Source organism: Sphingobacterium sp. UBA7253 (assembly GCF_002472745.1).
GTDB classification, from domain to species: Bacteria; Bacteroidota; Bacteroidia; order Sphingobacteriales; family Sphingobacteriaceae; genus Sphingobacterium; species Sphingobacterium siyangense.
Genome location: NZ_DKSP01000119.1, coordinates 92,722 through 138,418, shown reverse-complemented (window position 1 = coordinate 138,418; position 45,697 = coordinate 92,722). Strand labels below are relative to the sequence as shown.

General features: G+C 40.3%; 43 protein-coding genes and 1 riboswitch. Of the genes, 25 read left to right on the top strand and 18 right to left on the bottom strand.

Annotated elements, in window-relative coordinates; translation table 11 throughout:
* A partial coding sequence (locus B2X72_RS12160) for an oleate hydratase (RefSeq protein WP_286849712.1) occupies positions 1-735 on the top strand: 735 nt, incomplete at its 5' end.
* Positions 736-799: 64 nt separating this feature from the next.
* Positions 800-1,696 (top strand): 3-hydroxyacyl-CoA dehydrogenase, encoded by an 897-nt coding sequence (locus B2X72_RS12155; protein ID WP_115050007.1) that lies wholly within the window; start codon positions 800-802, stop codon positions 1,694-1,696.
* 81 nt (positions 1,697-1,777) lie between these two features.
* Here B2X72_RS12155 and B2X72_RS12150 read toward each other — a convergent pair whose 3' ends face one another.
* A complete protein-coding gene (locus tag B2X72_RS12150) occupies positions 1,778-2,902 on the bottom strand; it encodes a serine hydrolase domain-containing protein (RefSeq protein WP_083295997.1) in 1,125 nt (374 codons plus the stop codon).
* Between the two features lie 245 nt (positions 2,903-3,147).
* On the opposite strand from B2X72_RS12150, the gene B2X72_RS12145 reads away from it, so the two are divergent.
* Positions 3,148-3,897 carry a hypothetical protein gene (locus tag B2X72_RS12145; protein WP_070567022.1) on the top strand — a complete coding sequence of 250 codons (750 nt, stop codon included), beginning with the start codon at positions 3,148-3,150 and terminating at the stop codon, positions 3,895-3,897.
* 144 nt (positions 3,898-4,041) lie between these two features.
* Here the strand turns inward: B2X72_RS12145 and B2X72_RS12140 are convergent, their stop codons facing one another.
* Complete coding sequence (locus B2X72_RS12140) at positions 4,042-4,566, bottom strand: DinB family protein (RefSeq protein ID WP_286849711.1); 525 nt, start codon at positions 4,564-4,566, stop codon at positions 4,042-4,044.
* 166 nt (positions 4,567-4,732) lie between these two features.
* On the opposite strand from B2X72_RS12140, the gene B2X72_RS12135 reads away from it, so the two are divergent.
* The 4 genes from B2X72_RS12135 (at position 4,733) to B2X72_RS12120 (ending at position 8,959) form a co-directional block, all read left to right on the top strand.
* The gene (locus tag B2X72_RS12135; RefSeq protein WP_070567028.1) at positions 4,733-5,407 is read left to right on the top strand and encodes a response regulator transcription factor; all 675 of its coding nucleotides are present in this window, start codon (positions 4,733-4,735) and stop codon (positions 5,405-5,407) included.
* 9 nt (positions 5,408-5,416) lie between these two features.
* Entirely contained in the window at positions 5,417-6,703 is a 1,287-nt protein-coding gene (locus B2X72_RS12130; protein WP_070567030.1) for a sensor histidine kinase, read from the top strand.
* A gap of 199 nt (positions 6,704-6,902) precedes the next feature.
* Positions 6,903-7,583: a response regulator transcription factor gene (locus B2X72_RS12125; RefSeq protein WP_070567033.1), complete on the top strand. Its 681-nt coding sequence runs from the start codon at positions 6,903-6,905 to the stop codon at positions 7,581-7,583.
* Positions 7,584-7,741: 158 nt separating this feature from the next.
* Complete coding sequence (locus B2X72_RS12120; RefSeq protein ID WP_236560265.1) at positions 7,742-8,959, top strand: HAMP domain-containing sensor histidine kinase; 1,218 nt, start codon at positions 7,742-7,744, stop codon at positions 8,957-8,959.
* A 70-nt stretch (positions 8,960-9,029) separates the two neighbouring features.
* Here B2X72_RS12120 and B2X72_RS12115 read toward each other — a convergent pair whose 3' ends face one another.
* The 4 genes from B2X72_RS12115 to B2X72_RS12100 form a co-directional block, all read right to left on the bottom strand.
* A complete protein-coding gene (locus B2X72_RS12115) occupies positions 9,030-10,607 on the bottom strand; it encodes a beta-carotene 15,15'-monooxygenase (RefSeq protein ID WP_139145021.1) in 1,578 nt (525 codons plus the stop codon).
* On the bottom strand, positions 10,607-11,668 hold the full coding sequence (locus B2X72_RS12110; RefSeq protein ID WP_070567039.1) for an HlyD family secretion protein: 1,062 nt from the start codon (positions 11,666-11,668) through the stop codon (positions 10,607-10,609). The genes B2X72_RS12115 and B2X72_RS12110 overlap by 1 nt, the downstream gene beginning before the upstream one ends.
* Entirely contained in the window at positions 11,668-12,987 is a 1,320-nt protein-coding gene (locus B2X72_RS12105; protein WP_175442013.1) for a TolC family protein, read from the bottom strand. The genes B2X72_RS12110 and B2X72_RS12105 overlap by 1 nt, the downstream gene beginning before the upstream one ends.
* A gap of 222 nt (positions 12,988-13,209) precedes the next feature.
* Positions 13,210-13,980, bottom strand: a complete 771-nt coding sequence (locus tag B2X72_RS12100; RefSeq protein WP_070567045.1) for a DUF3050 domain-containing protein — start codon at positions 13,978-13,980, stop codon at positions 13,210-13,212.
* A 210-nt stretch (positions 13,981-14,190) separates the two neighbouring features.
* A riboswitch (SAM-I-IV-variant riboswitch) is annotated at positions 14,191-14,284 on the top strand.
* 67 nt (positions 14,285-14,351) lie between these two features.
* Between B2X72_RS12100 and B2X72_RS12095 the strand changes: the two genes are divergently transcribed.
* On the top strand, positions 14,352-14,615 hold the full coding sequence (locus tag B2X72_RS12095) for a 5-oxoprolinase (RefSeq protein ID WP_070567048.1): 264 nt from the start codon (positions 14,352-14,354) through the stop codon (positions 14,613-14,615).
* A 30-nt stretch (positions 14,616-14,645) separates the two neighbouring features.
* Here the strand turns inward: B2X72_RS12095 and B2X72_RS12090 are convergent, their stop codons facing one another.
* The gene (locus tag B2X72_RS12090; protein ID WP_075993880.1) at positions 14,646-14,951 is read right to left on the bottom strand and encodes a hypothetical protein; all 306 of its coding nucleotides are present in this window, start codon (positions 14,949-14,951) and stop codon (positions 14,646-14,648) included.
* 163 nt (positions 14,952-15,114) lie between these two features.
* On the opposite strand from B2X72_RS12090, the gene B2X72_RS12085 reads away from it, so the two are divergent.
* Positions 15,115-15,741 (top strand): DKNYY domain-containing protein, encoded by a 627-nt coding sequence (locus B2X72_RS12085; RefSeq protein WP_115049991.1) that lies wholly within the window; start codon positions 15,115-15,117, stop codon positions 15,739-15,741.
* 16 nt (positions 15,742-15,757) lie between these two features.
* Here B2X72_RS12085 and B2X72_RS12080 read toward each other — a convergent pair whose 3' ends face one another.
* A complete protein-coding gene (locus B2X72_RS12080) occupies positions 15,758-16,066 on the bottom strand; it encodes a hypothetical protein (protein ID WP_070567057.1) in 309 nt (102 codons plus the stop codon).
* 31 nt (positions 16,067-16,097) lie between these two features.
* The gene (locus tag B2X72_RS12075) at positions 16,098-17,126 is read right to left on the bottom strand and encodes a hypothetical protein (protein WP_070567060.1); all 1,029 of its coding nucleotides are present in this window, start codon (positions 17,124-17,126) and stop codon (positions 16,098-16,100) included.
* A 316-nt stretch (positions 17,127-17,442) separates the two neighbouring features.
* On the opposite strand from B2X72_RS12075, the gene B2X72_RS12070 reads away from it, so the two are divergent.
* The 4 genes from B2X72_RS12070 to B2X72_RS12055 all read left to right on the top strand — a co-directional run bounded on the left by B2X72_RS12070 (position 17,443) and on the right by B2X72_RS12055 (position 20,759).
* Complete coding sequence (locus B2X72_RS12070; RefSeq protein WP_145329640.1) at positions 17,443-18,138, top strand: hypothetical protein; 696 nt, start codon at positions 17,443-17,445, stop codon at positions 18,136-18,138.
* Positions 18,135-19,223, top strand: coding sequence for a hypothetical protein (locus tag B2X72_RS12065; RefSeq protein WP_070567065.1), 1,089 nt, complete (start codon positions 18,135-18,137; stop codon positions 19,221-19,223). Before B2X72_RS12070 ends, B2X72_RS12065 begins: the two co-directional genes overlap by 4 nt.
* A 427-nt stretch (positions 19,224-19,650) precedes the next feature.
* On the top strand, positions 19,651-20,367 hold the full coding sequence (locus B2X72_RS12060; RefSeq protein WP_175442016.1) for a MauE/DoxX family redox-associated membrane protein: 717 nt from the start codon (positions 19,651-19,653) through the stop codon (positions 20,365-20,367).
* A gap of 26 nt (positions 20,368-20,393) precedes the next feature.
* Positions 20,394-20,759 carry a hypothetical protein gene (locus B2X72_RS12055; protein WP_139145023.1) on the top strand — a complete coding sequence of 122 codons (366 nt, stop codon included), beginning with the start codon at positions 20,394-20,396 and terminating at the stop codon, positions 20,757-20,759.
* Positions 20,760-20,835: 76 nt separating this feature from the next.
* Here the strand turns inward: B2X72_RS12055 and B2X72_RS12050 are convergent, their stop codons facing one another.
* From B2X72_RS12050 to B2X72_RS12035, 4 genes are all read right to left on the bottom strand, one after another.
* Entirely contained in the window at positions 20,836-22,197 is a 1,362-nt protein-coding gene (locus B2X72_RS12050) for a RagB/SusD family nutrient uptake outer membrane protein (protein ID WP_070567074.1), read from the bottom strand.
* An 11-nt stretch (positions 22,198-22,208) separates the two neighbouring features.
* Positions 22,209-25,430, bottom strand: a complete 3,222-nt coding sequence (locus B2X72_RS12045) for a SusC/RagA family TonB-linked outer membrane protein (protein WP_070567077.1) — start codon at positions 25,428-25,430, stop codon at positions 22,209-22,211.
* A gap of 2 nt (positions 25,431-25,432) precedes the next feature.
* Entirely contained in the window at positions 25,433-27,448 is a 2,016-nt protein-coding gene (locus B2X72_RS12040; RefSeq protein ID WP_159333226.1) for a TlpA family protein disulfide reductase, read from the bottom strand.
* A 152-nt stretch (positions 27,449-27,600) separates the two neighbouring features.
* On the bottom strand, positions 27,601-27,975 hold the full coding sequence (locus tag B2X72_RS12035) for a hypothetical protein (RefSeq protein WP_070566647.1): 375 nt from the start codon (positions 27,973-27,975) through the stop codon (positions 27,601-27,603).
* A gap of 612 nt (positions 27,976-28,587) precedes the next feature.
* Between B2X72_RS12035 and B2X72_RS12030 the strand changes: the two genes are divergently transcribed.
* The 7 genes from B2X72_RS12030 to B2X72_RS12000 all read left to right on the top strand — a co-directional run bounded on the left by B2X72_RS12030 (position 28,588) and on the right by B2X72_RS12000 (position 32,821).
* A complete protein-coding gene (locus B2X72_RS12030; RefSeq protein WP_070566649.1) occupies positions 28,588-29,136 on the top strand; it encodes a hypothetical protein in 549 nt (182 codons plus the stop codon).
* A 45-nt stretch (positions 29,137-29,181) separates the two neighbouring features.
* On the top strand, positions 29,182-29,844 hold the full coding sequence (locus B2X72_RS12025; protein WP_070566651.1) for a hypothetical protein: 663 nt from the start codon (positions 29,182-29,184) through the stop codon (positions 29,842-29,844).
* Positions 29,845-30,225: 381 nt separating this feature from the next.
* Positions 30,226-30,558, top strand: coding sequence for an IS110 family transposase (locus B2X72_RS12020; RefSeq protein ID WP_070563628.1), 333 nt, complete (start codon positions 30,226-30,228; stop codon positions 30,556-30,558).
* Between the two features lie 18 nt (positions 30,559-30,576).
* On the top strand, positions 30,577-30,858 hold the full coding sequence (locus B2X72_RS12015) for a hypothetical protein (RefSeq protein ID WP_070563631.1): 282 nt from the start codon (positions 30,577-30,579) through the stop codon (positions 30,856-30,858).
* A 14-nt stretch (positions 30,859-30,872) separates the two neighbouring features.
* Positions 30,873-31,151, top strand: a complete 279-nt coding sequence (locus tag B2X72_RS12010) for a transposase (protein WP_070563634.1) — start codon at positions 30,873-30,875, stop codon at positions 31,149-31,151.
* Positions 31,148-31,999 (top strand): IS3 family transposase, encoded by an 852-nt coding sequence (locus B2X72_RS12005; RefSeq protein ID WP_070563637.1) that lies wholly within the window; start codon positions 31,148-31,150, stop codon positions 31,997-31,999. Before B2X72_RS12010 ends, B2X72_RS12005 begins: the two co-directional genes overlap by 4 nt.
* Positions 32,000-32,281: 282 nt before the next feature.
* Positions 32,282-32,821 (top strand): transposase, encoded by a 540-nt coding sequence (locus B2X72_RS12000; protein ID WP_070563643.1) that lies wholly within the window; start codon positions 32,282-32,284, stop codon positions 32,819-32,821.
* 232 nt (positions 32,822-33,053) lie between these two features.
* Here B2X72_RS12000 and B2X72_RS11995 read toward each other — a convergent pair whose 3' ends face one another.
* On the bottom strand, positions 33,054-36,362 hold the full coding sequence (locus tag B2X72_RS11995; RefSeq protein ID WP_286849708.1) for a TonB-dependent receptor: 3,309 nt from the start codon (positions 36,360-36,362) through the stop codon (positions 33,054-33,056).
* A gap of 464 nt (positions 36,363-36,826) precedes the next feature.
* Between B2X72_RS11995 and B2X72_RS11990 the strand changes: the two genes are divergently transcribed.
* Positions 36,827-37,303, top strand: coding sequence for a hypothetical protein (locus tag B2X72_RS11990; RefSeq protein ID WP_286770134.1), 477 nt, complete (start codon positions 36,827-36,829; stop codon positions 37,301-37,303).
* 76 nt (positions 37,304-37,379) lie between these two features.
* On the opposite strand, the gene B2X72_RS11985 is transcribed toward B2X72_RS11990, so the two are convergent.
* From B2X72_RS11985 to B2X72_RS11970, 4 genes are all read right to left on the bottom strand, one after another.
* Positions 37,380-38,192 (bottom strand): M48 family metallopeptidase, encoded by an 813-nt coding sequence (locus B2X72_RS11985; RefSeq protein WP_286770133.1) that lies wholly within the window; start codon positions 38,190-38,192, stop codon positions 37,380-37,382.
* 125 nt (positions 38,193-38,317) lie between these two features.
* Positions 38,318-38,968, bottom strand: coding sequence for a glycerol-3-phosphate 1-O-acyltransferase PlsY (gene plsY / locus B2X72_RS11980; RefSeq protein WP_046674998.1), 651 nt, complete (start codon positions 38,966-38,968; stop codon positions 38,318-38,320).
* Positions 38,969-38,983: 15 nt separating this feature from the next.
* Positions 38,984-39,841 carry a carboxylating nicotinate-nucleotide diphosphorylase gene (nadC, locus tag B2X72_RS11975; RefSeq protein WP_070563656.1) on the bottom strand — a complete coding sequence of 286 codons (858 nt, stop codon included), beginning with the start codon at positions 39,839-39,841 and terminating at the stop codon, positions 38,984-38,986.
* A 77-nt stretch (positions 39,842-39,918) separates the two neighbouring features.
* Positions 39,919-40,377: a DUF4783 domain-containing protein gene (locus tag B2X72_RS11970; RefSeq protein ID WP_157698559.1), complete on the bottom strand. Its 459-nt coding sequence runs from the start codon at positions 40,375-40,377 to the stop codon at positions 39,919-39,921.
* Positions 40,378-40,550: 173 nt separating this feature from the next.
* Here B2X72_RS11970 and gpmI point away from each other — a divergent pair, with 173 nt between their 5' ends.
* The 4 genes from gpmI to B2X72_RS11950 all read left to right on the top strand — a co-directional run bounded on the left by gpmI (position 40,551) and on the right by B2X72_RS11950 (position 45,635).
* The gene (gene gpmI, locus B2X72_RS11965; protein ID WP_286849706.1) at positions 40,551-42,083 is read left to right on the top strand and encodes a 2,3-bisphosphoglycerate-independent phosphoglycerate mutase; all 1,533 of its coding nucleotides are present in this window, start codon (positions 40,551-40,553) and stop codon (positions 42,081-42,083) included.
* Positions 42,064-42,651, top strand: a complete 588-nt coding sequence (locus B2X72_RS11960; RefSeq protein ID WP_115047437.1) for a hypothetical protein — start codon at positions 42,064-42,066, stop codon at positions 42,649-42,651. The genes gpmI and B2X72_RS11960 overlap by 20 nt, the downstream gene beginning before the upstream one ends.
* 213 nt (positions 42,652-42,864) lie before the next feature.
* Positions 42,865-43,179 (top strand): hypothetical protein, encoded by a 315-nt coding sequence (locus B2X72_RS11955; RefSeq protein WP_286710409.1) that lies wholly within the window; start codon positions 42,865-42,867, stop codon positions 43,177-43,179.
* Between the two features lie 161 nt (positions 43,180-43,340).
* On the top strand, positions 43,341-45,635 hold the full coding sequence (locus B2X72_RS11950; protein ID WP_286849704.1) for a TonB-dependent receptor: 2,295 nt from the start codon (positions 43,341-43,343) through the stop codon (positions 45,633-45,635).
* Positions 45,636-45,697 lie beyond the last annotated feature (62 nt).

Here is a 45,697-nt window from a genome sequence, read left to right as displayed (position 1 = left end):
GAAAAACTAAAAGAATATTCTGTCAATGACCCTTATTCCGGCAAAACAGTCACTGGCGGTATTATTACCATTACCGATTCTGATTGGCTGATGAGTTTCACCTGTAATAGACAGCCACATTTCCCTGGCCAACCGGATGATGTTCTTGTCTTATGGGTATATGCCTTATTTATGGATAAAGAAGGAAATTACATCAAAAAGCCAATGCCACAATGTACTGGAGATGAAATTTTAGCCGAACTATGTCACCATTTGGGCATTATTGATCAACTGGACGATGTTATCAAAAATACGATTGTACGTACGACATTTATGCCTTACATCACCTCGATGTTTATGCCAAGAGCAAAAGGCGACCGTCCGAGAGTCGTACCTGAAGGATGTAAAAACCTGGGCTTGATCGGTCAGTTTGTCGAAACCAACAATGACGTTGTCTTTACCATGGAAAGCTCGGTACGTACCGCACGTATTGCGGTATACGAACTGCTGAACTTAAACAAGCAGGTTCCGGATATTAATCCCCTACAATACGACATCCGCCATCTTTTGAAAGCAGCCAAAACATTAAATGATGACAAACCATTTGTGGGCGAAGGCTTACTACGTAAAATGCTAAAAGGCACTTATTTTGAACATATCCTGCCTATCGGTTCTGAGGAACAAGAAGACCATGAATCTTTCCTGACAGAGCAGATCACCAAATTCAAAGATTGGTTAAAAGGAATTAAAGGATAGGGATCACAACCTGCGCCATGATTCCGTGGCGCAGATTTTTACGAATTGAAAAAACAATAACATCATGGACTTTAAAAATATAACGATAGCTGGCAGTGGGGTTTTAGGCTATCAAATCGCTTTCCAAACAGCATTTCATGGCTATCATGTCACTGTATACGACATCAACGACGATGTATTAAAAAAAGCAGCAGCAAAATTTGATATTTTGGCGCAGGCATTCGAGAAAGATCTTCATGCGAGTAAAGAACAACTGGCTTCAACCTTTGACAGGCTAAGTTATAGTTCAGATCTGGCCGCGGCGGTAGCAAACGCAGATCTTCTTATCGAAGCCGTTCCCGAAAACCCAGCCATTAAAATTGGCTTCTATCAGGAGTTAGCGAAAGTGGCTCCGGAGAAAACCATTTTTGCCACAAACTCCTCAACCTTGCTACCAAGTCAATTTGCCCAAGAAACCGGCCGTCCAGAGAAGTTCCTGGCGCTACATTTTGCCAATGAAATCTGGAAGCACAATACAGCAGAAATTATGGGCCATCCGGGTACAGACAAAACTGTATTTGAGCAGGTTGTAAACTTTGCAAAATCCATTGGCATGGTTGCCCTCCCGCTGCACAAGGAGCAGCCTGGCTATATTGTAAACTCCTTACTTGTCCCATTACTTTCGGCGGCAACAGATCTTTTGGTCAACGAAGTGGCGGATGCCCAAACGATCGACAAAACCTGGATGGTTGCCACTGGGGCGCCAACAGGCCCCTTCGGCATACTCGATATCGTTGGCATCACAACAGCTTATAATATCAATAAAATGAGCGCCGATGCAACAAATGATCCCTTAAAGATCAAAACAGTGGCCTATCTCAAAGAGCATTTTATAGACAAAAACAAATTGGGCGTCGCTACTGGGGAAGGGTTCTATACCTATCCCAATCCGGCCTATCAATCGCCCGACTTTTTAAAGTAGGTCTCTTCATAAACACTAAATCGTCGCAGGTGGAGCGGTGACGATTTAGTGTTTATGCTTATTTCAATCCGCTTCCTTCTTTCACTCATTTGCATATACTCCGTTCAACCATGCAAAAGTTGAACGATGCTGTCCATTCAATACCGGTTTGCTGATACCCATTGTTTTAAGGATGGCATCAAATGCTTCACCGATCATCAAATCATCACGATTGCTAAAAAGTGAAACCACAAGGTCTTTCTGTACATCGATATATACGATATGATGAAACCCGGTAGATTCACCTGAATGAAACAGGATTTTATGGCCTGCATTTTTTTGAATAAACCATCCGAAATGATACGCTATTCCATCCTTTACCGGGTAGGCCATTTGATCGAACAATTGCTCCAGTCCCGGCTGTATTAACCGATCTTTTACCAAAAAATTGGCCCATGTATGATATTCATCCGCAGATAGATAAACACCCCCATTCCCCTGTGTCGCACTTGTCACACTCTGATCGGCAAACAGGTAGGAGCCTTCTGTCGGATGATAACCGTAGACTCGTTCATCAACCGTCGTGCCCGGTTCATATACCAATCCCTTGCTAATGCCTATGGGTTCAAACAAGTGATTTTTGACAAAGGAAGCAAAGGATTTTTTTGCAACATGCTCGACAATCAGCGATAAAAGACAATAGCCTGTATTGCTATAGCGAAATTGACTTCCCGAAGGGAAATATAAACGATCAGTCTGCCGGATATACTTCAGCACATCCTTATCCGATACCTGATCTTTCCTTTCTTTCGGTATAAGCTCTTCATAGTCCCAGATTCCGGATGTATGTTGCAGAAGCTGTGCTACAGTAATACCTTTCAGCGCGACTGGCAGATCTTTAAAAAAAAGGGACAATGGGTCGTCTAGTTTTAAACGCTTTTGAATCACTAAGGTATATATCGCCTGTGCAGTCACCTGTTTGCTTACCGATGCCAGGCGAAAATGTGAGCTGGATGTGATTGCACGCTTTTCCTTCAAATCTGCACGTCCAATTGCATAACGATAAATAAGACGACCATTTTGGCTAACTGCACAGCTAATCCCCGGAGCTGCCGGGTCCTTATAATAGCCTGCAATGGTGCTATCCAATTTTGATTTATCCATTTTTTGTCCCATAACAACACTTGTTACACAGATCAAAATAAAACTCAGTTTTAGGTTTATCATATTTTATACAGTACATTTCGGTTTATATTGTCAGCCTCCTGAAAGGCACAGCGTATTAAATCAATTTGATCTTATTGCTTTTCAAAAATGTACCCTTCAAAAATCGAAATTTTCTTGCAATGCGCGGGTGTTTTTATTGATTTTTATTTATTTCTTTTAATTTTGCTTTCATGCTTCATTTCTCATGAAGCCGAACTGATCCGGAATCCTTCCCTCAGTTCTTCATTAAAAAATCACGACAGACTATGTTTTTTATTTTCAGTATCTACGACTTTGTATTAGCAGAAAAAACGGTAACCGCAACCTTAAAAAAAGAAAACGCGCCAAGAAATTTCACCTTGCAGATTATTACGCCAGCCCGTCGGTTTATAGGCCTACCTTTTGGCGGTGGATTTGTCAAACTTTCCAGACTTTACGACGAACAGGGTAAATTGATTCACGCACGGAATTATTCAGATGAATTAAAAGCAGAGATCAAAGCGTTCAAAAGTCAGTATAGCATCCCCTATTTTCAGTTATGGAAAGGATTTCTAATTGTCACTGCGGCAATCCTTATCTGGGCAGTCATTTATGGGGTAAAGAATAAATTGGGAAATCAACAACGGGAAAAAGAAGTTGGTCAGATGATTGATAATTTGAAGCAACTAAAGGCAGGCCAGCTTTATGGCGCTACTTTTTTTACCGATCAGGATGGTAACAGTATAAATGGACTTCCTGCAGGTTGGATAAAAATAGATAAAATCGTGGGCGACACTGTTTTTATACATCGTTCAAAGCAGCTCGACACAAATTCGGCACTTTTTGACATGAAGAACATTGCTTCGTTCAGGCCCCAATCGACCGATGAATGGCAGGAAAAAACAGAAAAAATGGATTTAAATCTATTGAAAAAACAGCTCGAGGATGCTGCGACAAAAAAAGTCGATCTGCTCTATATCGGTAAAGACCACGAGAAATATTCAGGTGTTATATTGACGATAAAAGGTAGCGAGTAAACCTTATTTCTAGGTATAACCAACGTATTGACTTTTCAGCGCAGACAGATCATGCGGCTAGATCCATACTTAAAAAACTCAAGATCGAACGTTTTAAGCAGCGGCCGATCTTGAGTCTCTATTTTTAGTACTGGATTTTTTCTTTTAGTACTGGATTTTTTCGTCAATATCGTATTTCATGCCTGGATAGTGCAGCAACCTTCGCATCAAGGCAATCTGACCGGCCAGATAATCTTCCCGTCCGATACACATCCCTATGAAATTTAGCTTGTCCTCCTCAATAAAAGGGATATTCATATTAATCTTAAATAGTTCAGCCAGCTGCGTATCGTCCACTTGCAGCAAAGCAGCATAGACTTTCGGTGATATCGCTTTAAAATTTTCTTTTAATTCCTGCACACTGGGATAGTGATTACTTTCATCGAGTGTCTTTCCCATAAAAAATAGCTCATGGTAAGGATCATTTTCCTGAAGCCCAAGAACATGTGCCATTGCATAACGCACATTTACAAAATTACCCGCCATCCATACGATATGGTTGGTCTGTCCATCAATTCGTTTTAATGCATCTTCTTCCGAAACGCCATCCAACGCATTCAGAAAAATTTGACTGTGCATGCGATAAGCAGGAATGATGATTTCTAATTTTAATGATTTCGGTTTATCCATTTCGTTTTGATTTTTTTAAATACTAAATAACTGATTTAGACTAAAATTACACGTTTCAATAGCGATTACACTTGTCGTAGGACAAGAAATAAAAATGAACAAAATTGATAGATCATTGCGAAATAAATTCTAAATTTCTACTAAATTGAAGTTCTATCTTTACCACATGAAGATTTTGATCATAGAAGACGAATTGGAGCTGGCCAAAAGCATCGCTACATACCTTAGCGAGCAACAGTATTTATGCGAATTTGCGCCAACTTTGCAGGATGCTCTGGACAAAATTCAGTTATACCAGTACGACTGTATCTTACTGGATATCGGCCTACCAGATGGAAATGGTCTGAAACTACTCGAAGAGTTGAAGACGCAGCGAAAGCAGGACGGTGTGATCATCATTTCTGCAAAAAATGCATTGGACGACAAAATCCATGGACTACAACTGGGGGCCGACGATTATCTGACCAAACCTTTCCATTTATCTGAACTCACAGCACGAATCTATTCCTTGATCCGTCGAAAACAATTCAATAGCTCAAATATTGTTGTGCAAAATGAAATACAGATTGATCTACTGGCAAAAACTGTTATTGTCAATGATCTTCCTGTTGTATTGACCAAAAAAGAGTTCGATCTGCTGATGTTTTTTATCGGCAACAAAAATAAAGTAATTTCAAAAAGTACCTTAGCAGAACACTTGTCCGGCGACATTGCTGATATGCTCGATAACCATGACTTTGTCTATGCTCATGTCAAAAATTTAAAAAAGAAACTACAGGACGCCGGAAGTCAATCCTATATCAAAACGGTATACGGTACGGGCTACAAATGGGAAAATTAAAATAGTGAGATGAAACCCCTACTGAGCAAAATAACGACCCCATTTCTACTCTATGTATTGATTGTACTAGGTGTCAGTATTCCTGTTTATTATTTTGTAATCGACGGGATATGGAAAAGTGAATTAGACGAACATAACGAAATTATCGTCAAAAAAACAACCTACGAACTGAACAGTTTAAAACTCTCCGAAGACAAGCTCGAAGCCAGCATCGCTTTATGGAATAACATACAACCTGAAACCAATATACATCGCGTAAAGCCGGGCGATTTATTGCAAGATAGCGTGTATACCATCGAAAAACCGCAGCGTTTTGTCGAGCCAAAGACAATTGACCGATTTAGATGCCTATCATCTGTTATTCAGATCAATGGTGCGCCTTATCGTTTTACCGTACAAACAAATATTGAAGAATCTGTAGAAACCATCGCCGCCATCGCCGCAACAACCTTGTTTTTCTTTGTTATCTTGGTCATTGGTTTACTTATTATCTCCAGAAAAATATCACTTAGGCTCTGGAAACCATTTCGAGATACCGTTGATAAATTGAAGGCATTTAATCTCAATAGTCAACAACAGGTTGACTTTCAGCAAACGGACACCATAGAGTTCCATGAGCTTAATCAATCCTTATCCAAGCTTCTTGAAAAAAACCTGGCCGTATACCGATCACAAAAGGAATTCACTGAAAATGCTTCTCATGAATTGCAAACACCTTTGGCAATCCTAAAAAATAAGTTAGATATCTTATTGCAGTCCCCGGATCTAAGCGATGAGCAATACCAGCTCTTTGAAGATATGCATAAAGCGCTTTCACGTAGCACGCGAATCAACCGCAACCTGCTGCTGCTCGCCAAGATTGACAACAGTCAATTCGATCATTCCGAAAAAATCAGTATGGACTCGCTTGTTACACAAAGTATTGAAGTCATGCAAGAACATCTGGAGCTAAAACAGCTACGACTGCAACAAGAGATCCAACCATCGGTGCTGCTGACAGGAAACAGCAGTCTGACCGAAATTCTGATCAACAACCTACTCCTGAACGCCATACGTTACAGCAATGCCAACGATACAATTGCTGTACATCTCAATCAAACTTCTTTAACGGTATATAACCCCGGTTCAATGCCCTTAGATAAAATACTTTTATTCAAACGGTTTTCCAAACTTTCGAAAAACAGCCAAGGCAGTGGTTTAGGATTGGCAATTATTACCGAAATCGCCCGGTATCAAGGCTGGATTGTTGATTATCAATTTGAAAATAATCAACATATTTTTTCCATTCATTTTTAAAATTCCAAAAGTAGTCCTACGATCAATAACAGACATTAGGTAAGTGATGTCATCGCAGGACCGTGTAGAAAGTTTTATTTGCATATCCGTGTAAATTTAGCTTAGTTTAATACATTTGTAGGGACGATGCATGGATAGCCCCTGATTTGGTATCATAGATAAATTTCGATTCATCGAAGTTTTTAACGTTTTTCTTTATATGAAGATTCTCCTAGTCGAAGATGACGTACGTGTCGCAGGATTGATCAAACGCGGACTTGATGAAAATGAATTTCAAACAGCTATTGCCTACGACGGCATATCTGGAAAGAAAATGGCCTTACAACACGACTTTGATCTTATCATAACCGATATCGTACTCCCTAAGATGGATGGATTGGATCTCTGCAAAGAGATTCGTCATATCAAACCCGATGTTCCCATTATCATGTTAACAGCATTAGGAACTACAGACGATAAAATTGAGGGTTTTGACGCCGGAGCGGATGACTATCTGGTCAAACCTTTTGAAATGCGCGAACTCCTAGCCCGCATCAGAGTCCTGCTCAAAAAATATCAAAAACAAGATACACTCACAGGAACAATTTTGCGTTATGGAGACCTGGAAATGAACCTCCATACCAAAAGCGTCAAAAGGAATAATACCGAAATCCATTTGACCCCCAAAGAGTTCAAGTTACTCCATTATTTATTGCAAAATCCCGAGCGTGTCCTTTCCAGAATGGAAATTGCTGAAAAAGTGTGGGAAACACATTTCGACACCGGAACCAACTTCATTGATGTTTACATCAACTATCTACGTAAAAAAATCGACAAAGATTTTGCAACCAGATATATCCATACCAGATCCGGAATGGGCTTTATTCTAAAACAGGACTAATGCGGATCAGGACACGAATCTCCATATTATTCACGCTGATTACAGCCACCATATTGCTGGTATTTGCCTGTACAGTATATTTTTCAGCGGTGGAGAATCGGGAAAGAGAGTTTTACGCCCTATAGAAAAAAGAAGCTTACACCAAAGCAAACCTTTTTTTGAATGCAAAAGTCGACAAAAAGACCTTAGAAGATATCTACCACAACAACCGAAAAATCCTCAACGAAGTCGAGGTTGCAATTTACGACACCCGTTTTGATCTCTTGTATCATGATGCCGTAGATATCGACTTTGTCAAAGAGACACCAGCCATGCTGCAGGATATTCTCAAAAATAAAGAGATACGATTTTATCAGGAAAAATGGCAGGTCATCGGCATAACCTTTCCATATAAAGACAAAACTTACATCATCACAGCCGCAGCCTATGATCAATACGGCTACAATAAACTGAATAGTCTATTATCTACCATTTTTTTGGTTTTCATTTTGTCTATATTTCTGATCTATGCAGCAGGAATATTCTTTTCCAAAAAGGTCTTTCAACCTATCCTGGAAATGACACAACGTGTAAAAACCATTTCTGCGACAAGTTTGGATGCCAGGCTTACGAGTAGCGGAAATAAAGACGAGCTTTCCGAATTGGCCAGCACATTCAATGCGATGCTCGACCGCCTCGAGAACTCCTTTGATGCCCAAAAGCATTTTGTCTCCAATATCTCGCATGAGCTAAGAACACCCTTGGCCGCCATGATTGCAGAACTCGAGATTTCTGCCAATAAGGACCGTAGCATAGTGGAGTATAAAACTGTCATCGACAATACGCTAAATGATGCCCAAAAACTGAAGAAGTTATTTAATAGCTTACTTGATTTTGCCAAAGCAAGTTACGACAGTGCTGAAATCGCGTTTAAAACCTTACGTATAGACGAAATACTAATTGATGCATGCCAGCAGGTTCTCCAGTCAAGTCCAAATTATAAACTCGACATTTTTGTCGATCCGGCGATTGAAGATGAAAAACTTCTATCCATCAATGCAAATGAGTATCTATTGCAGGTCGCCTTTGTCAACCTCATTGAAAATGCCTGTAAATTTTCACCCAATCAAAAATGCCTAATCGCTATCAAAGCGGATGAAAATAGAATTCAGCTGGAATTTAAAGATGACGGAATAGGCATTGACCCAGTCGATCTGCCCAATATATTCACACCATTCTATCGTGGAAGCAACAAAGATTATAGCGAGGGAAATGGTATTGGTTTATCGCTTACCCGAAAAATCGTGCTTCTCCATCAAGGCGAGATCACCGTCCGCTCGGCAAAAGGCGTTGGAAGTGTTTTTAGCATTGATATCTCACATCGTTCCCTATCCTGATAGCATGCTATTTTTTTTTAAGTCTCCTTAACCAGCATATTGTGGTAAAGGAAAAATGTAGCACTGTCAGCTAAGCAGGAGAAATTCTGTTTTTTCTCAACTTTTTATACATGCTTTTCAAGGAAGGCGAAATCAGTATCAGCAAAAGTATGCTGATACTGATCATGGACATGATCTCATAATAATCCATGGCATAGCGCACAAAGGATTGGATCTTGACCCGCTCAGCAACGAGCTTTAAGGCTGCCGTATGTTCCTTATACTGCAGTCCATGCTGCAAAATGCTGACAGATTCCTGCTGCAGGTACTCCCGAAATAAGGGATTGCCCACTTCCGTTTGGTCCCTAAAAACCTGCTGGTGCTGGGCATATTCAAACAACTTGAAAAAATTCTGCAAACCGATACTGCTCGTGTAGCCCAGGTATCGGATAGCAAGACAGACCGCAGCCGCAGAAGCCCCCAATTGCGGGCTGACACTGGTAATACAAAATAAAATGGTGGGTACCATAATAAGCCCTACTCCGAGTCCATGTAAAACTAAGGGTATCCAAAAATGCGCATCATTCCCCTGCCCCTCAAAGGAGAAAAACATCCATTGGTGAAACAGCAGCAAGCAACAATAGCCCGAAATCCAGATCCATTTTACGGGGCGTTGCCCAAGCATCCAATACAATGAGCCTAGAACACCAGCGACAATACCAGCAATATTAAACCACTGGATATAGGACAAATGAATAGGATCGAGTTGAATAACCTGTACGAGATATTGATTTGAGATGGTCAAGGAGAAACGCTCAATATACATCATGTACAAAATCAATAAGCCCAAGAGAAAGTTCCTGTTTTTAAAAATCACCAAATGAACATACACACGCCTGAGCACCATTTGCCGAACAATAAAAAGAATAAGCAACGTTAGACCTACCCCGAATATGATCAGCATATGCTGATCGTTAAACCAATAAACTTCTTGTCCATACACCATTAGATAGCCAAAACTGACGATCACAAGACTATAGAAAATGCAGCTTGCCCAGTCTAATGAAAACAAAGGGTAAGGACGTATATGCCGTATGGAGCGCATCGACAGCATAATCAACAATAAACCCGGTACAAATGATAAGGCAGCGTATAGATAGAGCTGATCAAAATTGAATGAATCGATAAATTCAGCCGTGACGAAAGTATTAAATGGGGAGCTGCAGAGTAACATACCAAAAAAGACAGCATAACTTACTTCCTTAGCCCGATCGCTTTTCAACCGTGAGAATATCATGGAGATCGATAAGTTTACGGCAGAAGCAAACAACATCCCTTGGAAAAAGCGCAGGCCATATACCCAGCTGATATCGGTGATGCTGTACATCAAAAAGCAATTCAATAGCTGTAGAAGATTAAAAATAATGTAGTACTGCTTGATGGGAAAGTATAAAAAAAAGCGCCGTTCTAAAACGTAGAATCCAACAAAACCAGCATAAAACAAAATGATCAGAAACTGGACATCACTGGGTTGTGCACCGTAAAATCCAGCGGTGACATTTGTATTTGCACCCGGCAGGAAAAATAAGACCATACTGGGCATCAAACTGCTAAACAAGATAAGCTTGATCAACCACTCCGGCACCCATTCTTTAAAAATTCCCTTCACTATTTCTGTTTTTTTGATACCGATACATTCACATTCATTCCCGAAAGAAGCTGTTGGGCTCCCTTTTGCTTATCCAGCTCAATGCGCACAGGTACGCGTTGTACAATCTTCACAAAGTTGCCCGTTGCATTATCTGGCGGCAAAAGGGAGAATGCAGATCCAGTAGCCGGGGAGATGGAAATAATTTTTCCATAAAATTTTTGATCCGGATACGCATCAGCAACCACCTCAACCCTATTGCCAAGATGCAAATAGCGGAGTTGTGTTTCCTTAAAATTAGCGGTTACCCAGGTTGGGGTTTCTCTATTGACGATAAAGCCCAAAACTTCGCCAGCACTTATCATTTGACCTTTTTCAATCGTGCGTTTGCCAATCTGTCCATCGTAAGGTGCGCGAATAACGGTATAGCCGACATCAAGCCGTTTGCGGCCGACAGCTGCCGTTAAACGAACACGTTCGGCATCAACCACACCTTTTTTCATATCCACATCATGCACACGCTCCTGTGAAGCCTGTAATTTATGCTTTAACGAAGCCAGCTCACTCTTATACACATCCAACGTCGCTTTTACATCCTCCAGTTGCTGTGCCGTTGCAGACTTTTCCTGAAACAAATAATTATATCGATCATATTCCAACTGTTGCTTGGTTACCCGAGCCTCCCCGGCAGCAATTGATGTGCGTAAAGATTCATGTTCCGCCTGGAGAATTTCCTTTTGACTATGAAGAACATTGATCTCTGCAGCTTCCTTATTGACGGATGCCGCTACCTGATCAGCCTCATATTTATATTCCTTATTATCTATAAGCAACAAGGTATCACCCCGTTTAACCAATTGATGATCGTGATAATGCACAGAAACTACATATCCTCCTACCCGGGAAACAATGGGATTGATATACTGCGTTACCTGTGCATCATTTGTGTAGGTATACCGCAGTCGCATCCATAATGCTTGAGCGCCCCATAACAACAAGGCCAACAAGACAATTCCGGCCAACCAGTTGGTGATTCGAGTGAGTTGTGCCTCCACAACTGTTCTTCGTGATTTAGGTTTCATTAGATAGTACCCTTCAAAAATTCGATAAAATAATAATGTTTCTGTATCGCAATATGTGCGGTTTCAAGATCAAAAAGTGTTTTTAGGTATTGCATATCAGCATCCAATAGATCCGTAATCAAAGCCGATGATTTAAAATACCTGTTTTTTATAATTCGTGCATTTTCCTGCGCCAACGCCTTATTGTTTTGACAGACGTCCTGCTGCTTAATAGCCAATTGATAATCCAACAGGGCCTGTAACAGCTGATTTTCCAGAATCTCCTCTTCATGATGGTGTTTTACCTCTTGTCGATCCAATGCGATCTGTGCTCCGCGCACCACGTTTTTATTGAGATAGATAGCCGAGATCGGTATGCTTAATTTGAGCCCTGTGATACTCAGATTATACCAGCTGGGATTATAGGGATACAAGAAGACCTGTGGATTGGCAAAGGTAAATGTGCTGGTCAAACCCAACTCAGGAAGATAATTTGATCGCGCCTGTTTGACCGACAATTTCTTCAAAACAACTTCCTGTTCGGATTTTAGAAGGGAAAAAGCATGGCTTCGCGCTTCGGCAACAAGCGCTTCATAGCTGGGGCTTTCCACTTTAAAAGGTTCGGTCAAGGGGATAATCTCTGCTGTAATACCGCCAATTAGCTGCAGCTTCTGATTTGCAGCCTGAATATCATGACCGATCTGCACGAGCAACAGTTCCCGCTTCGAAAGTTCCAACGAAATACGCAAGACGTCACTGTGTAATACCACGCCCGCCTTATACAGATGCTCAATCTCCTTGAGCTGTACCCGTTGATCAGCAATATCCTGCTCGATTAAAGATCGGTTACTATACGACAGTTCCAAATCCAAAAAAAGATTGCAAACCTCCAATTTCGTCTGTGCTGCGGCATTCTTCCAATCGATTCTAGCCAGCTCATTTTCCAGTTTTTTGGACTCTATTTTCATTAGGTCCCGATGCCCATTGTAGAGGTTCAGATAAAAATCCAGGCCGCTATCGTACAAGTAATGAATGATATCATGCTGGGAAGGTTTATTTAAAAGCCCCTGGTCATATACAGGCATATTACTTGCATAACTAGCAGAAGCTCTGGCGGAAATCTTAGGGAGCAACTCCATGCGTTGCTGCTGTACTGCCACCTCAGTTTCTTTGAGCTGCAAATAGGACTGCTCGATGTATTTACTGTTTTGTAGTGCTTTGTCGATCATGTCTTTCAGCGACATACGCAAAGAATCGAGGGCGAAGGTGTCCGAAATAGCGCATACTAACAATCCCATGGTTAGTATGCCTTTTGCCCAATAGGGAGGAAAAAAGTTCACGTGTGCTATGTAATTTTTTTGCGTTGCAAACTTAGACACTTATTGGAACTTGGATTTCTTCACAAACGCCAATATGTTATGGAAAAAAGACATTTTTTCATCAATTCAAACAAAAAGACCAATATCTGCCAAGAAGTCCTTACAATATCCTTTTTTACAGCACATAAAAAAGGCCTTTCAAATCATGATTTGAAAGGCCTTTCTCGACGGTATAATAATAGATTATCCGTATAAGGAATCTTCTATTGCATTCCACAACTGGATTCTCTTTTGTAGCGCAACTTTACTGATCTCTTTCATTTCCGTCCATTTAACCTCATCGTCCTTCGCAAGATCTGTGATCATCTGCATCGCCAACGGTCCATGCTCGTCGCCGTCAAGATCAATATGGCGTTGAAAATAATAAATAAAGCTATCCAGATTGGCTGTAGGAAAGTTTGTTTTAATTTCTTCCAAAATAGAGGTAAACATTCCCGGGATAAGATCTTCGCGTCCAAATGTAAATGCTGCAGCAATTTTATGCACCTCGCCCTCAGCAATCACTTCGAATGTAAAATTCAAAAAGTCTTTGATCCGCTTGTCCAATGTGGTCGTTGCAATGACATCGAATATGTTGCTCGATTTTTTGGCTTGAGCAATAAATTTGTTGACCAGATGAAGGTCGGCACCCATGGCATCCATGGCGTCCAGATACATCTCAAAATGGCTCAAACGGCGGCCATCAATGTATTCATCCGACTCCTCAGCCAATACAATTTCGTTGATTAGATAGCGTGTTGATGGATGCTCACTCGCAAACCAAGGTAAAGTCGTACAGGTCAATTTAATCTGTAAAGCTTTTAGTAAAGACATAAAATCCCATACAGCGTACACATGCCCTTCTGTAAAAGAACGTAGATTCTTGATCGTTTTGATCTTACGATATAAAGGGTGTTGCAATAATACCTCGCGTTCGGCAGCAATGTATTCGTTAATTTCCGCAATTCTATTCATGGCGCAAAAGTATTGTCTTATCTCTATTTTTAAAAGTATTTTCGATGAGATTACAGTAACATGATAAATTTTTCGCCCAGCTATCCGCTTCATAACCAAATCACAGCCAACCACGCGCCTCGCTTTTGACCTCCGTATTCCTGTTGCTAACGCCCATTTACCCTTAAAAACAAAAATATTTTTTATTATAAAAAATAATCTACTATATTTGTAGAGTATTCAGAATTGCATGATGCAATACCAACCGAGTGCAGGCACCGCGGTGGTAAATTAATACGGGTTTCGACCAAAATAAACGTCGCTGAACGATTATTTTCCCCAACAAGATCTGGATACAGTTTATGGTTTAATCCTTTAAATTTTTAAATTGTATGGCTACTACAACAAATCTTTACCAACACTTACTGGAAAAATTCAGTTATTACTCAACAGATGAACTGATACAGCTCAACAATGACACCATTTTGGGACAAGGCTGGGGTTCAGCCAAGGCAACCTTTAGAACAGCTTTGATCAGTACGTTCTCCAAAAGAGGATTGGATCTTTCCAACATCATTTCCAAGGAAGACGGTTTTACCTCGGTGAAGCATGTCCCTGTACGCTTGGAACAGAATGTCCTGATTCCTTTACAGTAATCGTTATCGGCAAAAAAAGGTAGGCCTAGCCTACCCTTTTGTCAATGAGTGATGATATTTTAACGTATGATTGAGTGAATGTGCGGTCTGCCGGGCATCGTCCTGATAGGACGATAAATCTTGGCAGGCTCTGATATCTGCTACATCCACCTTGTTTCTTACTTTGCTGATGACCTGATTTAATTCCGATTTCCAGTTGCCCGGATCGCCAAAATCGTCCACCCAATTTTTGTTGATAAACCTTTTATAGTTCAAAAGCAAAATATACAATTCCTCACCACTACCGGCGCGATTGATTGACGTGCGCCAGTTCTCTAATTTTTCTTTAAAACTCATAACCAGCAATATACAAAAAAATATTTGGATTCCAAAATAGTTGCATTTGAAACGGATAAGGATAACGAGAAATAAAATGATAAAATGATTAAACCTTCGGTGAATTATCTTGGTCATAAAGGAGGGATTCAATATAAATATCATATTATAAAACAGATACATTATGGCCTTTATCCACTTAAAAAATATGCTTGTTATTTCCTTTGCATTGCTATGTATATTGGAGAAAAGTATTGCTCAACAAGGTCGTCACAATAAAAGATCTACGTCTCAGACGACGTTTCGACATGACAGAGAAAACGATTATGTCAACATAGGCAACCGGATCTTCTACAGGGATAAGATGGTCGAAGGTGTCGATGCACGATCTTTCAAAGACCTCGGCAATGCTTATGCAATAGACAACTGGAATGCCTATTATCGTGGCGTTAAGATTAAAGATGTATCGCCACATTCTTTCCAATCACTTGGTTGGGGATATGCCAAAGATAGTTGGAATGCCTATTATCGTGGCGTTAAGATTAAAGATGTCTCTGCGCCCAGCTTTAAAATACTGGATGAAGGATATGCCAAAGACAGTTGGAATGTCTATTATAGAGGCAATCGACTAAAAGATGTATCCGACCAAAGCTTTGTTCTTCTCGGTGATGGATACAGCAAAGATAGCTGGAAAGTCTATTATTTTGGTCAGGAGATAAAAGATGCAACTGCTTTTACATTTAAATATCTGGGCAAAGGTTATGCGAAGGATAGCTGGAATGAATATTATAGAGGAAAAAAATTAGAATAGAAAATAGACCACGGGATTATTCTATTGAATAATTCCAATTTCCTAATCCTTTCGGTATCTCCCAGGATTCGGCTTTGGTCTTGTAATTATTAAAGTGACCTTTTTCCCAAGTGGTAATATGGTAACCTTTACAGAACTTACAATAATAAGCCCTTTTGCAGGCATCTTTACCCATCCTGTGTTTGATACGTTTACCATCCAGTTTGTTTTTCATCCGGGATCTGAACTTAAAGTGAAGCATTGCCCATTGCGCCTCAATTAAAGAAGGAAATCCAACTTTACCAGTAGCTCGGCATTTCCAGGTATTGTCCCTTACTTTTTCCATAATCTATCTATTAAAGTTCATCTATTCAATTTTATTGCTCCTTTTCTATTGGCACCTGCATCATGACCCATTCTCTGATATGTTTTGCAATTTTATCGGATACCTCAAAATTATACCTTCCCTCAAAAGGGATTTTGAGCAGGATACGCAATCGGCCCCGTTTCAGTTGCAGGCAAGCTTGGATCATATCCAAAGGTATAGCCTTATCCCGGTCTATCTTTTGTACAAATCCCTTCGTGCTATTGACAACTTCCTTTAAGCTGCGCTGCTCGCCACAAGTCAGATTTTCGTCCATCGCAGTTCTTAAATAAAGGCTGACTATACCATTTTTATAAGTAAAAATCCCGATATCCTTATAGGATATCTTTTGGGACAAGATTTTATTATTGAGCAGGAATACTTCCTGTTCCAGATCCATGGATCTTAACAGAGCTAAGTCTATTTCATCCATTGCATCCACATCTCTATCTTCCCCTGCTGTTTCCAGGATCTCTTTCAGCTCTTCGATGCCCGGAGAAAGCAGCTCAATCTGCTCCTGGAGATCTATCGTTCTTGATTCCTGCTGCAGGATAGTTTCTTTCTGTTCTAAAATCAATATTTTTTGCCTGTGGTAAACAGCGACGTAGAAATAAACTGTATAGGACATGTTCAGGACCAGAATACCGCTAAATATGACCATTAAAGGAAACAGCAGCCATTCATCCTTCGCCTGTGGATCGGGGCCAATGATCCAGAACAATAAAAGCGTCGGAAGTATGCAGCAAAAAAATAATTGCATACCGGCGCGTTTTTCGGGGTTAACCAGCCAGTTCTGCTTTTTGTCTAATATTACGATAACCAATCGTATATAAAAGAAAATAATCGCTACCATCAATACAAAAAATAGATAGCTATAGGTTACCGGCCAGTCTAAAAGCCATTCCGCCAAGGCGCCCCGATAGCCCAGATACCAACAGAATCCTCCAAAAATGAAAGATGCAATCAACTGCCAGATCCCATCGGGATACTGCACCGTCAATGTTCTATTATCCTGATATCTATTTTTGCTAAAACTTTTCATGTACAGACGACATTTTAATAACGCTATTAAAATTTACATACTTATTTTTGTTATATAAATTTAGCCAATTATTTATTAAACGATGTCCAACTAACTTAAATCAATGCTTTTGCATCGTTTTACGGTTCAAATAATTCCCCTGCTGGATGAAAAATTTAATTCTTTGTTGCTAGAAAATCCTATTTCGCTGTCAAGAAATTAGCCCTCATTGTAAAAAATTGACCTTCATTGAAATGGTTGGGATATTCACTGAAATTTCATGCTATAGTGGGTAAATTTATAGCGTAAAACTTCACTGATTATTAAACCATAAATCATGAGGACGATAAAGAAATTTAGACTGCTATTTAGCCGCAATTATGTATTTATTGCAATTGCTGTACTGATTACCTTATATGGGATTTTCTGGGCCCGGTCACATAGCGAGCGCGTCTATAGCATCGGGGCAATGATCATTCTTATCCCATTTCTGGAAATGCGTGGCCAAGAACGCGTCATGCAGCTTTTCGTTATCTTTTTTGTCTGTATTCAGGTCAGCAGCATAGCACTATTTGACCGCCTTCCCTACCAGCTGCTGATCAGCTCACAACCCTTTTGGACAGCTGTAAAAAAGGGCATACCGACAGCCTTTATCATCTGCGCAATGGCACATCTGTTTTTCTGGAGAAAGACAGACCTTTTCAAACTTTATGGGATCCAATTTCCCATCATGATCATTGCATGTACCTGGTATATCCGTATGCTGCTGATCATGGCTAATTGCCAGCATATCCCAAATGCAAAAGCTGTACGCATACCCGCCATTGTTATCCAGAAATGCCCTGCTTGCTGTGACCTATACGAACTATGGTTTTCGTTCAATTATGAAGGTGAGGAAGAAAAAGTTTCGATTAATGTCAATCCCCAACTACATGAACAGACCAATGAAGGAGATTCACTCATACTTCAGATGCATCCCGGGAGATTTGGCTGGCCATGGTACCATAAGGATATCAAAAGGAGGTATAGATGATCGTAAGTTTACAGAAGCTGACAACGCTCATAGAAGCCTTGGTTTATCTTGATAACAAAGATATTCCAAACCATTTGGGTGAGATCACCGAGGCCTGCAATACTAATTTTGCATTGGCACTACAAGCCCATCGGGAGATTATTCAGGTAAATAATGCACGTCAGGCTATCCAAATCTACCATACTCAATTGTTGCGGCTACACTCTTTGTTGTATAGCTTCTGTAACGTGCGTAAAATTGTGAGTTCTGCAGCGCTATTTGCCTTAGAAGAATTACTTGAGCGAATCGAACAGCTCTTTAAAAAAGATATTGATCCCTGTACGCCGCTGCCAGAGCATTATTATCTGAGGCTGCATGAATATGTATACGAACATATGCCCTATATTCTGGATAAGTTGGCTCAGAAAAGCATACCTAAAGCCTATCTCACCGAGATCCTTTCGGGTATGGACAGCCTATTTGAAAATGGCAAGATTCCCTATATTCAATACCGACATCAGGACTACCTAACCAAAATGATCGAATCACTTTGCCAATTGGCTGAAGACAAGCGCCAGAGTAAAAACTGGCATTACCGCTTTTTGATTCTGATGGTCAATTTCAATTTTAACCACATGGGCTTCTTCAATCGCTGGAAAGAACTTTACAATTCAGACCCATCCTTTATGGATGCCTTGTTACGCTTCCCCAAACACTTCTCCTGTATCCCGGACTTTGCATATGATAGCAACCGTAGGAGCTTGCTCAAGTTGATGCGCGGGTACATGGAGGATGAAAAAATCTCTCCATCAGCAACAATGCAGGATTATCCCCAACAATTTATTCAAAGCAATTTTAATGGCAAAGAGCTCAAACTTTGGATGCATATAATTGTCAAAGCGAATATTATGTGGTCTTCGGAGAAAAAAGAAGTTGCCGAAGTATTTTCCAGGCTTGTCAAAACGCGGGAAGGCACCTTACTTTCGGCACATAGCCTGATCCGAATGGACAAAAGTGCCGAATTTCATACAGCGCTCCGTATCCGCAAGGTATTGAATACGATGCTTGACGAACTGAATAGACAGTTTCCTGAATTAAATAAATAAAACATAAAAATTTAAAAAACAGGGGGTATGCCACCGCTACACCTCCTAAACGTGTTCATTCTACCCATCAAAAACAGTCCTAATTATGCGAAAACTGACCGTTTTACCAAGAATCCTCTGCGGATCTTTTTTTCGCATACTACATCTTCATTACATCCCAGTCGTTATTTAAATCCAATAGAGGCAGGTGCACTTTCCAAATTAACCATTTCGCTACACCTGCGCCGGCCTATTTTCCATACTACCTTTGTTTTACAGCGTACGAGAAAGTAGAAGCTGACGCTCAGGCAGGCCGCTGTACCGTATATGGAGGGGCAGGTACGGCGCCCTGTTTTTGAAACGGCGAAAAATAATAAAACGAGGACAAGAAATAATAAATACCATGATACAAATAATTAAAGTTATGGAAGGGAATAAAACCAGAGACATGATATACAAGATCATTCGGGCAGCGATGGTGCTTTTTTGGGTCTATGTGGGGATGGAAAAACTCTGGCAGCTAGAGGCATTCAAGATTGCCCTTGAACAGCAACCGGTAATCAGTTATCTGGCTCCCGTGCTTTTTTTGCTGCTTCCGTTTATGGAAATCGGCGTTGGCGTATTGCTGGCCATGCCATCGCAACGCCTAGTTGCCTGGGGGTGGAAAGTTTCGACCTTATTGATTATCGTTTTTAGCATCTATATCGGTCTGGGGGTATTACATGTATACGACAAGAAACCCTGTATGTGTACCAGCTTTCTCAGCAATATTTCCTGGACAACACATTTGATCTTTAATCTCATTATCCTAGGCCTATCAATAATTGGATTGCTATTGCACCGTACAGTGATCAAATGTAGCAAGCGTACTGTGACGGGCAGAACAACAATCGCATTATTCCTGGTAGGCTTTCCGGCAATGGGAGCCATCAGCTACTGGAATATCCACTACACAAAGTCAAAAGATATGTGGTACACACCGGACAGCATTTACGACTACTGGGACCCCAATACCGCCAGCAGCAATATAAAAAGTTTGCTGGCATCCAAATACGATCGGTACACAGGACCGTACCGACAATTATTTACCAAAAGTTTGCAGACCAACAACCTTATTCAACAATTATTGGTTTGCAAGACAGAAAGGAGGGTAGCTACATGCTAACCAAATTTTTAAACAATTATGGCTACATGATATTAGGAGGAGCCATGATTATCGGATTCTCAGCATTTAAAGGTGCTGAGGCTTATGCAGGAAAAAAATTAGATCCTGTGACTATCTACTTCCATGGAAGCACCAGTTCTTCGTCAGATGTGCAAAATCAATCACTTTGGACCGAAACGCCAAATGATGAAGACTGCGGGTCTGGAAATAATGCAGCATGCGCCATGGAGGCTGACGCTTCTGATCTTACGGGTACCCCTGGTTCTCGTTCTTTAAATCCGAGCAGGATTACACTGAATGCGAATGCAGTTGGTTCGCAATTCATTCCGTCAAAAAATACGGCGGCAAGTAATCCTAGTAGCCAACCTATATCTCCAATTAATAAGTTATAGGCTTGGAAATGCAGTTTTAACTATGTTTATACTGCAAGAATGCCCCGGGATAACTTCCGGGGCATTCGATTAAATGTTATAAGGGATTCTGTTCCATCCCAGTCAGAAGAATAATATCTGTCGGCAAGGGTAAAGCATATCGATTTGAATTCGGTGCCAACTCATACTCGGTTCCACTTATATACCGCATCAACTTAATATTATCGCCATCATATTTGTTGTAACGCTTTATATCCATCCATCGCAATCCACGCATGAGCAGCTCTTTACGCCGCTCTTTTTTTATCAACTTGAGGGCGTCCTCTTTATTAAATCCAACGTATGGGATGAAATTCCCCTTTTTAATTCGCTTCATCAGTAAGGTATTCAGGTCATCCAAACCACTTTCGACGTTTCCCAGTCGGATACTGGTCTCTGCCCGTATCAAGAGCATCTCATCAGTAGCCATACCTCCGAATAGGTTAAAAGCTGATGTATAATTACCTTTAAAACTACGGTACCCATTTCTAACTTTAAAAAACAGCATTTTCCGAATATCATTATCCGCATAACTTGCATACAGCATCGTATCCACCAGACCATAACTCGGATGGAGGTTCGGATACGACGTTGTCAACTGGGCATAAAAAACCGTCTCTTTATTCAAACGAGATAAAGGATAAGGCTTCAATAGGTCTGAGGAAGAAAAGTCGTTATAGTCTATTAAGTCTTTCTTAACTTTTAAGACCTTATCCGCATAATAAAATGCGCTATCGTACTTTCCAATAGAGAGATAAGTTCTGCTCAATGCCCCATAGCAGGCTATTTTTGAGGGGCGCATAGGCGATTCAGCGAGATCAGGAAGTAATCCTGCCGCTGTTACCAAATCCCCGATGACCTGGCGGTAACAGGCTGATACCGTACTGCGTTTCGAAGGTACCGACTGGTCCGAGGTCAGCCGCAACACAATTCCCAAATCAGTATCTGAGGTTTGCGGATCCCAGGGCTTGGCAAATATCCACATTCCCTGCAGATACTGATAAGCCCGAAAAAACAGTGCAGCTCCTTTTATCCTATCTTTTTCACTTTTTACCCCTTCAATCTTTGGCAATGCATCCAGCACCACGTTAACCTGATAAACAGGGACGTACATCAACGCCCAATCATCGGGATAATTGTAGGGAAAACCTACCCAAGTATAAAATCCTCGGGACTGATCATCCACCGCATTAAATTCCTTTTCAGTAAAGAAATAGTCATCCGAATGAATATCACCAAACACAGGAACATTCATGTTCATATCAATCGAATTATCCAAAATTCCTTGTAGGCTTTCAAGTGTATTTGGACTTTGAAGCGAAAAGTTTGATTTCTCTTCTAAAAACTTACTACATGACATTAAAGAAAACAAGAGCGGCAAAACGGCCAACATCTTGATTAGGTTATCATTTATATTCATGATTTTTTTATTTAAAAATTGACATTAAGCCCTAGGGAATAAGTAGGATTAGGTGTTAACCGCCCAGAAAAATCAGGATCAACATCTTCTTTATTACTTTTCCAGATCAATCCCAAATTACTGGCATTGAGAAACAAGCGGGTATTTAACTTTTTACTGCCCAACTGCCACAGATTCCGCCACGAGAGATTGACATATTCCAAACGAGCATGATCGCCTTTCAGCACATTAACTGTGCTTCCCTGATAAAAAGCATCGCGATTGGCATCAATGGGATACTTTACCCGAGGCACCTGTGTGTATTTTTCGTCCCCTGCAGACTGCCATCTCCTATCGTAATCTGAATACGCTTTACCATATGTATAGAAGTTGCCACTGTTGGTTGCTTCCTTACGGAAATAATAATTCGCTTTAAAGGAAAGGTTAAATGATAGTTCAAAATTCCTATAGGAAAACGTATTGATCAAATTTCCAAATAACTGTGGGACAGAAGAGCCTACAAATACAATTGTCTGACTATCGCCTATTTCCCCTACTGTTGAATTTCTGATTTTTTGATAATCGGTCGACAGCTCACCCACCAAGAACCCTTGTGGATCGCCGTGTTCGTTCAGGCCACCCCAATTAAATGCAGCGATGGAATTGAGCGGTCTACCAACTATTGGTATAATACTAGCGCCATTTCCCACTAAATTGATCAGACCAAACTGCCTATTGTAATATTCCAGCACTTTATTTTTGTTCAAGCTTAAAAGCACGGCAGGCCGCCAGCTGAAATTCGGAGTCCTGATCGCTTCGGCAGTCAAGTTCAACTCCGCACCCTGGCTTCTTATCGACGCATTATTTTTCACGGTGGTATTGGCCTTTCCAAACACGGTGTAATCGATCAATGAATTGCCATAGAGGTCTGTGCTCTTTTTCACATAATAATCAAAGCTTCCCGTTATTCTACTTTTAAACAGTCCAAACCGCAATCCCAAATTTAATGTCCGCACCTTTTCCCATCTCAACGATGGATCATTCAACGTACTGATCACAAAAGCAGGATAATTGGTATACCGTCCGCTGGTTGTTTCAGTGACAGGAAGGGGTGTTCGCGAAGGATCGATATTACCACTGTAGCCATAAGTAGCTCTGAGCTGCAGATCATTCACCGCTTTCCAGTCAGCAAACTTTTCCTTGCTCAGCTGCCAGCTCGCACCCACTGACCAGAAAGGATTATACTTATCATTGGTATTTACACCAAAAACATTGGCTCCATCCTTACGAATACTGGCGGAGAGCCCATAGCGCTGTTTATATAAATAGGCCACATTTGCATAGTGAGATACAAAACGATTCACGGATTTCATCAGAGAAACATTTCCCTGGATGGAGGAAAATCCTCCAGCAGGCAGTGTCGGATAAAAGTTGGCGTAATCTACTACTTTCGTACGTATCGGATCAGCGCTATAACCATAGGAAATACTTGTTGCACCTTTTGATAATACTTCTCTTATTTCAGCTCCTAAAATCGCATTGATATGATGAACTCCGAACGATCGGTCAAAATTGAGCTGCCCCCTCCATGTATACGAACTGACATCCCCATTGTTAAGGTCATAGATTCCACCCATAGGAACCGGATGTGCGACCGAGCCCGACTGTGGGTCAATACTTGAAAAAATATTAATCAAATTCCGAGCATAATAACTATCTACCTGTGCGATCCTTTCCGTTGCTTTACGCTGGGTCTGATATTGGTAAGATAGATTCGCTGACAGATAAGGCCTTATATTATATTTAGCCTGCACAATAGCATACAGTTCATTTTTCCGTGTTGTCGTGCGATCAAGCTCATAGTCATGCAATGGATAATAATTCCAGTCCAGCAGCTTGTCCCCATAAAGTTGATCGAGGTAATTGCCTCGATACCCTGTATTAAAAGGCAATGCTTCACCCTCAGCATTCCTAAATTCGAAAAATGGCACATACTTTCCGCCGTATTTAAATAGGTCAAATGCGGGTGTGCCGCTGCGCTGCTTCTGCGTGAGGAAATTTACGTTGAGATTCAGCTCAAATTTATCATTCCAGTGAAATGAATTGTTCAGATAAAGATTGATCTTATTGTCTTTAGCCTTATTTTCGGAAAGATCCAGCGTATTGCCGACCCCAAAATTATATCGTATTAGGTCAGAAGCCCCCGAGATATTTGCAAAAGACTGCTGTAAAAATGGAGTCTTTAGAAAAGCATTCCTATAAGCAGCTTTACCATCCATTGTCAGTAGTTTGGCAATCATCACTGTAGAGTCCTGCGCCGAAATCAGCCCCTTGCGACGGGCCAGAAAAATTTCAGCTGCAGGCGTTAGGGCGAGGTATGGACTCTGCTCGATCTTCCCGTCATAGTAGCCCGCATTGAAAAGCTCCTGTTCGGCCTGGATATAGTCCAAATTAGCTGGCTGATATAACTTATTATAATCCGTTATCCGTTTAGTCGTGATGGTATGCGAAATACTGACACTTGTCTTTTGCGATTTATTGGCAGCATTGATACTGGTTAGTACAATGACACCATTACCCGCACGGGCACCCCATATTGACGTGGCTGCGGCATCCTTGAGCACAGTAACAGAAGCAATACTATTGGGATCGATGTTATCGATATCTCCTTCATAAATAAAGCCATCAAGTACGATCAAGGGGTCTTTAGAAGCCTCAATGGTGCTAAGTCCCCGAATCGAGATATTAAGCCTTTCATTGCGGTTCGGCTGAAATTCGAACGTCCCCTTTCGGAATCCTGGGGTCAGATTATTCAGTCGGTCAAGAATGTTAATCCCCACCTGTTGGTCAAGTGTCTTTTTATCCAAGACCTGAAAAGAGCCTGTCATTTCGTTGGGACGGAGTTGCTGGTAGCCTGAGCTGACCATCACTTCATCCAATACATTAGCTACAGGCACCAACATAACCGTCAGGCTTGAAGTTCCAGATCTATATAAAATTGTTTTCGTATGATAGCCAATGTGGCTAACCAATACACTGTCACCATGATTTGCACTGATCAAAAACCGACCTTCATGGTCGGATTTTGTTTTGCTATTGCCCCGTAAAATGATAATCGAGGCAGCTTCAATAGGCTTTTTATTTTCGCTATTGATTACCCTACCCGCTATCTTAGACATAAGATCCTGTCCAATAGCGAAGTTTGCTACCCCTGAAATGATCAGGAATAACAGCATTAATAAAAATGTTTTCATGCCTATATCCCCCTATCTGCTGAGAAATAGACATATTCCACTTCCTGCGGCACTATGGTGATCTTTGCACCAAGCTGCTCTAACAACTGCAAAAGCTGTGCATCTGTATAATCCAATAAATCTGTCGGTAGATCGAAATCGACATTTATCGTTTCAATATTGCCAAGCAAGACAGGTTTATTCAACAACCAAGAGAGCACATGAAAGCTATTGCGGAGCGGCAAATTCTGAAAAAACTTCTTGTTATTCAAGGCATCAAGCGCTTCAAGAGGTATTTGGCCCTTCGTTTTGAATTGTGAGACTTTAGGCGTAGAGTCAATACGCAACACGTCGATCACTTCTTTCCTGATTTCCCATCTGACGCCAAAATTGTCCTGAATATCATGGATCATTTTCCGGTACGGGTCAAAATCTAAGCGATCCTTTGGGTAACGCAAAAAGTAGCAATATTCATCCATGTAGCGCTGAGGAGTCTTGAGTTTCCTACGGATTTCTTTCCCCACATTGTTATCAAATACCCAGAGGTTACGGTCTATACGATGTCCTGATTCGCTGAGATATTCATAAATGCGTATGGCCACTGATGTATTAAGAAATGTAAATTCCTTTTCCTTCCCCCTTTCCTTTATCTGCACCCCCATTTCCCGAATCCCCTCTCTACGTTTGCTCAGGTAAGAGGAGAATAATTTGAGCGTATCCGTAGATACACTATCTTGGACTTTATACTTAAAATCGTCCTTCATATAGAAATTCGCTTTCGTGCCATCCAAAATCTGGCGGACATTGGACTCCTGAAGCTCGGTTGTGTACGTAATTGCTTTGACGACACGGTCGTTTCCGATCCACACGACATGCGGTATCCCACGATGCGGAAATAGAGCATTGAATACAGTATCTCCGATGAGATACGGAAACTGAACATTGAGCTGATAAGAATCTTTATATTTTTTGAGCACCTTGTCTATTCGTGCCTGATCGTCGCGCGTTCGTTTGCAGTTGACCAGCAGCACGTCAAAATCGCTTTTGAAAGTGGCCTTCAACTGATCCAATTTAGGAAAGCTTTCGAGGCAATTGGTACACCAAGTAGCCCAAAAATCTACAATAATCAGTTTATTATCTTTATAATCACTAAGAGAAATTGTTGACCGACCTTTGCTATCGTTAAAAACAGGCATTTCGAGATTCCACAAGCTCTCAGGAATGGTATCCCCTATTGCAAGCGCTTTGATCTCGGATAGCCCATCGGCCCCGCTGTCCTTGCGGGGCGTCTGAGCCGATAAACTAAACATATGAAACATAAGAGCTAATGCGGCAAGAGCTCTTATGTTCTTCAAGACCATGCGATATGCGCACTTATAACCTTCAGTAAATGAAAAGCATTTTAAAACCCGCAGAGCAACAAAATACATCAAAACAAGCAAAGTATTAGCTCGATACATTAAGACCCCACAGATCGAATTAAAACACCTTAAAACAGATCGTTCAGATTTTACTTCATAAGTCAATCTAGCATTTCCGACCTGCTGAAAATCTTCGACCATCTTTTGAGCAATTCCAGCCGAATTTTTAGATTTCATCGGATTTTCATCGAGTCCGCATCGGGTTTTTATCGGTGTAGCCCGATGAGATCCCGATGAAAACTCGATGCCGATAGCATGAAAGGCAGAAGCTGGGGCGAAGTTGATCAGGCGAAAGTCCGAAGAAGGTGATACCTCTCCCCTTTGTCGGGTAGCCTTCGGCTCAGCTTCGAGACTTCTTCGGGACATGTTCGAGACATGTTCGGCACCGCTTCGACTGGGCTTCGGCAGGCCTTCGACTACGCTTCGACTCGTACCCGAAGCGCAGTCGAACAACAGTCGAATCGTTCCCGAAGAAGAGGCGACGTTGGTACGACGCAGTGTCGAATGATCCTCAAACAAAACCCGAAGGCTGCTCGAAGAATCTGCTTTTTTTATTCGGTTTTGAGCGCTAATTTTACAGCGCTTTTTTAGCAGGATCGAAGTACCTTTAAAGTACATTTTTCCTTGTCTAATTTTCTTACGCAAATTTTGCGTAATTAGTACTATATCTGTGCTTAAGTAGTGCTTCACAGGTATTTGAAATATATAAGTTATATAGCCCTTAAAAAAGGCTAGTAATTGTAGGATATTCATAATTTTTTTGTTGGCGGTTATTTCGATAACCTACTGAAAAACTCAGCGACTTTCTTGCTCAATTCTAGATCTTTTCCGATGCGCTCTTCAGCTTCTGCTGACAGCTGCATTTTACGCAGGTCTATATGGCGATGATTGACGATACAATAAGCTATCAACACCCTATACAATGCGGTTGCAAATTCCTGCATTTCCTCATCTTTCAGGAGCCTATTTTCTCCTATGCCACTATCAAGATAAGTACTCAATAGCTGGATAATATTAGCAGAAATTGCATCTAAGGCATAATGATTCCAGAATGCCTCAATCTCCTTTATAGGGGTGTAATCGACCTTATGGACATCATAAATCATCCAGTCAAAAGCAAATTGTAGCGCTAAAATCCTGTTCATTTTTCAGTAAGTCAATCGTAACCGAAAGTACATAGCATCCCCTCTCCGATCGAAATCAGCTTTTTATTGGGAGCCTGATGTTACTCAGTTCACATTTGTAATAATTAATTCATTGGGAGCCAGACTACGTTTGAATGAGGGGTCACAAGGTATATAATATTGGCGTTACGTGGTCCATGGCAAAGAGAAGCCAAATCTAATTTGGCCTAACCAGCCGAGCTACTCGGGGGCTGTGATGATGTTCTTTGATTGTTGTTTTTTGTTCATAACTCGTTTTATTGGTAACGAGTCTTGTGGATCAGCAGTGCGATGCGATACATGTGGGGCTGCAGACCGTGGCTATATACAAGTTTCTGAGGCTTTACACAACACGGGTTTACAGCAGACCCACATCTACCACATGTGTACAAATATACACATAATAGTAAAATGTGAGTGTTTATACTGCTGCCCTGCGTTGCGTCCTCAGAAAATATAGCCGCAAGACTTTCAATTTAAACACCAATGAAGACTTTAAATCTTCTATTAATAAAACAAATATAAATACTTTTTTAATAAAATGCAAATTTAACATAACATTTGATTTTGTAAATTTTAACGGTATTAGCTGTAATGAAACCAAAAGGGAAAATTACAGCGTTTGCTCAACACATTATAGACACATTTAGAGTTCTCTATCTTGAAGAGGAAATATCAGGAAGAGAGTTTTCTCGGATTATTACAGACGAAACAAATCCTACAAGGGTTGGCGGTATTGAAAGTGAATATAATAATGAGAAATACTCTCCTGAGCTCACGAAAAAAGCTTTAAACCATTTCGGATTAACTATGCAGGATATTTTACCTAATAAACTGCTAAATGATGATCAACTAATAGAAAAAACTAGAATACCCATTCTGAAAAAGATGAGCATTAAAGCTGCACTTAATTCACTTATACAGGATGGCTATTTTGATACCCCGCGTCTACGTGCTGAAATCACCTCTTATTATAACTCTTTTTTATCCGAAGAAGACAAAAAAGCAGATTCAGATATTTCATCTTCTTTAGAAAGTTTATACATAGAGGGAAAAATACTAAAAATTCAACTGAATGACGCTGACGAAAAGAAAGAGAAACTTATCCGCTTTATCCGCAACATGGAATTGAAAGAGGATTGAGTCTTTTGCTCTTTATTTCTTAAATTTGAGTTCTATCATTTTTATATGCCGATTACCATACCTACACTTTCCTACGAGCTCAATACTACAGTTCGAATGCACCGTGAAGCCGAAGGCTACACACAGGAGGAATTTGCATTTCTGATCGGCAAGGATCTCAAAGAGGTCCAAGCAAATGAAGACCTAACGACCGATGCTGCCTACGATATCAATCACACTAATTTCTATGTTCGGGTCTTGGGAAAAGTACCCAAAGATATGTTTTTCAAGGACTCTTTTGAAGAGGCTACAATTAAGATATATGCGACGAAAACAGAAATAGAAAATAAGAAGACCGGTAAGAAAACCATTAAATTTAAAGGAACGGGTAGCTTTAACAAAAAGTCAACCGTGATCGAGTCCTATTCCATTCCAGTAGATCCAGATTATGACGTCTCTGCCGAAGACCAGGATCTGGTCTTAAGCATACTAGAAGATTGGCTGAGGAACGATTATTTTAAAGAGGGAATCACAGGTTATAAACTATACCAAGACTTATTAGCGAAAGCTCAATCCGCAGAGATACAACTTCCTGAGTCCTTCCGTCCTATCCTTGTTTCGCGCGCCATCACAACTCTGACCAATAAACGCAAAAAGCCAAAACTACTACCATACAGAAAACTACCTAAAACAGCTGAGAAGTGGTTGTTATATAAGGAGGATATTTAAACTAGATACAGATTGGTCAAGAACTCAACAAAAATATATTAATAAGAGATAGGGGGCATCCCTTTAACAAAAGCAAAATAACTGTTAAATTTACCGGAGCAGAAATCAGCTAAGGCCGGTTCCCAAAACTGATACATCAATAAGAGATAGGGGGCCTCCCTTTAACAAAAGCAAAATAACTGTTAAATTTACCGGTGCAGAAATCAGCTAAGGCCGGTTCCCAAAACTGATACATCAAAAGTTCGTACATTAATCTGGTTGGGTTGGAGAAGTTCCTTACACTAGGAGCGCCTGAAACAATAATTGGTGAATTTATATCCCGTATAGAAAGATAAAAGTTGAAAACTCCACCTGTTGATATCTGTTTAAAAACTAACAGTTATGAGGAAAATTAAAGTAAACGATTACGAAAAAATGCCTATTGTTAATCCTATGGCCGCAGGGATTGACGTTGGCAGTAAGTCTCATTTTGTATGTGTAAACCAGAATGAGGATGGAGTTCGGGAATTTGGTTGTTACACCAAAGATCTACAGGAATTGTGCGACTGGCTAAAGAGCAATCATATCACAACAGTTGCCCTTGAGAGTACAGGTAGTTATTTTAAACCTCTGTTTATCTTACTTCAGGCTAATGGATTGAATCCAATATTGGTCAATGGAAAATTTACTAAAAATGTAAAAGGGAAAAAGACAGATGTTCTGGATTGTCAATAGATACAAAAGTTGCATAGTATGGGAATGCTTGAAGGCAGTTTTATTCCAGATCTATACACAGAAACACTCAGACAATATTGTCGACATCGTAGCTCCCTGATTCTGGATTCTTCTGGGTATATCAATAAAATACAAAAATCTCTTCGTATTACAAATGTCCGTTTAGATTCTGTATTAGCGGATGTAGTTGGTCTTTCTGGAAAAGCAATCATCGAAGCTATTTTGGAAGGGGAACGCAACCCTCAGAAATTGGCAAATTATCATACTACCCCAATACTGGACAACTGCATAAATGTTTAAATTAGCAGTTGGAAATGAAAAAAGAACGCAGGAAATTCAGTGCAAGCTTTAAGGCTAAGGTAGCCATAGAAGCCATCAAAGAGCAGCAGTCTATCCAAGAGCTGGCGGTTAAATATGAGTTACACCCAACCCAGATCAACACTTGGAAACGGGAGTTTTTGGATAATGCAGAATGTGTTTTTACCACGGAGAAGTCTTCTTCAAAAGACGATTCCAAGGAAAAGGAACTATACTCCAAGATTGGGGAGTTACAGATACAGGTGGATTTCTTAAAAAAAGTATTGGGCAAATGAGCTTAGAAGAGAAACGTGGGCTTGTTTGCCCATCCTATAAGAAAATGAGCGTTTACAGACAGTGTAAGGTTATAGAGTTACCCCGTAGTAGTTATTATTTTAAACCCAAGAGGGAATCGCTGTTCAACCTACAGGTTATGAATGCGATAGATCGTAAGTTCCTAGACTGTCCATTCTACGGGGTAGAGCGCATGACAGATTATTTAAGACAAGATCTAGGTTATTTAGTGGGGTATAAGCGCGTTCGTAGGCTGTACAAGCTCATGAATCTGAAAACTATACATCCTAAAAAGAACTTGAGTAAAGCAAATAAGGCGGACTATAAATTTCCGTACCTACTCAGGAACCTTAAGATCGAAAGGCCTGCTCAGGTATGGCAGGCAGATATCACGTACATACCAATGTTTAAAGGCTTTATGTATATGTTTGCTATCATAGATGTATACAGCAGAAAGATAATGGGCTGGGACGTATCCAATACGATGAATGCCGAATGGTGCAGGGATGTGTTGGTCGATACGATCCAAACTCATGGTAAGCCCGAGATATTCAACACCGATCAGGGATCTCAGTTTACATCTGAAGTTTTTGTGAAAGCCTTACAGAAAAATGAGGTTAAGATATCAATGGACGGCAAAGGTAGAGCACTGGACAATATCTACATCGAAAGATTCTGGGGATCCCTTAAAAGAGAGAAGATATACCTCAATCCACCCAATGGAGGTGTGGATCTGTACCGGCACATTAAAGAGTACGTATCATTTTACAACACTGAAAGAAGGCACAAATCTTTAGGACGGATAACACCCGATGAAAAGTTCTGTAAGGAAATTAAAAATGTATCGTAATTATATCTTAGTTTAGTAAAAAGTTGTCCAGCAAATAGGGAGTATCATAAATCTCGCACACAATAGGGTCAAAAAGTGCAAGAACGAAATTGCATTAGCATTGACAGGAGACTGGCGTGAAGAGTATATATTTGAACTTAAACAAAGTTATGAGCTCTATCAATATCTTCAGAAAAAAATTCAAGAATGCGATGTTGAGATAAAAAACAACTTGAACAAAGAATCGAGGAAAATGAGAGAAAAGATGGCGAAGCGAGACCTTACTACCCTTCTGCTAAAAAGTTGACGCTTACCAAAAATGAAATAAATATTGATTTAGCTCAATTAAGCTATCAAATGAGTGCCGGAGTGGATCTTTCAAAGATAGAAGGGATTGGAAAGGGAACCATATTAACCATTCTATCAGAAGTCGGAACAGACTTAAGTTCGTTTCCTACGGCTAAACACTTTACGAGTTGGCTTCACCTGGCACCCAACAACAAGAAAACTGGAGGCAAAATAATTTCTAAAAGAACTCAGTCGGGTAAAAATAAGCTGGCAGATGCGCTCCGACATGCCGCAAACTCAATTGGCAATAAAAAGGAGGGGTATCTAAATTATTTTTTTAAACGAATCGCTTTAAGAAACGGTAGAGTTGCTGCAATTACAGCTACAGCCAGAAAGCTAGCAGTCATTATTTATAACATGTTAACAAAAAAGCAAGCATATCTTCCAGTTGAGAAGACGCTCTATTTAGAAACACTACGAAAAAATCAGATATCAGTGCCAGTGAGTTTGTTTTTCAATAAGTTACTTAACAGTATATTAATGTTGGTTATATAGAAATTTGGGGATAGAATTAAAGCCTTCGGCAACTCGTTTTAGGGGTCGCACTCGAGGCTTTCAGCCTCTGAGCACGAACCCTAAAAGGAGTGATGTGACACAGTTCAGTTTACACTACCTTTAATTTGCAATACCCCCCTAATTCGAGCACTTTTTGCAATCGAAAAAAAACACCCCAAAAGCTATCATCAAGCTTTTGGGGTGTCGTAGATTAATTTACTATATATTATGCTTAGTTAAATTTAAATTTAACACCAAACTGCATATAATAAGTTGAAGAGATCGATTCGTTCGGTCGATTCAACTCTTTTATTACATCGCCATTTGCATAGCCCAAGTTAAATGTTGGAACTGTAGTGCCATTTGCTGCTACTTTATCAATATTTTTTGGAGTCAATAAAATATTGTTATTAATTTTATAAGTACCCCAAGAAGAATTAAATAGGTTACCAATATTCATCACATCCCAGAAGAATTCTAATGAATTATTTCCGCCACCGATTCCTCTAAATACTTCTTGTGACAAATGGAAGTCAAACTGGTGTCTCCATGGTGCAACAGCGCCATTACGTTCAACATACTTTCCTTTGTGCTCGCTAAGGTACTTATCGCCATCCACTAAGCTCCAAAATATGTCGGATTGCTCCTGCGCAGTGTATGCTTTCTTACCATAGTTACTGTTACCAGCCGCTATATCAATAAATTTCAATTCTGAAGCATCTTTCGGGATGTAGATTAAGTCATTATTTTGACCATCACGATTAAAATCAGAACCATAATAGTAAGAGAATCTACCCATTGAGCTTCCACTATAGAATAATGTCATCGAAGTGTTCAATTTACCAATCCAATTGTTGGTGTAAGTCACAGATCCCATTAAACGATGAGGAACAATATTGGTAGTATATCCCAGTTCGGGATTATTGGAGTTACCGTTTGCTTGAAGAGGAATAGACCATAGGTTTTGAATTTGATCTCCAGCTCCATCACCGTAATTTTTAGCTCCACTATAAGTGTATGCAACCATTCCGGAAAATCCTTTATCGAAGCCTTTTTGCAATTGAGCAGTTACCGAATAATAATGTCCACCTTTCGCATTGGTCATGTACGTTGGAATAAATTGTCCTGTAGATCCTTTAACAGGTTGTCCTTTTGAGTCAATTGTATATAGGTATTTATCTGCGTTTGCATTCGGGAAAATAAATCTAGTATCTCCATATCCAGCGATATTCATTGCCGTCGGATCAACCAAGTTTACATTTTTTGCAACTACAGCATTAATATCTTTATTATAGATAGCCTCTACTGTACCCACTACTCCCCAAGGTAACTTGTAATCAACAGCTACACTTGATTTCCAAGTTGAAGGAAATTTAAGGTTAACATCCATCGCTGACATATTTCCGGGCAATGAAGTTCCTGCTGCATCAGGCGTGGCAGGGTAGTTTGCTTTAATATCTGGGCTAAATGATGGCATATTTGCATCGCCAGCAGCATAAGTCTTTGTATATTGAAGCATACCAGAATCTCCTGATTGAGCAACGATCCAAACAAAAGGAATTCGACCAGTAAATACTCCTGTACCTCCACGAACAATAAATGAACGATCACCATTAACATCATAATTAAATCCAAAACGCGGAGATACCATTACTCTTGTTTTAGGCATCGCACCTGTATTTAGATGAAGTCCGTTAGCAAATTCTAAGCTCTGCAACAGTGGATGAGTTTTCATTTCCGATACATCAGGATATGTTGGAAGCTCTAAGCGGATCCCCCCTGTCAATTTCAATTTTTCATTTACTGTAAACTGATCTTGCAGATAAAGTGACCATTGGTTAAACTTGAAGCTTGGCATAGCCTGTGAGCCATCTGCCGTCAACGGATAAGTCAGCGCATAGTTTACAGCAGGTTTGCCACCAGTAAAATCTTCCCAAGAGTTATACATATAGTAACCAGCACCAAAACGTTGGAATCCGTTTACAGTACGCGATGTCTCAAACTGAAGACCTCCAGTAAAGTAATGATCGTTCAAGGTATAGTTAGCGTCATAATTTGCAGTCCAAGTTTTGACCGAGCGAAGATTTCCGTACGTAAACGGATCTGTTCCAAAAGAGGTAAGTATATTACCACCAGTACCAGCAATACCATCACGTATATCTACTAAAGGAAATACACTTCCCGAGACACTTCTAGGCTCATCTTGGTTCACATAAGAGAGACGAGCAGAATGATTCAAATTACCAATCTTTCCATTATATTCGGCTGTCGCGGAATATAAGTTTGTTTCTTGAAAATAATTCGAGTTTTGAAAACTTAAAGCATTATTTCCAGTTCTACTCATTGGATACACTTTTGTATCAATATTAGAACCACTAAATGAAGAACTCAAATTAGAAGGAGATTTCCCTTTAACTTGGTTGTATCTAAAATTGATTTTGTGATTATCAGCAATGTTCCAGTCGATACGAGCAAAAATCTTATCATTATTACTTTTCGAAGAATATCCTTGGTAAGCACCAGGATCATAACCGTAAGTATTTTTCAAATAATTGCTCACTTCATCCATAAAAGCAACTGTAGGTCTTGCAAAATAACTTGTAGTTCCATAGTCTGATTCTTTTACAGAAGCAACTTTGGTCGGCCCTGGTTCAGTTTGCTTCAATTGTTCAACATTCACAAAGAAGAATAACTTGTTTTTAATAATTGGACCACCTAAACTTACACCATACTGTTTTACACTTAGATCATTAGGTGTAAACACCACATCATTTACACGAGTTCCTTGTTGTTTATCAGAACGACCACTATAAAAAGCTGAGCCAAAGAAATCGTTACGACCAGAACGTGTTACAGCATTAATAGACGCTCCTGTAAAACCTGATTGGCGAACATCAAAAGGAGTTACATTCACTGAGATCTGCTCTATCGCGTCAATAGAAATTGGAGATCCATTTGCTGGAATATTTTGGCCAATACCAAATTGGTTATTGAAATTCGCTCCGTCAACAGTGAAATTATTGGCACGGTAATTTCCCCCACCAATAGCAGTCCCATTAGCCTGCGGAGTTAAACGGGTTAAATCATTTACACTTCTAGTAATTGTAGGCAAATTTTCGATCTGACGACGCCCAACAATGGTAGATGCTCCATTTCGCTCTCCTTTTAAAACTCCAGCTCTTGTAACAACTACTTCTTCAAGATTAGTCGCTGAATCGCCGAAAACAGGATTTACCACGAAAGGCTCACCTAATTGCAAATAAACATCTTCATATACAACTGGTTGTTGTCCTACATAGGTAACTTCAACCTTATAAGGTCCCCCAACACGCATCGCTGGTAGGTTAAAGCGACCGGCTGAATTTGAAGAACCGGAGTAAACTGTTCCCGATGGAACGTGTGTAGCTTTGATAGTTGCACCCGAAGTTACACTGCCATTAGCCTCTTTTACAATACCTGTAACGCTACTTGTTGTAACCTGAGCTTGTACAGCACCATAACTAGCCATAACAAGAGCGAAAAAGAGTAAAGATCTTTTCATATAATGTGATTTGTTAAAAAATGTTAAGCAAAATTACTAAGAGATTTCAAATTACAAAGGACTTAATATAAACTTAACACACTAAACCACACCCTTTTCATGAAATCCACACCAAAAATCAGACATCAACCTATAATTTATCACGACAAAAAACGTTGTAAGATGTTTTAAACCAGCATTTACATTCTAATTATCGGATCAAAAATAGTTTTCCACATCAATTCTGGATTTTTTTTTGTAACAACATTCTTCCAATCGGAATTTAACTTTTTGAAAATTTTTAACTAATTTCCTGTCAATCGAGACTTTTATTAAACAACTCAGTTTCTTGTCGAATTTGAGCCACTATAACCTATGCTGATCGAAAAAATCAAAACGATTGTATAGACGTGATGGTTTATATAAAAAATGTTTCAAAAACCGAGAACTTTTCAGAAATTCGCGCACCTAATAATTTATGCTTCATGGAAGACGGTATTCAAAATTCTTCTTTTCTAGAACCTGCAGACCTTAAACTGTCTCCTGCAGGACTCGCTTTTTTAGCTTCAGCAGCCAAATGGGCCAATTTTTTGGCCATCGTCTGTTTTATTTTCATAGGCATCTCGGCCATCACCATGGTCAGCCTGATCTTTGGCGCAAGTGCATTGTCACTCGGTGCAGACGAATATGTCACAGCGGGGGCCTTATCCACATTCGGTGTCCTCTACCTGCTCTTTCTTGCTTTCTTTTGCCTTCCCATCTATTTCCTGTATAATTTTGGATCAAAAGCAAAAAAAGCAATCGAGAATCGCGATAGCATCCAATTGGAGTTGTGCTTAGATGCACTCAAAAAACATTATAAGTTTATTGGCATCATAGTCATCATCACCATCGCTTTTAATTTTATGGGACTAGTCGTTGGTGTCGTACTCGGCATTAGTGATGCTTTTGCCGGCGTATAATATAGCCATAAATAACGCTTATAAAAAAGCGGAGTATGCTAGGTGCATACTCCGCTTTTTCTATTGTATTGATTCTTTATTTTTTATAATATTTCATTGCGTTTGGAATCAATTTCTGAATATCCGCAATCCGTCGCTCATCACTCGGGTGCGTACTCAAAAACTCTGGCTGCCCTTTTTGACTACCCGATGCCATACGTTTCCAGAAATCTACAGCCTCATTTGGATTATAACCTGCCAAAGCCATAATAATCAAACCTGCTGCATCCGCATCAGATTCATCGCTTCTTGAAAATTTCAATTGCGCCAGGTTTCCACCTAAACCATACAGATTGTTAAAAACTCCAAGGGTACTGTTGCCAGATACGCCGGCTGCGGAACCTAAAATCTGTCCGCCCAATTGTAAAGCAATCTGATTCGAAGCCTGCGCTACGGAATGCTCCTCAATGGCATGGGCTATCTCATGCCCCATTACTGTGGCAAGTCCGGCTTCGGTACGTGTAACAGGCAAAATTCCGGTATAAACTGCCACTTTACCACCAGGCATACACCATGCGTTCACATCATCACTCCTTACTAAGTTGAATTCCCAATTGAAGTTAAATTGGTTGGCACGACCGGTGCTTTGCAAATATTGGTTAACCGCAGTAGCCAGCTTATTGCCAACACGTTTCACCATGGCTGCATCTGCAGTTCCGGTTACTACTTTTGCGCTATTCTTCGATAAAAAATCTTTATAAGCCAATGCAGCCTGTTGGTTCACTTGATCAGCACTGACCAATTTTAAATATTTTTTCCCGGTAACAGCTGAAGTTGCGCAACCTGACAACCCCGATGCCAGTGTTACACACGCTAATACCATAGCTGAATACTTAAACATTCCGTTCATAGTTTATATTTTATTTCAAGGGCCATATGGAGTTTCAAAGCGAAAGATAATCGCGTTTCCGCTCTTCCCACATGGATATTTCACAATAATTATTAAATCGTACTTAGCAAATACAATTATTGTGCCTATTCTTTTTCCTTAGCCTTTTTCTTGAAGAGATAAATCTTGGATTCGTGCCCCTTTAACAGGCGCTCAATATTCTTTTGGTGGGTAATTAACAACAGAATACAGATGGCTATGCCGTAAAGCAGCACAGAGGGTATGGTTGTTTTAAAAATAAAGGCCAAACTAAAGGGAAATGCAAATCCCGCTGAAATGGATCCCAATGAAACATAATGTGTGGTCAGCAGGATGATGATAAACACTGAAACACAGACCAAAGCGGCAGGTGTATGTATAGCGAGGATCATACCACACAGGGTTGCCACCCCTTTTCCACCTCGAAACCCTGCAAATACAGGAAACAAATGTCCTAATACCGCAATAACGCCAAGTGCCAACTGAAAGTTGACAAATTGGACATCGCTGGTATTTTGCCCCAGTTCTATTAAATAAGCCAGGTTTGTTGCTGTCCAGCCTTTAAATATATCTACAAACATCACGATCGATCCCGCTTTAGGGCCCAATACGCGAAAGGTGTTAGTCGCCCCAGCATTACCGCTACCATACTCACGAACATCTACCCCATAAAATGCCTGTCCCAACCAAACTGCTGTAGGTATGGAACCAAACAAATAAGCTAGTAATACTGCAGTTACTAAATAAATCGATATCATTAATTAAATCAGTTCTTATATTAATTTGGCTTTCAGACTAAGATCCAAGCTCTTTACACTATGTGTTAAAGCGCCTACTGAAATATAATCTACCCCAGCCTCCGCATACGATCGGATCGTGTCGAAAGTTATTCCCCCAGAGGCCTCTGTCTTGAATCGATGGTCAATTAGCTGAACAGCTTTGGCTACATCCTGCGGCGAAAAATTATCTAACATGATTCGGTCCACTTCGCCAAAGTTAAGAACTTCATCAAGCTCCGCAAAATTTCGGACTTCAATTTCTATTTCTATTGGTTTATTTAGGTTCTTTCTGTAATCATTTGCACGTTTTAGCGCCGGCACAATACCACCACTATAGTCCACATGATTGTCCTTAATTAAAATCATATCAAAAAGACCAAAACGATGATTGGTTCCACCTCCTATACGAACGGCCTCTTTCTCCAATACACGCAATAAGGGTGTGGTTTTCCGTGTATCCAAAACTTTCGTATCTGTACCTTTGAGAAGGTCTACATATTTTCGGGTAGTTGTCGCAATGCCGCTCATACGCTGCATGACATTCAGCACCAAACGCTCTGCCAGCAAAATACTTTGGATATTTCCCCTCACATAAAAAGCAATATCACCTACTTTAACCTGACTTCCATCCTGGATAAACACCTCACAGGCCAACGTATCGCCAATATAAGCAATAATCGCCTGTGCGACTTCAACCCCTGCTAAAATACCATTATCCTTAACAATCAATTTGGCTTCACCTTGCGCCCCAGCCTCAATCGTAGAAAGTGAGGTATGATCACCATCGCCCAAATCTTCCGCGACAGCCTGTTTTACAAACTGGGCCAGATAGTCCTTGATTTCCTTCTCCATAAATACTATTTATTGGGCTAAGATGTGGAATAATTTTTTAATCGAAAAATAGATTTATAAAAAAAGCATCGCTAGCTTTAATTTTTGTCGATTCTTAGCTCTTCAATCGAATGGTTATTATTTCCTACGCCGATCTTAATAAAGACACGATAGTTTGTTTGTTCTGTAGCTAATGTAAATGTAAAATATTGATAGCCATTGTTCGCATTGCTGGCTTGCGTCAATTTAACAGTCTTGGGTTTATGCTGATTAAAAAATGCCGCCAACATGATTTCTGACTGATACTTTGTGTATACGCCATTCTCCCCCAAAATAGATAAGGTTAAGTTTGAGCCGAAATACTTGGCCATATTTTTTGCATTACCTTCTTTCAAATACGATTTCAGTTCCTCTGAAATACTTCCTAAAGAATCATCATCACCTGGCAAAGCTACCTTTACCACTGTATTTACTTCTCTTAAATAATGCCCGAAGGCCGCAGTGTGTACAAAAAGACTATTAATAAGTATAAATGCGCAATAGCTTAAAAATTTCATATAGCTCAACATATTATAGAACAGCTTCTATCATCCATATCAATCATTAGGTAGCTCCGTTTTTTTACCGAACATAAATTATGCCACAAACCTATAAAATTATTAGGGATTAACAAGGGAACTTTTTAAGATGCGTTGATAGATTCTAAAATTAAGATTATCTTTGTTATACGATGAATAAGAAAAAAGTTGCACTCATGATCCTAGACGGACTAGGATATGGAAAACATGATAAATCAAATGCAGTTGAAGCTGCAAACACACCATTTTTAGATCATTTATTAGAAGCTTATCCAAACTCGAGCTTAGAGGCTTCGGGTGAAGCTGTAGGCTTACCTGCCGGACAGATGGGTAACTCGGAGGTTGGTCACATGAATCTTGGCGCCGGAAGAATCGTCTATCAAGAATTGGGTCGTATTCACAAAGCTGTCAATGACGGTGTATTCAATTCGGACCCTATTATTCAAGACGCATTTAAATATGCATTGGAAAATAACAAAAAGGTACATTTAATCGGATTACTTTCTGATGGTGGTGTACACGCACATACAAAGCACTTAAAAGGCTTATGTGATGCTGCAAAACAGGCCGGCTTGACAAGTGACCAAGTTTTTATACATGCATTTTTAGATGGCCGTGATACGGATCCAAACTCCGGCATTGGTTATGTTAGAGACTTACAAGACTATTTAAAGACGACAACAGGTACTTTTGCCTCTGCAATAGGCCGATATTATGCAATGGACCGCGACAACAGATGGGAACGTGTAAAATTAGCATACGATCTTTTGGTAAAAGCGGAAGGTGAAAAATCCAATGACCTTGTTGCATCGATCCAAAAATCATACGACGAAGGTGTAACCGATGAATTTGTGAAACCAATTGCATTGGTAGATGCAAACGGTGCGCCAGTGGCAACAATCCAAGAAGGTGATGTTGTATTCTGTTACAACTTCAGAACAGATCGTGGCCGCGAGATTACAATTGCATTGACACAAAAGGCATTTCCAGAATATGATCTACAACCATTAGATCTATATTATGTGACAATGACCTCTTACGATGAAACATTCCAAAATGTCAGAGTGGTATTCCAAAAAGATAACTTGACCAATACCTTGGGTGAAGTGTTGGAAGCAAATCATAAAACACAAACGCGTATTGCCGAAACAGAGAAATATCCGCACGTGACATTTTTCTTTTCAGGAGGTCGTGAACAACAGTTTGAAGGTGAAAACCGCTTGTTGGTTCCATCTCCAAAAGTAGCGACCTACGATCTTCAACCGGAGATGTCTGCTCAAGGAATTACTGAAGCTATTGTCAACGATATGGAAACACTTCAACCTGATTTTATCTGCCTGAATTTTGCGAATCCTGACATGGTAGGTCACACGGGTGTTTTTGAGGCTGTTATAAAAGCAGTGGAAACTGTTGATCAATGTACAAAAACGGTTGTTGAGACAGGCCTTAAAAATGGTTACTCCTTTATTATTTTGGCCGACCACGGTAACTCCGAGTTTATGGTCAATGAAGATGGATCGCCAAATACGGCACATACAACCAATTTGGTTCCATGTATCTTGATTGACGATCAGTATAAGAAAATAGCAGATGGTAAATTAGGTGATATTGCCCCAACCGTCTTACAGCTTTTAGGCGTCAATATCCCCGTTGAAATGACAGGAAATGTATTGGTATCAGAATAATAATTTACTTATAAATAGTGGCAGAGCACTTTCCCTTGTTATGGGCAGTGCGCTGCTTTTTTGGAGCTGTGGGTCTCCATCCGCGACAAAAGGTCCTCAAAAATCTTCAGACATATTTTCTGTTGATTCATTCTTTACTGCCGAGGTCAATCGCCTGCAGCAACTCAACCCCTCGGTTCTAAAATCTGTCAACAAAGATGGAGAAAAAGAACAAAAGGAACTGAAAATTAGCAACTGGAAAAATGAACTTTCCGCCTTTCAAGCTGCCGACATCAGCAAAAACTTCGATCCATCACTGTATGAAGTTAAAGCTGTAGACTGTGTAACAGAATTTACAGCTAAAAAGAAAGAACTACAAATACAAAAGTTACGCATCGAGTTTGATAACAACGAAAAGGTAAAACACATCCATATCGATAAAAAGATAACAAATACCTTATACGATAGTCAAGAAAAATTAGACTATTATACGGACTCGCTTTATCGCATTGTCAAATTTCAAGATGTCCAAGGCTTGGATGCCAATCAATATGAAATTGAAGGCAAGTTTATTCCTTCCAAAAAATAAACAACCTTATCGATCATATGCAAAGTGTCTATCTAATCTTTGGATAGACACTTTTTTTTTTGTTCCGACGGGTATCCCCTATCACATCTTTTCGATAATCGGTTCAAAATAATAAATGCAACACAATTGCTTTGTATTATATTTTCCTTACCTTTGATCTGATTAACAAAATAACTCAAGAGAAAACGTGGGTTTAAACGTAGTGGTTTTAGCGTGAAAGGTATCTCATTGAACAAATTCGCAGCATTAATGCTCTTATTGACCTTCTTAATTGGTCAGTTCATTGTGTATACCCATGCGCATACGCAAACTACACTCAGTATCGTAGACAGTCCTGCAAAAAAACACCACACGGATCATCCCAAGTGCTCCATTTGTGATCAAAACTCACACCCACAAATTCTTTTCCATTTTACGCTGCACGAATTAATACTTCCGACACAGCAGGTTGAATTTGGACTGTTTATCACGGGAGATCAAATTATTCGATCACTGCTTTCTGGCAATCGTGGTCCCCCCATCGCTTAATTTTTACATAAGTCCGATAATGTCATTCATATACTCTTCTCATTATTGCGACAAACGACTTCATACAAGTTTTTAGAACTCGACAGTCTCAAGAATTCATACGATGAGTTATTGAGCTGCTGTCTTGCTTGATGTTATATACGTAAAAATTATTCGTACAGATGAAACTTAAAATTATAGGCTGCATTTTTATGCTTGCCACTTATTTCTCCATATTTCCAGCTCTCGCCGCAACAATCAGCGGTAAAATAACGGATGCGAAAACGAATCTTCCCATTGCTGGCGCTACAATAGCGCTGCAACAGCTTCGTTCGAGCACCGCATCAGACCAACAGGGTCACTACAGCTTCAAATCACTTCCTTCAAGTGGACGCTATTTGGTTGAAGTCCGTTTCTTGGGCTATCAGTCCGTTGTTAAGGCCGTCGATCTCACTTCGGAAAATCTTTCCCTTGATTTCGCCCTAACAGAAAGTATTATTGAAACCAATGAAGTCGTCGTTACGGGCACATTGGTCACCTCACAGAGCCGTCGCAACAGTACCTCAGTAGCTGTCATTTCCAAAGATGAACTGCAGGGAAATGCAACGAACCTGATTGATGCATTAGCCCGACAAGTTCCCGGGCTAAGCCAGATCACAACAGGACAAGGTATTTCAAAACCTGTTATACGGGGACTCGGTTATAATCGAGTCGTCACCGTGAGTGATGGTGTTAAACAGATGGGACAGCAATGGGGTGATGAACATGGTATCGAGATCGATCAAAATCAACCGGATCGCGTGGAGGTTTTACGTGGTGCAGCCTCTCTGATGTACGGCTCTGATGCTATTGGCGGTGTAATCAATGTGCTTGAACCAAATGTTCCTACAGCTGGGCAAATTAAAGGTGAGGTACTGAGCAGCTACTCCACCAACAACGGATTAACCAATAGTTCGGTTATGCTTACCGGTAATGAAAATGGCTTTGTATGGCGGGGCCGTGGTTCTTATCAAAATGCCTATTCGTATAATACACCAGCAGGCCGATATGGCAATAGTGGTTTTAACAACAGTAATTTCAGTGGTATGCTCGGGCTGAACAAGCAATGGGGCTACTCTCATCTGAATTTTTCGTACCTGAAAAATAATATCGGCTTTTACGATGCCGAACCTGGTGACCCGCTTTACATCAACTCAAAAAGCCGTACCTTGGACTTCCCCAAGCAGGACATCCGTCATTACAAACTGGCTCTTAACAATAACTTTGTCATCGGTTCCGGTAGTTTAAAACTTGATCTGGGCTATCAAAAAAATCAACGTCGGGAACTTGAAGAAGCAACGCCTTCCTTATTCTTTGACCTGAATACGTATTCACTTGACGCAAAATATTCGTTAAGTGAAAAAAATGGCTGGCAACATGTATTTGGCATTAGTGCTAGCCAGGAGCATAGTCTAAATAAAGGTGTTGAATTCTTAATTCCGGCCTATGATCAGTTGGAATTGGGCGCTTTTGGCTATGCAAAGAAAACCTGGGGCGAAAATACCTTTAACGTCGGATTACGCTATGACTACGTCAACAACAAAGGCAAACAGCTCTTTATTGAAGACGAAGAGCAGTTCGCCGGTTTTAAAAATAGTTTCAGCAATGTGAGCGGAGCGCTTGGATATACCCATATTTTCAGCGAAGACCTCAATTTCAAAGCAAATGCGGGTTCGGCATTTAGAGCCCCTAATCCCGCTGAACTCGGCTCAAACGGGGTGCACGAAGGGACTTACCGCTATGAAGTGGGAAATGAAAACCTGAAACCTGAACGAAGCTACCAAGCGGATGCAACGCTGGAGTTTGGACATAGCATCGTTACCGGAAGTATCGGAATCTATGAAAACTATATCCACAATTTTATTTATGCCTCAACAACAAAAGGCGATACCAAAACTGTGGTGGGTGAAGATGGCGATTCGCATACCTACGACGTATACCGCTATGGCCAGGTCAACGCCAATCTTTACGGTGTCGAAGGAAGCCTAAATTTTCATTTGTTGAACTGGATACACCTGGATAATACATTTAGCTATACCCATGCACAGAACAATACATTTAACAGACCGCTTGCATTGATTCCAGCTGGTGTTGTTCACAATACATTGCGGCTTGAGCCTAAGATTAGCGGCTTGAATGCTTTCTACGTTTCTGTGGGTCTGGACAATTATTTCAAACAGAACCGCATTGATGAAACCTACGAAACCCCAGCAAACTCGTATTCCTTATTGAACGCAGGGATCGGTACAACATTACATCTCGGATCGCAACAGCTCAAAGTATTTGCAGCAGCTTCAAACTTGACCAACAAACGTTATTACGATGCACTGAGCCGATTGCGCCCAGGACGTCTTTCACAGGAAGACACGAGCTTTGGTGTCTATAACATGGGAAGAAACATCACCTTCGGTGTGTATATGCCATTGCGCATAAAGTAAATTTAGCTTAGCACAAACGAGTCGATTAAGATTAGTACACAGTAAAATAGAAAAAGGCGGGA

Coding starts and splice junctions, on each gene's coding strand:
- plsY (WP_046674998.1), bottom strand. CDS start 38,968: ATGATATCGATTTATTTAGTAACTGCAGTATTACTAGCTTATTTGTTT.
- B2X72_RS12085 (WP_115049991.1), top strand. CDS start 15,115: ATGGCCTTTATCCACTTAAAAAATATGCTTGTTATTTCCTTTGCATTG.
- B2X72_RS12020 (WP_070563628.1), top strand. CDS start 30,226: ATGAGGAAAATTAAAGTAAACGATTACGAAAAAATGCCTATTGTTAAT.
- B2X72_RS12010 (WP_070563634.1), top strand. CDS start 30,873: ATGAAAAAAGAACGCAGGAAATTCAGTGCAAGCTTTAAGGCTAAGGTA.
- B2X72_RS11970 (WP_157698559.1), bottom strand. CDS start 40,377: ATGAAATTTTTAAGCTATTGCGCATTTATACTTATTAATAGTCTTTTT.
- B2X72_RS12015 (WP_070563631.1), top strand. CDS start 30,577: ATGGGAATGCTTGAAGGCAGTTTTATTCCAGATCTATACACAGAAACA.
- B2X72_RS12125 (WP_070567033.1), top strand. CDS start 6,903: ATGAAGATTCTCCTAGTCGAAGATGACGTACGTGTCGCAGGATTGATC.
- B2X72_RS12030 (WP_070566649.1), top strand. CDS start 28,588: ATGAAACCAAAAGGGAAAATTACAGCGTTTGCTCAACACATTATAGAC.
- B2X72_RS12060 (WP_175442016.1), top strand. CDS start 19,651: ATGATATACAAGATCATTCGGGCAGCGATGGTGCTTTTTTGGGTCTAT.
- B2X72_RS12075 (WP_070567060.1), bottom strand. CDS start 17,126: ATGAAAAGTTTTAGCAAAAATAGATATCAGGATAATAGAACATTGACG.
- B2X72_RS12050 (WP_070567074.1), bottom strand. CDS start 22,197: ATGAATATAAATGATAACCTAATCAAGATGTTGGCCGTTTTGCCGCTC.
- B2X72_RS12005 (WP_070563637.1), top strand. CDS start 31,148: ATGAGCTTAGAAGAGAAACGTGGGCTTGTTTGCCCATCCTATAAGAAA.
- gpmI (WP_286849706.1), top strand. CDS start 40,551: ATGAATAAGAAAAAAGTTGCACTCATGATCCTAGACGGACTAGGATAT.
- B2X72_RS12065 (WP_070567065.1), top strand. CDS start 18,135: ATGATCGTAAGTTTACAGAAGCTGACAACGCTCATAGAAGCCTTGGTT.
- B2X72_RS11950 (WP_286849704.1), top strand. CDS start 43,341: ATGAAACTTAAAATTATAGGCTGCATTTTTATGCTTGCCACTTATTTC.
- B2X72_RS12080 (WP_070567057.1), bottom strand. CDS start 16,066: ATGGAAAAAGTAAGGGACAATACCTGGAAATGCCGAGCTACTGGTAAA.
- B2X72_RS12095 (WP_070567048.1), top strand. CDS start 14,352: ATGGCTACTACAACAAATCTTTACCAACACTTACTGGAAAAATTCAGT.
- B2X72_RS12110 (WP_070567039.1), bottom strand. CDS start 11,668: ATGAAACCTAAATCACGAAGAACAGTTGTGGAGGCACAACTCACTCGA.
- B2X72_RS12090 (WP_075993880.1), bottom strand. CDS start 14,951: ATGAGTTTTAAAGAAAAATTAGAGAACTGGCGCACGTCAATCAATCGC.
- B2X72_RS12070 (WP_145329640.1), top strand. CDS start 17,443: ATGAGGACGATAAAGAAATTTAGACTGCTATTTAGCCGCAATTATGTA.
- B2X72_RS11995 (WP_286849708.1), bottom strand. CDS start 36,362: ATGAAAAGATCTTTACTCTTTTTCGCTCTTGTTATGGCTAGTTATGGT.
- B2X72_RS12130 (WP_070567030.1), top strand. CDS start 5,417: ATGAAACCCCTACTGAGCAAAATAACGACCCCATTTCTACTCTATGTA.
- B2X72_RS12035 (WP_070566647.1), bottom strand. CDS start 27,975: ATGAACAGGATTTTAGCGCTACAATTTGCTTTTGACTGGATGATTTAT.
- B2X72_RS12135 (WP_070567028.1), top strand. CDS start 4,733: ATGAAGATTTTGATCATAGAAGACGAATTGGAGCTGGCCAAAAGCATC.
- B2X72_RS11985 (WP_286770133.1), bottom strand. CDS start 38,192: ATGAACGGAATGTTTAAGTATTCAGCTATGGTATTAGCGTGTGTAACA.
- B2X72_RS12040 (WP_159333226.1), bottom strand. CDS start 27,448: ATGTACTTTAAAGGTACTTCGATCCTGCTAAAAAAGCGCTGTAAAATT.
- B2X72_RS12045 (WP_070567077.1), bottom strand. CDS start 25,430: ATGAAAACATTTTTATTAATGCTGTTATTCCTGATCATTTCAGGGGTA.
- B2X72_RS12055 (WP_139145023.1), top strand. CDS start 20,394: ATGATATTAGGAGGAGCCATGATTATCGGATTCTCAGCATTTAAAGGT.
- B2X72_RS12150 (WP_083295997.1), bottom strand. CDS start 2,902: ATGATAAACCTAAAACTGAGTTTTATTTTGATCTGTGTAACAAGTGTT.
- B2X72_RS12100 (WP_070567045.1), bottom strand. CDS start 13,980: ATGAATAGAATTGCGGAAATTAACGAATACATTGCTGCCGAACGCGAG.
- B2X72_RS12025 (WP_070566651.1), top strand. CDS start 29,182: ATGCCGATTACCATACCTACACTTTCCTACGAGCTCAATACTACAGTT.
- B2X72_RS12145 (WP_070567022.1), top strand. CDS start 3,148: ATGTTTTTTATTTTCAGTATCTACGACTTTGTATTAGCAGAAAAAACG.
- B2X72_RS11990 (WP_286770134.1), top strand. CDS start 36,827: ATGGAAGACGGTATTCAAAATTCTTCTTTTCTAGAACCTGCAGACCTT.
- B2X72_RS12140 (WP_286849711.1), bottom strand. CDS start 4,566: ATGGATAAACCGAAATCATTAAAATTAGAAATCATCATTCCTGCTTAT.
- B2X72_RS11960 (WP_115047437.1), top strand. CDS start 42,064: ATGTATTGGTATCAGAATAATAATTTACTTATAAATAGTGGCAGAGCA.
- B2X72_RS12155 (WP_115050007.1), top strand. CDS start 800: ATGGACTTTAAAAATATAACGATAGCTGGCAGTGGGGTTTTAGGCTAT.
- nadC (WP_070563656.1), bottom strand. CDS start 39,841: ATGGAGAAGGAAATCAAGGACTATCTGGCCCAGTTTGTAAAACAGGCT.